This is a genomic window from Allobosea sp. BK604, from assembly GCF_004341515.1.
GTDB lineage: Bacteria > Pseudomonadota > Alphaproteobacteria > Rhizobiales > Beijerinckiaceae > Allobosea.
In genome coordinates this window covers 115,344-173,014 of sequence record NZ_SLZF01000009.1, presented here as the reverse complement: position 1 = coordinate 173,014, position 57,671 = coordinate 115,344, and the positions used below count along the sequence as shown (strand labels likewise).

Genomic DNA, 57,671 nt, shown 5'->3' with positions numbered 1-57,671 from the left:
GTGAGTGAGTAGGTCAGCGTCTCATCGGCGCCGTCAATCTCGCACTGGAACTGTCCGGAATCGATCTGAACGAAGACATCTTTGAAGTGGCTGGTTATATTTTCGGGTGGATCATCATCCAGCTGGATGGTGATCTTCGGAAGCCACCGATAGAGAAAATAGGGCAGAAAATGGCTGCCGATGGCCTCCATGATGTCGTTGGGCTGCAGTTCCCGGATCAGGTCCCACCAATTCGTCAGAGGTTGACCGTACTCCACACAGAGTCCGGTGCCTGCGAATTCAGGACCGCCGTCCTGGAAGGTAAATTCCTGCTCCTGTTGAATGTCGAAGCGGAAGGCTCGCAACTTCTCGTCAGTGAAGAATTCGTATCGGCTCGAATAAAGGATTCTTGAGAAAACCTTGAAGGCGATGAAACGCCCGAAGCCGCGTCCGCGCTGGTGAAGCTTGTAGCCGCTGAATGGCGTTTTGAACGAGAGATAGTTCTCATCCGTCAGCCCTATGCCGTTATCGGTCACGCTAACGATCAGTTTGGCTGGATCGTTGGGGTTTCTGATGTGAATGTGGATCTGGCCCTTTTCCTTGGCCTCCTCACCAAAACGGGCGCCGATCCCGTCCATCGCATTCGAAATGGCTTCCAGGACAGGAAGCAAAAAGCCGTGCAGGTCATGCGCCAAATGCGTCCTAGACAGGACAGCCTGCATGTCCGGCTTTACCAGAACATCGGTAGTTGTAGCCGTCATCGCGCGTAGCCCCCAGCATCCCGACTATGCGCAACAATAGGGCACCCAGCAATGCGGACGATGCCGAGCGCTCCTCGAAAGACTAGAAGGCAGCTGCGTAGCCGGGTTGAATGACCGGGGACCGGCGACTGGTCGCGCGCCGCAGGGCCATCTGGTGCGTTGGGTTAAATACTGGTGCTTTCACATCCTATGAAATGCACCTAGCTGACGGCACCGGTACCCTTGGTAAGACGGCGCGGCTCGCACATACTGTCCGTGTCGATCCCTACGCTTTTCTCTGGGACTGAGCGGATCAACGGCATTCAGCCATCGTACGATACCGATCTCAAGCGAGTAGCTGAAACGATGTTTCAGGGCCTGAGCGAAACGTTGACCGCTGAGGCCGCGGGCGCAAAGAGATCAAAGATTAGCTTGCTGGTGGTCGATTAAATGTTCTGGAACAAGAAAAAGGTCACCGACGAGGACGTCTTCCGTCTCGTCGCTCGGAGCTTCTACCCGTTCCACGACCCGACGATCGCCGGGCTATTGAAGATTGCCGCGCATTTCGACGGCGGTGATCGTGTCAAGCGGGCCGTCATCTCGATCCGCGGCTTCCACAGCGTCAGCTGCCTCTACTCCGCTTTGTGCGTCATGGAATGCGCCGAGGCCGGGCTCAGGACGCCGGACCTGGACGCGAGGATCGAGGCGATCGTCCGTGCCGGCCTAAAGGACTTCATGAAGCCGGCCCGCTCGATCTATGACGACGTCGCGACGCTGTTCGGAAAGCGGGTGAACGAGATCAACGGGCTCCTGGAGATATGCGGCGGGAAGAGCCGTGCCGAGGGCGAAGGGCTGCTGATCATGTTCACGTTCGACCGCGTCTTTGGCCGTGAGGAATTCATGGCCAATCCCGACGCGACGCTTCCGCTTGCCGAGGCCTTCACCAAGGCGATCCTTGAACTACGGATCGCGTTTCGGAATGGGCTCAAGCGGTAGGCTCGCTAGTCGTCATACAGGCTTCCGGAAGACGAGACGGAAAGTCCGTCCCCTAGATACATCGAGCCTGTGCCATCGCCGCCGAGGGTATCGTAGAGATCCCGCAGATCCGAGTTGCCCCCACGCTTTTCCTCTTTGTCGACCAGCTTCTCCCGCGGCGGCACCCACATGGTGCGATGCCTGAAATTCGGAGGTGTTCGCTCGCTGTACACGGGGTCGATTCGGAAGCCCGACTTGCTGCCGCACCCGACGCATTTCAAGTGCGACTTGATGTCGTCAACGGCCAAGCCTTGGTCGAAGAGTCGGCGCAAGCTAGCGGATCGAACGACGCCGATGTGGTCGCAAGAGCACTCGGCGCGGCCATCTAGCTCATAATCAACCCAGGCCTGTGGCGTCGCGAATTTGCTTCGCAACTGTCTATGGAAATCACCAAAGCGCGACAGGCTTTCGATCGGGCCTTTCGCTGTTACTTCCGTCAGGGCGAAACGTAGATGTTCGGGATTGCCAAGCACAAGACACTCGATGCCATGCGCGTAGTCGACGTCGCCGTAACCGCTGAGAACCTCATACTTTCCGCACAGGCTCCAGAGCACCGGGCCGAGCTCATAGCCTGACGCATCATTCTTGAAGTTCACGCCACGATGTCGCGCGGATGCATAGCACTTCAGGGTGAATTCGAGCTTCTTGTAGCCCACCGCCCGGCGCTCGACATTCAGCACGGACAAATCTTCCAGAACCCTGTAGCTCAATGAGAAGGGCGAGTTCTCATCGTGCTCTTCGGACGACATAACGATCTGGTCGACTTCTCCGAATGAGAGGTTCAATTCCGAGATGTCGTCCTGCCCGACGACATACGTCTTATCAGCCACCTTCTGGGGCGGTTGAACCGGGTCCAGTATCAGTGTCAAGCAATCTCCCCCGAGGCGGCGACGATAACTTCGCACGCTACATCAGATTGGCGAACCCGGCGACAATCGCAGCTGGAAGAGTCGCCCAGACCCACTCGCAGCCTGAGTCTCTACGATTAAACCTGTCCAAATTCTGTCCAAGTAGCGCCCTCGGCCATCGCAGAGGCATTGCCGCTTTGGCATAAACTCAATGATTTTAAGTGGATGTTTTGGCGTCCCGGAAGGGATTTGAACCCCTGACCCACGGTTTAGGAAACCTCGGGTCTCCGAGTAGGACGCTAGGCGGCAACATCTCTAAGCCTTCAATGTTCGCTTCCTGGCCATAGCCCAATGTCCGGAGATGGCGAGCGCTGACACGGCAAATCGACACCCGAGGCCGGCGTGGTGGCCAACATCGCCGACCCGCTTCCGTCCGCGGACAGATGATTTTCCGGGCGCGCCTGGGCTGCTAGGCTGGGTCATGCTCCGGTCCATCCAGCATCTCCGCGATTCCTCGTCGCCTGCCTCAAGGCTGGTCGACAATCACGAGCAGTTGGGTCTGATCGGCGGCGGCCCCGATTACCGGACGCCATGGCATTGGCATGATTGCCTGATGCTGTTCCTGCCGCATGCCGGCGCTGTCGAATTCCGCGACGAGTCCAGGAAAAGCGGGGCCTGGTTGAGCGAGGACCGTTTCGTGGTGGTTCCGCGCGGCTTCAATCACCAGAGCGCGGCTCTCCGGCCGGCTCATCGGCATCTGGCGATCTATGCGTCGGACAGGCAACTGCAGACGATCGACGATCGGATCGGCTCGTTGAGCCGCGTCCGGGCGAGGCTCACCCGGCCGGCCATTTTCGCGATGACCGCTGACATGCGTTCGCTCCAGGCCCTCTGTCAGGGCGGCGCAGCCGGCGATACGATGTTGGAGGCGGCGCGCGGCCATGTGGCGGCGGCATTGCTGATCAACTGCCTTGCCCAGATCGAGCGAGGCGAGGAACTCTCCGGCGCTCGCCAGGAGGGGCATGGCGAGATGCTGATCTCGGAGATCAAGGCGTTCATCAGCCAGAATGCCGACAGGGCTCTGCCGCTCGATCTGATCGCCGATCGGTTCGGCTTGTCCAGGCGCCAGGTGACGCGCCTGTTCCGCGATCATGCCGGCTCATCGATTGCCGCGTTCCAGGAGCGCGAGCGCATCCGGCAGGCTCGGGATTTGCTGGCTGAAACGACGCTCCCTGTGGGTGAAATCGCCTGGCGCGTCGGTTTCGAATCCGGCTCCGCTCTGGCGCGCGCAATGCGCCGGGCCACGGGGCGCGCGCCAACCGACATCAGGCGCGGATTGGCCTGATCCGGCGCGATTCATGGCCCGCCGGGTCGCGCAGCCCGGGATGCCGTTTCCTAATGGGAACGGGACAACCTCGCATGCCGGCGCGGCTTCGCCGGCCTGCCCATTTCGCTTGAAAATACCCTGGAATCCGGATCATGAACGGCATCACGCTCGTCAATGTCTTCACGCATCAGGGCCGTGGCGGGAACCCATGCCCCATCGCGATCGATGCATCGACATGGCAAGAAGCCGACATGCAGGCCGTGGCGCAGCGTTTCGGTCACGAATCCGGCTTCGTGCTCCCGGCTGCCACGCCCGATTCCGACTATGTTTTCCGGTTTTGGGTGCCACGTCACGAAATGGAGATGTGCGGGCATGCCACCATCGGCGGCCTTTGGTGCCTCGCCGTGGCCGGCAGGCTGGTGGCCGAACAGGTCCGCATCGAGACCAGGAGCGGCCCCGTGACCGGCTTTGTCGAGCTGAGCAGCGCCAGCGATCCCAAGGTCGAGATCAGCCAGCCCGCCGGCAAGGTCGTCGACCTCACGGCAGAACAGGAAAGCGCGGTGCTGGCGGCCCTGGGGCTGTCGCGTGGTGATCTTCTCGACCTGCCGATCCAGAACGCAGTGACGTCGCGCGTGAAAACGCTCATCCCGATGAAGAGCGTCGCGCTTCTGAACGCGCTTTCCTCGGATATGACGCGGACGGAGGCCTGTTGCGAGCAGATCGGCTCGACCGGCCTCTATCCCTATGCGATCGAGGATCAGGCCAGGCGGCGTTTCGAGGCCCGGCAGTTCCCGAAATCCTCCGGCTATCCCGAGGATGCCGCAACCGGTATCGCCGCAGCAGCCCTGGCATTCGGACTTCTCAAGAACGGCCTGGTCGGCCGTGACAGCCAGCGCATCAGGGTCCTTCAGGGGCGGGCGATGGGAGCGCTGTCCGAGATCGGCGTGCGTCTCGGGTTTGCGGGCGACAAGCCGGTGGGCTGCCTTCTCGGCGGCACCGTCAGCCTCGCCGATGCGGCCAATCCGGTGCGATGATCCGGGCGTTCTGCTAGAGCATTTCCGCGTTTCTTCGAATCGCGAAAATTCTCCATCTAGTTGTTTTGACGCATTTTCTTCACGCGAACCGGTATCCACTTCGCTCGAAAATGCTCTAGGCGCGATGCAGGTCCCGGATGTGACGCGCCAATTCCAGCGCCACCTCGCTCGCGCCGGCCCGCGGCAGATGGAGAGCGATGATGAAGTCGCTCAAGGCCGGGAGGCCGTCCGCCTCGTTCAGCACGTCCAGCGTTTCGGGCATTGTCGAGGGCAACATGGGCGAGATGGCGATATCGGCCTCCACGGGTGCGCAGATCGCCTCGAAACTCGCCACTTCGCAGACGAAGCGCCAATCACGCCCTGCCGCTGCGAGCGCCTTCAGCGCGACCGGGCGGTGCGGACAGCTCTCATCGCCGGTCGATAGCGGCAGGGGCTCTCGCCTGTGCGCGGTGCCGTTGCGCGCCCCGACCCAGGAAAGGGGCTCGATCCGCAACGTCTCGCCATGCGCCGCATCGGACTGCACGACGATCGCGAGGTCGATCCCTCGGCGCTCGAGCTGCTCCAGCAGGCGCCCGCTCGTGTCGCAGACGATGGTCACGCGGACCTGCGGCCATGCCCGGTCGAAGCGGCGCAGCACCGGCGTTCCAAACGGTCGCACGAGATCGGACGGCATGCCGAGCCGCACCTCGCCGGTGAATCTCGGCGTCTTCATCGCGGCCCAGACCTCGTCGTTCTGACGCAGCAGGAGCCGGGCCTGCCCGATCAGCCGCTCACCCTGCGGAGACAGGCGGATGCCGGCCCGGCCGCGCTCGACGAGGCGGCAACCAAGGCTCTCCTCGAGCCGCTTGAGCTGCAGGCTGACGGCTGCCTGCGTGAGGTTGAGCAGGCGCGCGGCCGCCGTGATGCCGCCGGCAGCGACAATCGCATCGAAGGCGCGAAGTAGCGCGATGTCGAGATTTCTCGCCAAGGGCAGCTCGATAATGATCGTTTATGCGGCGGATAATACAGTTTCGATTTCATTATGTCAGTCGGCGTCTCACCATCGTAGTCGGGGGCGATACAGGACAGGCAGGAGAACGGTCATGCCGGTTGAGGGACGGTTCACGCTCGCCGCGATCCAGGCGCGGCATATCCTGTTCGACCGCGATGCTGCGACGGAGAAGGCCTGCCGGCTGATCGGCGAGGCCGCTTCGGCCGGCGCGACCATCGCGGCCTTCGGCGAGGCCTGGCTTCACGGCTATCCCTTCTTCGCCGACGCTGAATGCCGCCCGCTCAGCTGGCAGGCGATGGCCGAGTACCAGGCCAATGCCATCGAAATCCCGGGCCCGGAGACGGAGCGGCTCTGCGCCGCCGCCAGGGAGGGCGGCATCGACGTGGTGATCGGCGTGGTCGAACGCGACACGGCGACCTTCGGCACCGTCTATTGCACGCTGCTCTTCATCGGGCGGGAGGGGCAGGTCCTCGGCCGCCACCGCAAGCTGAAAAGCACGCATGTCGAGCGGGCCGTCTGGGGCGATGGTGACGCCGAAGGTCTCAGGGTTCACCGGCGGCCCTATGGCCGGATCAGCGGGCTGAACTGCTGGGAGCACAATGTCTTCCTGCCCGGGCATGCGCTGGCGGCACAGGGCACCCAGATCCATGTCGCGGCCTGGCCGGGCCGGGAGCCTGCCGCCGCGCCGGCCTATCCCGACGTCATCTGGCCGCGCCAGCTGCTGCTCTCGCGTGCCTTCGCCTCGAAGGCGGCCTGTTATGTCATCTGCGCCGCCGGCATAAGGCTGATCGAGGACGTGCCGGAGCGCTATCGCGAGCTCGCCACCTACGAGCACACGGGGCAGAGCTGCATCATCGATCCGCGCGGCGAGGTCATCGCGGGCCCCGCGGAGGGCGAGACCATCCTGCTCGCCGAGGGCTCGATGGAGGCGGTCCTTGCGGCCAAGTCGGCCGTCGATGCCGCAGGACATTATGCGCGTCCCGATCTGCTGCGGCTGATCATTGGCCAGGAGCCACGCGAATGGCCGGGCGTCCCGGACATGAGGGCCGCGAATGGCCATGGATCCGACGCCACGCGGGCGATGGAATAGTCGCAACCGAATGGTCGACGGCGGATAGAGCATTTTCGAGCGAAGTGGATACCGGTTCGCGTGAAGAAAATGCGTCAAAACAAATGGATAGAGAATTTTCGCGATTCGAAGAAACGCGGAAATACTCTAGCCCGCGGCCCATCCAGGACTATCCGACAAGACACTGGATCATAGGGCCGGACACGATATCCGGTCCGATGATCTGGGCGTGTCGAAGTCCCGGAGGGCGCAGCCGCCCTCCCGGCCGACAGGCTGGCTCGCCTTTTCGTCCTGGAGCGAGCGTTCTACGGCGCAAACCGCGTAAAGACGTAATCCCGGCTTTTCACCCGCGCCTCGTGACAGGCAAAACAGGTCTCGTGCTGGGCTTCGTCGACCGGCTTGCCATCGACGAACCGGCCAAACCCCCAGCCGCCCGATGCCGGATATCGCTTCGAATCCTTGACCATGACCTGCACCGTGGTGGCTTGCCCCGGCACGAGCGCGGATTCGAATTCCGGGGACTGGATGTGCTTCCAGGCCAGCTTGACCAGCACGGTACCATCGGGGAAGGGCAGCGAACCAGCGCGATAAGCGTCGATTGCCGTCTTGTTGCCGAGGACCGAGCGAAGCTCGTTGAGCGGTTCGTGCTCCAAGGCCGGAGCAACGAGTTCCCACTGCCGATAGCCGTCGGGGATCACGACGCCGTAGATCGGCGACGCGGGTTTGGCTTGAACCATCCCCTGGGCAAAGGCCCCGACCGCGACGATGCCGGCCGCCACGGCCGCGCCAGCATAAGGAATCAGGACAGCAAGCTTCATCGCTCCCGCTCCTTGGTTGGAGCATTTCCGCGTTTCTCCGAACCGCGCAAATTCTCTATCTCTTTGTTTTGACGCATTTTCATCACGCGAACCGGCGTCCACTTCGCTCGAAAATGCTTTAGAATCGGGCGACATCGATGATCGCCTGAGCGAATGCCTGCGGCGCTTCCTGCGGCAGGTTATGTCCGATGCCGCCCTTGATCAGACGGTGCTCGTATCGACCCGTAAAGCGCTTGGCATAGGCGGCCGGCTCCGGGTGAGGTGCGCCATTCGCGTCACCTTCCATCGTGATCGTGGGCACTGCGATGGTGGGGAGCGTCGCGAGCTTCTGCTCGATTGCGTCGAACCTTGCCTCTCCCTGTGCAAGGCCAAGCCGCCAGCGGTAATTGTGGATCGAGACTGCGACGTGGTCGGGATTGTCGAAGGCCGCGGCCGAGCGCGCGAAGGTTGCCTCGTCGAACCTCCATTCGGGCGAAGCGAGCTGCCAGATCAGCCTGGCGAAATCATGGGTGTATTTCGCGTAGCCCGCCTCGCCGCGCGCCGTGGCGAAGTAGAACTGGTACCACCATTGCAGCTCGGCCTTGGGCGGCAACGGCGCCTTGTTCAGCTCCTGGCTGCCGATCAGATAGCCGCTGACCGAGACCATCGCCTTGCAGCGCTCGGGCCAGAGCGCGGCCACGATATTTGCGGTGCGCGCGCCCCAATCATAGCCACCAATGACGGCCTTCTCGATGCGGAGGGCATCCATCAGCGCGATGGCATCGACGCCCAGCGCCGCCTGCTGGCCGTTCCGGAGCGCCTGCGCCGACAGGAAGCGGGTGCTGCCATAGCCACGCAGATAGGGCACGATCACGCGAAACCCGGCCTGGGCCAGCATCGGCGCGACATCGACATAGCTATGAATGTCATAGGGCCAGCCGTGCAGCAGCAGCACCGGCGGGCCGTCCACCGGTCCGGCCTCCGCATAGCCGATGTCGAGCTCCCCCGCCTTGACCTGCTTGAGCGACGTGAAGGAGGTGCGCCCCGCGCGGCCGGCCCCGGAGGGACCGGCGCCTGGCGCGTCCAGGGTCTGCCCGCGTGCTTTCGCTATGCCCAGCTGGGTGAGTGCGGCGCCAAGCGCGATCGTGCCGAGGAAGCTGCGGCGGTTGTCGTCGACCTGCTCCGATGTCGCGGCCGCCGCATGAGCGACAGGGCGATCAAGCCGCGAAGCTGTCTCGGGGAACTCTCTGTCGGATGTCTGGCGGGTCATGGCAATCTCCTCTGAAGCTTCGCGAGAAGCGCGCGGGATGCTCCAGGTGCTCCCCACGGGGTTCTTCCCCATCGCCTGACCCTAGCGGGAGCCTGCCATCGTCTTAATCGCACCAGAGGATAGCGACCTCATACCTGCGTATGATCGGGCCGCGCAGAAGCCGGATCGAACGCGATCCGGCCCAGCGCTCGGTCCGGGCATCCCGGCGATATATGCGCAACGGAAGGCCGCGCGGCCATGCTAGGAGGGCGCCGTCGCAAACCGGTGATCTGACGGACGCCCTCAGCCCATGCAGATGATGAAACGGATCTTCGCCGGAGAAGCGTCCGGTTGGCGCGTGTTCCGATCCGGCGATTTCCGCCGCTTCGCGGTCAGCCGGGTCCTGTCGCAACTGGCCTTCCAGATGCAGGCGGTCGCGATCGGCTGGTTCATCTATGACATCACCCGGTCGGCCTTCGCCCTGGGGCTCATCGGCCTCGCCAGCTTCCTGCCCGTGGTGCTGTGCGCGCCGCTCACCGGCTATGTCGCCGACACCTTCGATCGCAGGCTCGTCGCGGCCTTGTCCTATGGCACGCAAACCGTGGCGAGCGGCCTGCTGCTGTTGATCGCCAGGACCGAACCGGGCGCGATCTGGCCGATCTATGCGCTGGTCGCGCTGATCGGCACGGCGCGGGCCTTTGCGAACCCGGCCATGCAGGCGCTGCTGCCGACCCTGGTGCCGCGCGAGCTGTTCGCATCGGCGATCGCCTGCAACGCCTCGCTGATGCAGAGCGCCTCGGTGCTCGGGCCGGCGCTTGGCGGCTTCCTCTATGCCCTCGGACCGTCCGCCGTCTTCGGCTTCGCGGCGGTGGGCTATGCGCTCGCCAGCGTCTCGATCCTCGCGACGCGGTCCCGCCACGCGGCCGGCTCGGCCCGGCCGCCGCTGACCTGGGCGGTCTTCACGGCGGGGCTCTCCTTCATCTGGTCGCAGCCGATCATGCTCGGCGCGATCAGCCTGGATCTGCTCGCCGTGCTGTTCGGCGGCGCGGTGGCGCTGCTGCCGATCTTCGCGGCCGAGATCCTGCATGTCGGCCCGCTCGGCCTCGGGGCGTTGCGCAGCATGCCCGCGATGGGCTCGGTGACGATGGCCATCCTCCTTGCGACCTGGCCGCTCCAGCGCAAGACCGGGCAGCGCATGCTGATCGCGGTGGGCATCTTCGGCGTCGCGACGATCGTCTTCGGCCTGTCGACCTCGCTGCCCCTTTCGATGGCGAGCCTGTTCGTCGCCGGCGCGGCCGATATGATCAGCGTCTATGTCCGGCAGAGCCTGGTGCAGGGCGAGACGCCGGACGCCTTGCGCGGGCGCGTCTCCGCCGTCAACAGCGTCTTCATCGGCGCCTCGAACGAGCTGGGCGAGTTCGAATCCGGCATGCTGGCGACCCTTATCGGCGCTGTTCCTGCCGTCGTCGTCGGCGGCATGGCGACGATCGGCATCGCCATCCTCTGGTCCCGGCTCTTCCCCGCCCTGTGGCGCAAGGACAGGCTATTCGGCTCCTGAGGCAGCGCATCCGAACTGGTGAACATCGCGGCCCGGGATCGACAGCCGCTGCCGAGACCTAGGTATCGACGATACCTAGGTGCGATGGAGATCGATCCGGCCTCCTGTCATCCAATTGATGCTGGGACGATCCCGGCCCGAGCAATGGAGGCGGGCATGGCCGACAAGGAACAGTTTCGCGTGGTCCGGCATACGCCGGCCTTCTGGTACGTCACCTTCGACAATCCGCCCCTGAACATCTTCGGGCCGAAGGCGCTGCCGCAGATGAATGCCATGGTCACGGCGCTCGAGACCGACCCCGACGTCAAGGTCGTGGTCTTCGACAGCGCCGTCGAAGGCTCCTTCATCACCCATTACGATTTTCTCGCGGCACCGGAGGAGACGCTGGGGCTGCCGCCGGGGCCGACCGGCCTGGAGCAGCTTCCCGACATGCTGGTCCGCATCAGCCGCGCTCCGGTGGTCTCGATCGCCAAGATCCGCGGCCGCGCGACCGGCGTCGGCAGCGAGCTGGCGCTCGCCTGCGACATGCGCTTCGCCAGCCGGGAGAAGGCGATCCTGTCGCAATGGGAGGTCGGGGCCGGGCTGGTGCCGGGCGGCGGGCCGATGGCGCGGCTGCCGCGGCTGATCGGCCGCGGCCGTGCGCTCGAGGTTCTGCTTGGGGCCGACGACGTCGATGGCGAGCTCGCCGAGCGCTACGGCTACGTCAACCGCTCCTTCCCCGACGCGGAGCTCGACCGTTTCGTCGATGCGCTGGCGAGCCGCATCGCGACCTTCGACAGGCAGGCGCTGGCGGAGACCAAGCACCTCGTCGATATCGCGAGCCTCCCCGCCGATGCCGACATCGCGCCGGAATGGGGCGCCTTCCTCGGCGCGCTGAAGCGTCCGGCGGCGCAGCAGCGCATCGAGAAGCTGATGCAGCGCGGCTTCCACAAGCCCGGCGACGTCGAGACGCGGCTGGGACATTACGTCGGCCAGATCGGCGCCTGACCCTCACGGGGTGCGTGGTCGCGGCCGGCATCCTCATGCATTCGCCAATTCCGGGAAACAGGAGGTCGCCATGGACAGCGACAGGAAGGTTGCGCTCATCACCGGCGCATCGCAGGGCATCGGCGCGGCGCTGGCCGGCGCCTATCGGGAACGTGGCTACAGGGTGGTGGCGACGGCGCGCTCGATGAGGCCGTCGGACGATCCGGATATCCTCGCCGTGGCCGGGGACATCGCCGAGCGCAGCACGGCCGAACGGGTCATCTCAGAGGCCGTGACGCGCTTCGGGCGGGTCGATACGCTGGTCAACAACGCCGGCATCTTCATCGCCAAGCCGTTCACCGATTATACCGAGGCCGACTACCTGATGGTGCTCGGGGTCAATACGACCGGCTTCTTCCACATCACGCAGCTTGCCATCGCGCAGATGGAAAAGCGTGGCGGCGGCCATGTCGTGCAGATCACGACCACGCTGGCGGAACAGGCGAATTCGAAGGTGCCGGCGGTGCTCGCCGCGCTGACCAAGGGCGGGCTCAATGCCGCGACGAGGTCGCTCGCCATCGAATATGCCGGGCGCGGCATCCGCGTGAACGCCGTCGCGCCCGGCATCATTCGCACGCCGATGCACCCGCCGGAGAGCCACGCGGCGCTCGACGGCATGCACCCGCTCGGACATATGGGCGACATCTCCGACATCGTGCAGGCGGTGCTCTATCTCGAGGCCGCGCCGTTCGTGACCGGCGAGATCCTCCATGTCGACGGCGGCCAGAGCGCCGGCCGCTGATCCGCTCCGGAGGGCCTGCGGATGAGCGCGTATGACATCGTCGAGCACGTCTACGACGTGGTCATCGTCGGCGCCGGCGGCGCGGGCCTGCGCGCCGCGCTCGGCATGGCGGCATCCGGGCTGAAGACGGCCTGCGTCACCAAGGTGTTCCCGACCCGCAGCCACACGGTCGCGGCCCAGGGCGGCATGGCCGCCTCGCTCGGCAACATGGGCGATGGCGACGACTGGCGCTACCACATGTACGACACCGTCAAGGGCTCCGACTGGCTCGGGGACCAGGACGCGATCGAATACATGTGCCGGGAGGCGGTTCCCGCCGTGCTCGAGCTCGAGCATTACGGTGTTCCGTTCTCCCGCACGGAAGACGGGCGGATCTATCAGAGGCCGTTCGGCGGGCAGACGATCGATTACGGGAAGAGCATGGCGCAGCGGACCTGCGCCGCGGCCGACCGCACCGGCCATGCCATCCTGCACACGCTCTACCAGCGTTGCCTGGAGCACGGGACCGAGTTCTTCGTCGAGTATCTGGCGCTCGACCTGCTGATGGACGAGGACGGCAGCTGCCGCGGGATGCTCGCCTGGAACATCGAGGCCGGCACGCTGCATCGCTTCCGCGCCCATCGCACGGTCCTGGCGACCGGGGGCTACGGACGTGTCTATTTCTCCTGCACGGCCGCCCATACCTGCACCGGCGACGGCAATGCCATGGCGTTGCGGGCCGGGTTGCCGCTGCAGGACATGGAGTTCACGCAGTTCCATCCGACCGGGATCTACGGCTCGGGCTGCCTCGTCACCGAGGGCGCGCGCGGCGAAGGGGGCTATCTCACGAATTCAGGGGGCGAGCGCTTCATGGAGCGTTACGCCCCAAGCGCGAAGGATCTCGCGGGCCGTGACGTGGTCTGCCGGGCGATGACCATCGAGATCAACGAAGGCCGGGGCTGCGGTCCGCAAAAGGACCATATCCATTTGCATCTGGAACATCTTGGCGCCGAATTGCTGCACCAGCGGCTGCCCGGGATCAGCGAGACCGCGCGGATCTTCGCCGGCGTCGACGTCACCCGCGAGCCGATCCCGGTCCTGCCGACCGTGCACTACAACATGGGCGGCGTGCCGACGAACCTGCACGGCGAGGTGTTGAGCGGGCAGCCGGCGAGCGCGGATGCGCCGGTGCGCGGGCTGATGGCGATCGGCGAGGCGGCCTGCGTCTCGGTCCACGGCGCCAATCGCCTCGGCTCGAACTCGCTGCTGGACATCATCGTCTTCGGCCGCGCCGCGGCGAACCGTGCGGTCGCGACGCTGCGAGCGGGCGAGGGGCACGCGCCGATCCCGCAGGAGGCGACCGACCGGGCGCTCGCGCGGCTCGACCGTATTCGGTCGGCAAGCGGCCGCACCGACACCGGCGCGATCCGCCTCGCCATGCAGCAGGTGATGCAAAACCATTGCGCGGTCTTCCGCGACGGTCCGCTGCTCGACGAGGGGGCGGCCCGGCTCGGCGAGATCTTCAGGACATTGCACCACGACCTTCGCCTGTCGGACCGCTCGATGATCTTCAATACCGAGCTCGTCGAGGCGCTCGAACTCGACAACATGATGGCGCAGGCACAGGTCAGCCTGCGCTCGGCCATCGCGCGGACCGAAAGCCGCGGCTCGCATTCCCGCGAGGATTTTCCCGGGCGCGACGACGTGGCCTGGCTGAAGCATACCCGCTGCTGGCTCGACGACGCCGGCGCGGCGCGGCTCGCCTACCGCCCTGTGCGCCTGCGGCCGCTGTCGAACGATGTCGCGTCGATCCCGCCCAAGGAACGCGTCTACTGACGGCAAGCCCGCCGATAGGCGCACGCCGACCGAGACCAAGGTGTCGTCGATACCAACGTGCAACTGACTTCTCGCGGCCGGAACGGCCAAATGCTGGCGATTTCCATCGCATGTCGAAAGGAGAGGGCGATGAACATCCTGATGGTGCTGACGTCTCACGACAGGCTCGGCGATACCGGCCGCAAGACGGGGTTCTGGCTGGAGGAATTCGCGGCCCCGTACTACGTCTTCCGTGACGCCGGCGTCTCGCTCACGCTGGCCTCGGTCAAGGGCGGACAGCCGCCGATCGATCCCAAGAGCGACCTTCCCGGGAACCAGACGCCGGCCATGATCCGCTACAAGCAGGATGCGGCAGCGCAGAAGGATCTCGCCTCCACGGTGAAGCTGGACGATATGCGCGCCGAGGATTTCGACACCGTTTTCTATCCCGGCGGCCATGGCCCGATGTGGGACCTTGCCGACAATGCCGCCTCGATCGGCCTGATCGAAGCCTTCTGGAACGCCGGCAAGCCGGTCGCCGCCGTCTGCCATGCGCCGGGAGTGCTGCGGCGGGTCATGGACCGCGGCGAGCCGCTGGTGAAGGGCCGGCGCGTCACCGGCTTCGCCAATAGCGAGGAAGAGGAGGTCGGGCTGACCAGGGTCGTGCCGTTCCTCGTCGAGGACGAGCTGAAGCGGCTCGGCGGCCTCTACGAGCAGGCGCCCAACTGGCAGAGCTTCGTCCTGACCGACGGCCGCCTGATCACCGGCCAGAACCCCGCCTCGTCGACCGCCGGCGCCAAGGCGCTGCTGGCGCTCATGTCGCAGATGCACGGCCTGGCTCGCGGCACGAACGCGGCGTGAATGTCCCGCGGCGGGCATTCGACGACCGGGAAAGCTGCGCGCGTCGCCGTGCCCCCGCCGCGGCGACGCGCTATATATGTCGAGGGCTATCCGCCCTTGATGCAGTAGCGGCGACCGGCGGGACGCCTCGCGCGCCGCTGGTTGCGCCTTCGACGCAGGGAAGCGCCGGCTCGCACAAGTCTTCGCGGTAATGGTCGCTGCGATGTTGCTATGATAGGCGACGTATTTGATTAAGAGTCCGGCTTTTATTTGAATATAGTTTGAATAATGGGCTGCGTTCGTTCGATTTGATGCTCGGTCTCGCGCGGAATGAGCAAGTTCTGATCTCCATCCAAGGCAGAGGAGGCGTAGATGCTGTTCTCGATCAACATAAATGGCGAAAGGCGCCGCGTCGATGTCGACGACGACACTCCGCTGCTCTGGGTGCTGCGGGATGTGCTGGGCATGACCGGAACGAAGTTCGGTTGCGGCGCCGCGCTGTGCGGCGCCTGCACCGTGCATATCGACGGCGTGGCCACACGCTCATGCGTCACCCCGATCGACAGCGTCGGCACGTCGCAGGTGACCACCATCGAGACGATCGGCGAGACCCCGGCGGGGGCCAGGATCCAGAAGGCCTGGCTCGAGCGCGAGGTCGTCCAATGCGGCTATTGCCAGTCCGGGCAGATCATGTCGGCGACAGCGCTGCTGAGCCAGAACCCGAATCCGAGCGACGCCGATATCGACGACGCGATGAGCGGAAACATCTGCCGCTGCGGAACCTATCCGCGCATCCGTGCGGCGATCAAGCTGGCGGCGCAAAGCGGCCGCCAGGGAGGCTGACGATGAGCGACGTTCTCAGCAGGTCCGGCGAAAGCGGGCCATCATTGTCGCGGCGCAGTTTCCTCGCCGTGAGTTCGGCCGCGGGCAGCGGCCTGCTTCTCGGTCTCACCCTGCCGGCCGGTCGCGCCGAGGCGGCGTCGGCCGGCAGCTTCGCTCCCAATGCCTTCGTTCGCATCGGCAGCGACGGCACGGTGGTCCTGACGATGCCCTATGTCGAGATGGGGCAGGGCACCTATACGGCGATACCGATGCTGATCGCGGAAGAGCTCGAGATCGGCCTCAACGACATCCGGCTCGAACATGCGCCGCCCAACGAGAAGCTCTACGTCAACCCATTGCTGGGGGTGCAGGCCACGGGCAATTCCAACGCGGTCCGCGGTGCCTGGAAGCCGCTTCGCGAGGCGGGCGCGGCCGCTCGCATCATGCTTGTCGGAGCGGCGGCCAAGCGCTGGGGTGTCGATCCGGCGACTTGCCGCGCCGAAAACGGCCGCGTGCTTCATGACGCAAGCCAGCGCCGTCTGACCTATGCCGAACTGGCGCTCGAGGCCGCCAGCCTCCCCGTTCCCGCGTCGATTCCACTCAAACCAGCGAGCGCATTCAAGCTGATCGGTACCCCCGCCAAGCGCCTCGATACCGCTGGAAAGGTCAACGGAACGGCCGTTTACGGCATCGATGCGCGGCCGCCCGGGCTCAAGTTCGCGACACTCGCCCAGTGCCCGGTCTTCGGTGGACGACTCAAGCACGTCGACGACACGGCGGCCAAAGCCGTGAGCGGCGTTCGTCAGATCGTGCGCCTCGACGACGCCGTCGCAGTGGTCGCCGATCATATGGGCGCCGCGAAGAAGGGGCTCGCCGCCCTCGTCATCGAATGGGACGATGGTCCAAACGCGGCACTCAGCACACAGGCGATCGCGGACGACCTCGGCAATGCGACGCTGAAGCCCGGCACCGTGGCGCAACTGATCGGCGAGCCCGACAAGGCGATGGCCCAGGCGGCGACCAGGATCGACGCGATCTACGAGGTCCCGTTCCTTGCACATGCGACGATGGAGCCGATGAACTGCACGGTGCATCTGCGCCAGGATGCCTGCGACATCTGGATCGGCAGCCAGGCCGTGGCCCGCGTCCAGGCGATGGCGGCCAAGGCCGCGGGACTGCCGGTCGAGAAGGTCGCCGTCCATAATCACCTGATCGGAGGAGGCTTCGGCCGGCGGCTCGAAGCCGATGGCGCGGTGCGCGCGGTCGAGATCGCGAAGCAGGTCGACGGCCCGGTGAAGGTCGTCTGGACCCGCGAGGAAGATATCCAGCACGATATGTACCGGCCGTATTGGCTCGACCGGATCTCCGCCGGTTTCGACGACAAGGGCCGGCCGGTTGCCTGGATCAACCGGTTCGCCGGCCCGTCCGTGATCGCGCGCTGGCTGCCGCCGGCCTTCCAGAACGGGCTCGATCCGGATTCGACCGAGGCGGCGATCGATCTGCCCTATGACCTGCCGAACTTCCGCGTCGAGTTCGTCAGGCGCGAGCCGCCGGGCATTCCGACCGCCTTCTGGCGCAGCGTCGGGCCGTCGCACAATGTCTTCGTCACCGAGAGCTTCACCGACGAGATGGCGGCGGCGGTGAAACAGGATGCGGTCGCGTTCCGCCGGAGCCTGCTGGGCAAGTCGCCGCGCGCGCGGGCCGTGCTCGACCTCGCCGCGGAAAAGGCGGGCTGGGGCGCAGCCCTGCCGGAGCGGCATGGCCGCGGCGTCGCCTTGCAACATGCCTTCGCCAGCGACCTGGCGGTGGTGGCCGAAGTCGAGGTTGCGGTCGATGGCACGGTGCGCGTCCGTCGCGTCGTCTGTGCGATCGATTGCGGCACCGTCGTCAATCCCGACACGGTGGAGGCGCAGCTCCAGGGCGGCGTGATCTTCGGCGCCACCGCGGCCCTCTATGGCGAGGTGACGATCCGGCAAGGGCGGGTCGAGCAGACCAACTTCGACAGCTACCAGATCATGAGGATGAACGAGGCGCCGGCCGTCGAGGTCCACATCGTCAAGAACACCGAGCCGCCGGGCGGCATCGGCGAGACCGGGACATCGGCGATCGTGCCGGCGATTGCCAACGCGATCTTTGCGGCGACAGGCACGCGGCTGCGCAAAATGCCGGTGCAGGCCAACCTGCTGAAGGCGGCGCGCTAGTCAACTGAGGACTATCGGATCGAGCGCTGGAACCCCCCGACATAGAGTCGGGGGGATTTCCGTATGCTCCTTGCGATAGAAAAAAGGCCGCCACATCATTGATGCGGCGGCCAGTGCATACTGCAAAGGGGCATTGCAGAATGCATTCGGAGGGCAGCATCAAATGGCTTTGCCAGGTGATCGCTGCAGGAGAGACTGTATCTATTCTGGGGTTTATCGGAAATACATACGAACGTATCGCGGCCGCATACTCAGGGATAGCATGTTGTATTGTGTCGCCAGGGTATTGTCGTGAACCTGCCGCACGCTGCGGTAGGCAGGATCCGGCGGCAAATGCCTGTGCCGATCCTGAAAGGGGCAGGCCGGCATCGGCCTACCCCGGAGCAACTCACTGCGGCGTGGACGCGAGCGCCTCGACCACCTCGCGCGTCGTCAGGATAGCGTGCGCGTAGGTCGGCCCGTTGAGCTCGTGGGCCGCATGCATCATCTCGCGGGTGAAGGCTGCGGTCGCATCGCGAACCAGCGTCACATGGTAGCCGAGCTCCATCGCATAGCGGCCGGTTGACTCGATGCAGGTATTGGCGAGCAGCCCGATGACGATGACATGGCTGATGCCGTGCTGGCGGAGCTGCTGATCGAGATCGGTATTGGCGAAGCCGCTTTGCGCCCAATGCTCATGGACGACGATGTCGCCCGGCTTGGGGGGGCGAAGTCAGGGTGCCAGTCTCCGCCCCATTCCCCCCGCGCGAACGAATGGCGTTTCATGATCGCGCGCTGGGTCGGATTGGGATGGCACCAGCATTCATAGTCGCCCGGCTGCCAGCGCCGGTGCGGAACGACGAACACGCGTATTCCGGCGCCGCGAACGGCGCTGTCGACGCGCTTCAGGTTCGCGATGAGATCGACCTCCTCGGCGACTTCCTTGACCCTGGGCCAGATCTTTCCGCCCTCGGACAGGAAGTCGTTATAGGGATCGACGAAGAGCAGCGCGGTGGCCTTCTTCTCGTAGACAGGTGGGGTCATCTTCACTCTCCCTGTGCTGCCGTTAGTGCGATCTGTTCTTGAGGGCGGCTCGCTCGATGCTCTGCGCGAAGAGCGGCGTCTCGCCCTGGTTATGGGCGATCGACATGGGGGCCCGCTGGGCGCGGAACACGTCGAACGGGATGCCCTGTCGATCGAGGAATTCCCTGAACGCCGGCGTGGCGGTCGCCCGGACGTGGTTGGTGAATTCGCATCTTGCGCCGTCGAGCGGCCTGACGCTCAATTCCCAGAGCACGTTGATCGTCGTCCGCCCGGTCGGGGTGAGGATGTCGGAGACCGATTCCAGCACGAGATGGTCGGGTTTGCCGAGTGTCTCGACATAGTGCTGGATGCTCAGGCTGCCGCCGATCATCTCGACATTGATCGACATGCGGCGCCCGTCGGGCGCGGTCGTCGCGCCGGCCGCGATATGCGCGGGCGAGCAGCCCTGATACTCCTTCTCGCTCAAGGCGAAGCACCAGGTCGGAATGTCGACCGTCTCGATCGGCGCGTTGATGATGGCCGAGAAGCTCGAATCGACGATTTCATTGTCAGTCATTGCCGCGTCTCCATCTGCGTTTGAGTGCTGCCGGCTTGGGTGGTCAGGCTGAATTCGACGCTCGCCAGAGATGTCACGCGTTGGCAAAGACGCCTCGGGGTGGGCGGCCGTGCGGTGTGGAGCGGCCTCAGGAAACTGCGCGTCAGCGTCGCGACCTCGTCGGCCGCGGTATCGAGCGCGAAATGCCCCGCATCGAGAAAATGGACCTCTGCCGACGGCACATCGTGCCGGTAGGCGTGGGGCTCGGAGCTGTCGAACGAGAGGTCGTACTTGCCCCAGACCACGAGCAAAGGCGGTTGCCGCTCGCGCAGCCATCGCTGCCAGCGACGGTAGGAGGCAACGTTGGTCCGGTAGTCGAAGAACAGATCCAGCTGGATCTGCGCCTGCCCGGGGCGAGACAGGAACGCGCTTTCGTCCTGCCAGAGGTCGGGATTGTAGCCTTCCGGATTGGGGTCCGAGCCGATATGCCGCCGCCTGTTGGCGTCGCCTGAGAACAGGCTTTCCCAGACCTCGCGCTCATGTCCGACCCGGTCGTTCCAGTAGGCCTTCCGCCGGTCCCACAGGCTGGTGAGGCCCGTATGATGCGCGACGGCGTTCTGGATGATCAGCGCGTCGAGGCGTTCCGGCGCGGCCATGGCCAGGCGAAATCCGACCGGGCCGCCGTAATCCTGGACGAACAGCGCGTACCGGCTCAGGCCGAGCACCTCGGTGAAGCTCGCGATCACAGCGCTCAGGCGATCGAATGTGTACGGGAAGCTGAGCGGGTCCGGCGCCGCGCTGTGCCCGAACCCGGGATAGTCGGGCGCGATCAGGCGGAAATCGCGGGACAGGCGCGAGAGCAGCGGCTCGTACATCCGCGACGACGATGGCAGGCCGTGCAGCAGCAGGATCACCGGGGCATCCCGATCGCCTGCCTCTCGGTAGAAGATCGGCAGCCCGCCAACGTCTACGGAATGATAGGAGATCGAGGTTCCCATTGGTCTAAATCCGGCTGACGTCGATGATCGCCTGGCTGAAGGCCTGCGGCGCCTCCTGGGGCAGGTTGTGACCGATCCCGCCGCGAATCGTCCGGTGCTGGTACTTGCCGGTGAACTTCTTGGCGTAGGAGCCGGGATCGGGGTGCGGAGCACCGTTTGCGTCGCCCTCCAGCGTGATCGTCGGCAGGTTGATTGCCGGCGCGGCCGCCAGCGTCTTCTCGATCTTGTCGAATTGGCGCTCGCCATCCGCGAGGCCTAGCCGCCAGCGATAGTTATGGATGACGATCTCGACATGGTCGGGATTCTCGAATGAAGCGGCGCTCTTCATGAAGGTCGTGTCGTCGAACTGCCATTGCGGCGACGCCGTGCGCCAGATCAGCTTGGCGAAGTCGCTCGTATTGGCGCCGTAGCCTGCCCGGCCGCGCTCCGTCGCGAAATAATACTGGTACCACCAGGCGAGTTCCGCACTCGGCGGCAGCGGCTTCAGGTTGGCCTTCTGGCTGCCGATCAGGTAGCCGCTGACCGAGACCATTGCCTTGCAGCGCTCCGGCCAGATCGCCGCGACGATATTGGCTGTTCGGGCGCCCCAGTCATATCCGGCGACGATCGCGCTGCGGATATCGAGCGCGTCCATCAGCGCGACGACATCGGCGGCGAGAGCGGCCTGCTGGCCGTTCCGCGGCGTCTCGCTCGCGAGGAACCGGGTCGTGCCATAGCCCCGCAAGTAAGGCGTGATGACGCGGAAACCTGCGGCGCCGAGCATGGGCGCGACCTCGGCATAGCTCTGGATATCGTAGGGCCAGCCATGGAGCAGGATGACCGGTTGGCCGTCATTGGGGCCGACCTCGCTGTATCCGATGCTGAGCACGCCCGCTTCGATCTGATCGACACGGAACAGGCTGGGCGTGCTCGCCCGGGCCGGAGCCGCCTCGGCGCGGCTCGGAAAGACCAGGCCCAGTTCGCTGACGGCGGCCATCGCGGCAACCGATCCGATGAACTCCCGGCGGTCGACGCCGCCGGGCAAGGTCGCTGCGATGCTCGTCATGATCATCTCCTGTCAGGGGCAGGCATTGCGTCAGACGGCGACGATCGTCGCGACGTCGATGTTGCCGTGGGTGGCGCGCGAGTACGGGCACAGCGTGTGCGCTTCGTCGGCGAGCGCCTGGGCGGTGTCGCGCGGCAACCCGGGCAGATTCACGTTCAATCGCGCACCGAGCGTATAGGCGCCGTCGACGAGGTTGAGATCGACCTCCGCATCGATCGAATAGTTCGGCGGCAGCGTGACCTTCTGCCTCCTCGCCGCGATGCCGATGGCGCTGTCGAAGCAGGTCGACCATCCCGCGGCGAAGAGCTGCTCGGGATTGGTCCCGGTGCCGTGGCCGCCGGGAGGCGAGATCTTGATGTCGAGGTGACCGTCGGAGCTTTTCGAGGTGCCGCCCTCGCGGCCACCGACGGTGTGGACCTTGGCGGTGTAAAGCAGCTTGGTCTGATGGTTCATGGCATGACCCTTCGTGATTGGGCGTTGGAATGTCGGGCGCCGGGCGGTGCGCTCAGTTGCGGACCGGGCGGAAGGCCGCGCGCAGCTCGGCGCTGAACGCCGCCGGCTGCTCCCAGGCCGCGAAATGCCCGCCCTTCGGAAGGCGGTTGAAGTGGATGAGCTTGGGAAAGGCGCGGGCCGCCCAGCTCTTGGGCGCCGCGTAGATCTCGTCCGGGAAGACGCTGACGGCCACCGGGATCTGGATGTTCTTGGGAGCGAAGAACGCGAGCTTGTTCTCCCAGTACAGCCGCGCCGAGGAGACAGCCGTCTCGGTGAGCCAGTACAGCGTGATGTTGTCGAGGATATCGTCCTTGCTCAGCCCCTCGCTTGCGCCATCGAAGACACGGGCGATCAGCGCATAGCTGCGCGCGTCGTGATCGAGCATCCAGGCGGCGAGGCCGATCGGCGAGTCCTCGAGCGCATAGAGCGACTGCGGCCGGCCGGACATCTCCTGCGCATAGCCGAGGCCGTGCTTGTAGAAGAAGTCGAGCTGCTCATAGGCGTTCCGCTCCTCGGCGTTCAGGGCAGCGGGCGCCGCGCCTCCCGCCGCCAGGGCCTTGGCGATGTCGTCCGGCACGGTCGCCGGCATGTTGGTATGAATGGCGAGCAGCTCAGGAGGCGCCTGGACGGCCATCTGCTCGGAGACCGCGTCGCCCCAGTCGCCGCCTTGCGCCACGAAGCGCTGGTAGCCGAGGCGCTTCATCAGCTGCGTCCAGGCGCCGGCGATGCGCTGCGGGGTCCAGCCGACCGCTGTCGGCTTGGCCGAGAACCCGTGCCCGGGAAGCGAGGGGATGACGACGTCGAACGCCTCGTCGGCTTGGCCGCCATGAGCGGTCGGGTCCGTGAGGGGACCGATCACCTTCAGCTGTTCGATGATCGACCCCGGCCAGCCATGCGTGATGATGACGGGCAGGGCGTTGGCATGGCGCGAGCGCACGTGAATGAAATGGATGTCCAGCCCGTCGATCTCGGTCATGAACATCGGCAGCGCGTTCAGCCGGGCCTCGACTTTTCGCCAGTCGTGCTTGTCGTGCCAGTGCTGGGCGAGCTTGCGCATCGTGGCAAGCTGGACGCCCTGGGTCGCGTCGGAGACGAGCTCCCGCGTCGGCCACCGCGTCGACGCCACGCGCCGGCGAAGATCGGTGATGGCCTCATCCGGAAAATGGACGCGGAACGGGCGGATCTCGCTGGCCGAAGCAGCGAGAGCGTGCGGAATGATCGTGGCCGCGCCGGCGGCCGCTGCGGCGATGATGACGTTGCGCCGATTGGTGGAAGAAAGCGCTTCCTGCATGACGGTGCTCCTGTCCAGCCATGTGATTGGCTTGGGATTGCGTTGGCTCGTCATGTGTCGGGCAGCAGCGCCCTCTGGTCGATTATCCAGAGGTATCGCCAATACTTTGATGTTATTCGAATGCCGGCAGCGCTGATTTCAAATATCGCGATTCTGCCAGCCGCGTGTGTATTGGGTAATCTGCAATCGTCGCGTGCCGAGGAAGCTGTCTTGATCTGTTCCGAGCCTGCCCGATGGCAATCTGAAATTTTATGAATTATCCTGAAGCGGCTCCCCGCAGATCGAGAGTCTCATCCCATTGGACAGCACTCGGCCAATTTACGTCTCGGGTGGCTGCGAGATCGATCTGAGCCGACGCGAATTGCGGGTGAGCGGCATGGCCGCGCCGCTTGGCGGCCGCGCTTTCGAAATCCTCGAGGTTCTGAGCCAGGCGCAGGGCGAGCTCGTCACCAAGGATGAATTGCTGGATCGGGTTTGGGGCACGGCAGCGGTCAGCGAAAACCTGCTTCAGGTTCACATCTCAGCGGTCAGGAAGGCGCTGGGGTCCTATCGGTCCTTGCTCAAGACGCAATCGGGTCGGGGATACAGGCTGCTTGGCGATTGGGGAATCGAACTGGAACCCGCTCCCCAGCCATCCGCCGCCCGGACCAGGCATGCGCAGGAGCCTCCCGCCGAGACGAGGTCCAATCTTCCGGTTCTCATCACGGACCTGATCGGCCGTGACGCGGCGTTGCCGCATGTGTGCGGTCTCCTCTCCGCCTACCGGATCGTCACGCTAAGCGGCGCCGGCGGGATCGGAAAGACGACACTCGCGCTGCATGCCGCGCGCGGCTTGCTCTCGGACTACGCCGGCGGCGCCTGGTTCGTCGAACTCGCGCCGCTATCGGATCCCAGCCTTGTTCCATCCACGGTCGCCTCGGCGCTCGGGCTGAAGCTCGGCGATGCGAATTCCACCGAGGCCGTCGCGAGGTCGATAGCGACCACGAGGCTGCTTCTGGTCCTGGACAATTGCGAGCACGTGATCGACGCGGTGGCGTCGCTTGCCGAGACGCTCGTGCGCCTATGCCCGCGCCTCACGATCCTGGCCACAAGCCGAGAAGTCTTGCGGATCGGCGGTGAGTACATCTATCGCGTGCCGCCGCTCGAAGTCCCCGAAGTCGAGCAGTTCGGCGTGGATGACCTCCGGTCGCACAGTGCGGTGGCGCTGTTCATTGCGAGGACCGAGGTCCTGGATCCGATCGTGCCGCCGCGGAGCGACAATCTGCCGACGATCGCTTCGATCTGCAGGCATCTTGACGGCATGCCCCTCGCCATTGAATTCGCCGCGGCCCGGGCCGCCACGCTCGGGATCGAGGCGGTTCATGCCGAGCTGAGGAACCGCTTCGCGCTGTTGACGACGGGGCGGCGCACTGCCGTGCCGCGTCACAAGACGCTCCGGGCCACGCTCGACTGGAGCTATGAGCTGCTCCCCGCGGAGGAGCGCGCATTGCTGCGTCGGCTCTCGGTCTTATCCGGCAGCTTCGGACTTCAGGCCGCAGAGGCTTTGATTGGAGGCGGGCGGGACGGCGGCGAGCCGGCCGTTGCCGAGCGCATCGCGAACCTCGTCGACAAATCCCTCATCGTACCGGATCGGATTGATGCCGGCCGCTGGAGGTTGCTCGAGACGACCCGCGCCTACGCCGCGGAAAAGCTTGCGGAAAGTGGCGAGGCCGGAGAGGTTGCGCGGCGTCATGCGGAGTTCTTCCTCGAGGTCTTCGCGCCGTTCGGAACCGAGAGCCGGCTGCAGGCCGCCATCGACGAATTGCCGCTCTACCGCAGGGAGATCGACAATCTCCGGGGCGCCTTGACCTGGGCATTTTCCGACACGGGAGACGGCGCAATCGGCGTCAGGCTCGCTGCCACATCCTGTGATTTCTGGATCGCGGAATCGCTGATCGCGGAATGTCGCGACTGGAGCGGCAGGGCCCTGGACCAGCTCGGTGGAGCGGCGGGCTCGCGCGACGAGATGGTCCTGCAATGCGCGCGTGGACGAACGCTGCTTTACACCAGAGGGATGATCGGCGAATCCCTCGCCGCGCTCGAAGCGGGTCTTCGGCTCGCCGAGGCGCTCGACGACGCCGATTTCCAGCAGCGCGCCAGCATGGATGTCTGGCTGTTCAGGTCGCGCTCCGCCCTGCTCGGCGAGGCGCTGGATACCGCCCGTCGCCTGGAGGAACTGACGCGCGACCGCGAGATCCAGTTCAAGGCGGCCGCCGACTGGATCGTCGGCATATCGCTGACCTATCTGGCCGCCCATGACGAGGCGGCAACGAGGTTGCGGCACGCGATCGAAATCTATCCCGTCGAACGGCGCGAGAAGGATCTGATCCGCCTCGGTTCCGATCTGCGCGCGTCCGCGGCGGGCCATCTCACCGTCAACCTGGTCTCGCTGGGCGAGCTCGACGATGCCGGGCAATCCGCCATGCGCGCGATCGCGGAGGCGCGCGTCACGAAACATGCCACTGCGCTGTGCATCGCGCTCGTCTGGGCCGGATTCACCTTCATCAGCCTCGGGGATCTCAACAGGTCCGAGCAGATCGCCGAGGAACTCGTCGAGCATGCCTACAAGCATGGCATGATCCCGTTTCATGCGGCGGGGCTGTGCATTCGGGGAAGCGTCCTGGCAAGGCGCGGTGAGCCCGCAGCCGCGATCGCGCCGTTGCGCACGGGGCTCGCCGGAATGCAGCAGGCCTCATATCTGCTGTTTTACCCGTTCTTCCTCGTGGAGCTTGCCCAGGCGTTGCTTGCGAATGACCGCCTGGACGATGCGCTGGCCGAGATCGACAAGGCCTTGGAAACAGCGACGAGGATCGATTACCGCTGGCTCATTCCGGAAATAAAGCGAAACAAGGCGGAGATTCTTCTGCAGCGCGACCCGGAGAGCACGGGCGAAGCCGAACAATTGCTGTCCGAGGCGTTGTCTCAGGCGCGGGCGCAGGGAGCCACATATTGGGAGTTCTGCGCGTCTCTCTCCAGCGCCGAGCTGCTCTCGGGCCGAGGCGATGTCGCTGAAGCGCATGCGCTCCTGACACCGCTATGCGATCGCCTCTCGACGAGCTCGACGATCTCGGCGCTGCCGGCGATCCGGCGGGCCGCTCAGTTGCTGGCCGGGTAGCTGATCACTGTGGCCTCGGCCATGCAGTCCCCCCTCGACTGTCAGCGACCGAGCTGTCCTGCAGGCGCAAGGAAGGCGGCAAGGCTTCGTTCGCCGAAATGGAGCCAGCCTTGAGCGATCGCGTCGGCCATGCGCGTAAGATCGGGCAGCGACCTTGCCTTCATCTTCCGCATGAGCTTGCCGCGATGCGCCTTGACGGTGATCTCGCTGATCCCCAGCGCGAAGGCGACCTGCTTGTTCATCTTGCCCTTGACGACGTGCTCCATGACCTGCCGCTCGCGCTCGCTGAGCGTCTCGTAATGCCGGGTGAGGTCGTTGAGGGACCGGCGCTTCTCGCACCACGCCTGGTCGCGGGCGAAGCCGATCTCGACTGCGGCGAGCAGATCGTCGTCATGGTAGGGGCGGCACAGGAAATCGACGGCGCCGCTCTTCATGGCCTCGACCGATACGGCGACATCAGCCGATTCCGCGACGAAGATGACCGGGGCATAGCTTCCTGCCGCGTTGAGATCTCTCAGGAACTGCAATCCAGCGCCACCCGGCGTGATCTGAACGATCAGGCAGATCGGCGTCTCTGGCCGCCCGTATGCGAAATGGTCGGGAAGCCGAGGCGATAGCTCCAGACTGGCGCCGAGTAATTCGAGTGCCTGGCCGAGATTCGTCCAGCGACGTTCATCATGGTCGACGACGATGACGCGCGGTTGCGAGCCGGGTTTGAGGTCGCGCCTCGTGGGATTTGCGATGAGGTGATGTGGATGAGCGACAAGTTCCATGATGCCCTCCTGATGAACCATGCACGCGAGTAGTGACGTCCTTCGTATTCAACACGTTTGTTGCGGCGATCTCGCCGTTACGAGGACCGTATGATGGGGCGGCTGAATAATCTTTGGAGAAGGTCTGAAATTTACTGAACCTCGCCTGAAGCCGGTTCTCCGCAGCGGCGAACCGCCAGGCGGCGCCGCCCGTCGTGGCGGGCTGTCGAACGCCACCGCTGCCGTGAGACCAGGGTATCGGCGATACCTTGGGGCAATGGATCGGCATCCTCGGCTCTGCTTCGATCCAGGCTGTCGGCGCTGCCGTGGGCGAGGGCGCCCCGGTCTCGTTCGGCCGAGACGCAGACATCGCTGAAGGCCCATGCCCGCGCCGTTCCAGCCGCGCACGGCGCCGCTTTGCCCGCCGCGCGACATTCGCATCCGAGCGTAACGAGGTGAGGTTTCGCCATGTCCACCGCGCCAGTAACCACTGCAGTTCCGCCGCGTCCGCACCAGCCGGGCCAGGAGCGCTTCCTGACGATCCGCCCGGAAGATGTGGTGTGGAAGTCGTTCCCGGCCTATCCGGCCGCAGCCCGCATCGCGGTGCTGGTCGGGGATCCGTCCCGGCCGGGACCCTACGCGATCAGGGTCCGGTTGCCGGCCGGCACCCGCATGCCGCCGCATCGCCACCCGGAGGATCGCCTCTACACGGTGATCTCCGGCGTCTTCTACATTGGCCGCGGCGAAGTCTTCGACGAGAACAAGCTCGAGGCCTTTGCGCCGGGCAGCCTGATCGTCCTTCCCGGCGGCCAGCCTCATTTCCACTGGGCCAAGTCGGGTGACTATGTGACCCAGGTGATCGCCATCGGGCCGTTGGGGCTGGACTATGTCGATCCCGCGGACAGTCCGCAGGGCATGGGGGCGGCCGTCGCGAAATGAGCGAGGCGGGGCGCCACGGCTGTCGTCTGATGCCGTGCTGGACAATCCCCGAACGGCCGAGATCTCCGTCGCGTCCGAGCGCCGTCCTTCCGCCGTGAACAAAATTCCGGGGCCGGCGTTCTAAGCTCTGGCGCCGCGGTCCGTGGTCGCAATCGCAATGTGGCAGGGCATTCGCGGAGCACGAGTTGGATAGCCAGGGGTCGAGAACCACCGCCATCTTCCCGGGCTCGAGCGAGATGAGCCGCCTGATGGCCGGGCACGACTGGGCTTCCAGCGGGCTCGGGGCGCCCGAGAGCTGGCCGGATGGCCTGAAGATCCCGCTGCGGATGCTGCTGACCTCGCGCTTCGAGATGTGGCTGGGCTGGGGAGAGGATCTCAGGTTCTTCTACAACGACGCCTACATCCCGACGCTGGGCGTCAAGCATCCCTCAATGCTTGGCAAGCCGTTCCGGGAAGTCTGGGCGGAGGTCTATGACGAGGTGGCCGAGCAGGTCGCGCGGGTCAGGCAGGGGGAATCGACCTGGAACGAGGCGCTCCTGCTCCTGCTGGAGCGACGCGGTTACCCCGAGGAGACCTATCACAGCTTCTCCTACAGCCCGCTGCACGGGCCGGCCGGAAGCGTCGACGGCATGCTCTGCATCGTCAGCGAAGTTACCGAGCGTGTCATCAGCGAGCGCCGGCTCGACACGTTGCGGATGCTGGCCGCGGAACTGGTGGGCGCCTCGACGCCCGACGCGGTCTGCGAGGCGGTGGCCCGGATCCTCGGCATCAACCGCCGGGATTTCCCATTCTCGCTCCTCTATATTGGCACCAGCCACGAGCGCACCGCGGTGGCTTGCACCGAAGATGCTGAGGAGCTGCTTCATCAGCCCTGGCGGTTGGAAGCCTCTTCCGGCGGGCCGGTCACTGTCGAGCTCCCTGCCGGGACGGCCTATCCGACCGGCGCCTGGGCGATCGCACCGCGTCAGGCCTTGATCGTCGCCATCCCCGGCGCCGACGGCGAGACGCCGGTCGGGCATCTCGTGCTTGGGCTCAACCCCCATCGCCGCAGGGATGAGGACGTCGCCGATCTCGCGCGGCTACTCGCCGGCCAGATCAGCGGAGCGCTCGCCAATGTCGCCGCCCTCGCCACAGAGCGGCAGCGCGCCGACCGGGTCTGGGCCCATTCGCGCGACCTCCTCGTCACCGTCGGGGCCGATGGCATCTACCGCTCGGTCAGCCCCGCCTGGACCCGCATTCTCGGGCACGCGACCGATCAGGTCGTCGGGCATCATCTCGACGAGTTCGTGCTGCCCGAGGACAGGCAGGACACGGCCGGGGCCCTCAGTCGCGCCGCCGCCGGCGCCGATCTGACCTCCTTCGAGAACCGCTACCGGACGGCGACCGGCGAGGTCCGCTGGATCTCCTGGCACACGGCCAGGGAGGGCGATCTGGTCTACGGCTACGGCCGCGACATCACCGAGCAGAAGCTGAACGCGCAGGCATTGGCCTCGGCGGAGCAGGCCCTGCGCCAGTTCCAGAAGATGGAGATGATCGGCCAGCTCACCGGAGGCGTCGCGCATGATTTCAACAATCTCCTGATGGCGATCATCGCCAATCTCGATCTGCTCAAGCGCCAGGTGGAGGATGACCCCAAGACGGCCCGGCTCATCGACGGTGCGATCAAGGGGGCCAATCGCGGCGCCTCGCTGACGCAACGGCTACTGGCCTTCGCCCGCCGGCAGGACCTGGATCTCAACCCTGCCAATGTCACCACCCTGGTGCGGGGCGTCGCGGACCTGATCACCAAGTCGATCGGCCCCGAGATCGAACTGCGCTACCAGCTCGACGGGGCGATCCCCCACGCGCTCGTCGACGCGAACCAGGCCGAGCTCGCCCTGCTGAACCTGGTGGTCAACGCGCGCGACGCCCTGCCCAATGGCGGCTGCGTGACGATCGCGACCGATCGCATCGACATCGCCGGGGACGCGCATCTGCCCGATGGCAGCTATGTGCGCCTTTCTGTCATCGATGACGGGATCGGCATGGACGAGGAGACGCTCGCCAGGGCGACCGAACCGTTCTTCTCGACCAAGGAACTGGGCAAGGGGACGGGCCTCGGCCTCTCGATGATCCACGGGCTCGCGATCCAGCTCGGCGGCGCCTTGCGGCTGTCGAGCCGGGCCGGGGAGGGGACGCGCGCCGAGCTTCTCCTGCCGGCAACGGAGGAGAGGCGCCCGGTACCGCCAACGCTTCAGATCGAGCCGCGCGTGGACGCAGAGGCGGCCACCCGGCGGAGCATTCTCGTCGTCGACGACGATCCGCTGATCGCGATGAGCACCGTCGCCCTCCTCGAGGATCTCGGCCATGTCGTCACGGAAGCGAATTCGGCCGCCGAAGCGCTCGGCCTGGTCGAAGGCGGAGATCGCTTCGATCTCGTCGTGACCGACTACTCGATGCCGAAGATGAATGGCGGCCAGCTCGCACTCGCGCTCAGGCAGATGCGGCCGGACCTGCCGATCCTGCTCGCGAGCGGCTATGCAGACCTGCCGCCGGGCGCGGACATCGACCTGCCGCGGCTGGCCAAGCCCTATGACCAGAAGCAGCTCCAGCGCGAGATCGCCAAGCTTCTGGGCTCGTGAGCCGCCGGTGCCGCGGGCCTGTGCCATGCGCGAGGAACGGGCCCTGCCGCGCGGCCAGCCCTTGTCAGTTCGCCGCCATGCTCTAACCTCAGGGCAAGACGGGGATGGGGTTCCCCCGAAACCGCCCGCTTTGGGCTGATGACTCCTATCAACGATGCGGCACGCATCCGGTCATGCCGGATGGCCGACGGCCGCCTGATAGGAGCAGTCATGTCGCTTACATCCTGTCTCGTCGTGATGGCCGGTGGCGCCATCGGTACGCTGCTGCGCTACCTCGTTTCGGTCCTGGCGCTGCCGATCAGCGGGGAACTGCCCTGGGGCACGATCCTCACCAACCTCACCGGCTCCTTCGTCATTGGCCTGTTCGGGACGCTGACCTTGGCGACGGGTCGTTATCCGGTCAGCGAGGAATGGCGGCTCTTCGTCATGGTCGGGCTCTGCGGGGGCTACACCACATTCTCGGCCTTCAGCCTGCAGACGCTCGATCTCCTGCGCAGCGGCGGCATGGGCCGCGCCGCGCTCAACGTCGCCATGTCCATCGCCTTCTGCCTCGCCGCCGTCGCGCTCGGACACATCGTGGCGGCCCGGTTCAACGATGGCGCGCGGGCTGTCGCGCAGATCGCCATCGAAGAAGAGGCATCCTGACGCGCGGCACCGGATGGCTGGTGTCGGGTTGACGTCCCCGCGCCGCTTCCGGCCGGTGCGCGCCAGGGCTTCACCTTCGTTAAACGTCGGGCCTTACGGACAAAAACATCGCAGGGCCCAGCGCGGTCGCATTGAAACCCTGGTTGCGCCGGCATAGGCTGCGGCCTGTCGCGGACGCACTCGCCGCAGAAGGTGCGATCTGGATCGGAATGCCAAGAATGCACATCATCGACTCGCATTTTCACTACTGGCCACGCGCGTTCTTCGAGATGCTCGCGAAGCGAAGCGTCTATCCCCGCGTGACGCGCAATGCCGATGGCGGCTATGACTATCGGCGCAAGGAGGGCGCCACCGGCCTCCTCAATCTCGAGCCTGAATGGTTCGATCTCGAGCGGCAGTTCGCCTATATGGACGGCCTGGGGCATCGCGTGGACGTCGTCTGCTCGGTCGGGCCACTCTCGATCCATTTCTCCGATCTTCCGCTCGAGGAAGGGCGCGAGCACGCGCTGCTCTGGAACGAGGAGATGAGTGCAGCGCAGCGGCGGTATCCGGGCCGGCTTTGGGCCAGCGCGGCCGTGCCGCTGACGGATACGGCGGTCGCGATCGAGGTGCTGGACGACGCGGTCGGCCGGCTCGGCCTGATGGGCGTCAACCTTCCCGGAAGCGTCGGCAACGATCCGCGCATCGATGCGGACCGTCTCGAGCCCTTCTATGCGCGCGTCGCCGAGCTCGGCATTCCCATGTTCATCCACCCGACGGATGCCGTGTTCCAGGATGTCCTGGAAGGTTACGGCGGCGCGCTGCACCTGACCCTTGGCCGCGTCATGGAGGTCAGCGTCGCTGCCGCGCGCCTGATTTTCTCAGGGATCATGGAGCGCCACCCGACGCTGAAGGTCGTGATGTCGCACACGGGCGGCGCGCTGCCCTACCAGTCGGGACGGATCGACAAGAACGGCGCACGCGTCGGGCTGCCGCATCCGCCGAGCACCTATATCAAACGGATGTTCACCGACACGGTGTCGCCCCACAGCCCCGGCATGAAGTTCGCCATCGAATATTACGGCATCGACAACGTGATGTACGGCACCGACTACCCATGCTGGATGCCGTCCGAGACCTTGCGCCTGCTTGGCGAACTGGACTTGTCGCCGAGCGAAAAGCAGAAGCTGTTCTACGATAATGCGCGGCGCATTCTCAATCTGCGCGACGCGCCCGCGAGCACCATCGCCAGCGCCGCAGCCTGAGAACGCCAGAGCATCGGCTTTCTCCAAAGACCGCAAGCGGGCCGATGCGCTAGCCGTCGTTGGACTTAAGCGACGAAACAATCCAGCAGACGTAGAGCGCTGCCGCTCCTGGATTGCTTCGCGGAGCCTGTACTCGGGCTTGCCAAAGGCAAGACCCGGGTGCTCGCCAAGACCCGGGTGCTCGCCAAGACCCGGGTGCTCGCAATGACGAGCGAAGTGGATCCCGCTTCGCGTGAAGACAATGCTCTATCTCTTTGTTTCGACGCATTTTCTTTACGGGAACCGGTACCCGCTTCGCTCGAAAATGCTTTAGGGGGCGTCGGCGAGCCGCGCGCGCATCGCGCGCCAGAGCGTCATCAGGCGCGCGCGCCGCGCCTCATCGTTTGCCGGCTCCAGAAATGCCGCGCAGAGCGGTCGATCGGTGATCGGCACGAGGTGCGCGAGCTTTGCGCGCAGCATCGCCGTTGCGTCTCCGTGGCCGGGATCGCCGTCGACGGCGAGGCAGAGCTCCTCGAGGGCGCGGTCGCCGGATTGGACGCGGACGCGCCCGCCCCAGACCTCCGGCATGGACCGGTCAAGTTCCGCATCGGCGTGAATCTGGATCCGTTCGGCATAGGCGAGCAGATCGGCGGCGGGCTCGCCGTCGCGTTCGACCGAGTAGAGCAGGGCCGGCCGCAGCGCGGCCGCGGCGATCTGGACATGCATATCGGCGATCGTGCTCAGGCGCTCGCCTGGCGTGGCGCGGCGAGCGACCATCGCGGCGTTCGCGGTGGGCACGCCGATGTCGATGCGTGAAATGCTCTCCGGCGCGACGCCTTTTGCGAGGATGCGCTGGAATGCGACCACTGCGTTGATGGTCTGGCGCGCCGCGATGAACGGCTTGAAGCCGGTGGCGGAGAGTTCGTGTGTTTCCGACGCCTTCAGGGCGTCCGGCTGGATATGGGCGGGATCGCCGATGGCGGCCAGCCAGTCGCGGCCGATGAGCGCTGGATCGCCCTGGAATCCGTGCGCCGCGGCCTCAGTCGCCCGGCAGCCTGAGGCGACGGCCTCTCCAAACGCCCACCAGCGTCCCGATGGCGCACCGGCGGGTCGCCCGACGCGCCCCCCGGCCCGTGCGGCGGCGAGCGCGATGGCGGACGCAATGCCGTCGCGATCAAGCCCGCGCGCGACCGCGGCCGTCGCGGCCGCCATCATCGGTGCCGCGAAACATGTCGGCCAGATGCCGCCGCTCAGGGCCGCGACGCCGCCGAGCGCGCGCGCCAGGCGCAGGCCGACGGCGTAGCCCGCAGCGACAGCCCGATCGAAGCGCTCAAGCGAGAGATCGTTGTCACATGCCGCGTTTTCACAGGCCGCGGCCAACGCCGTCGGCACCACCACCGAGCCCGGCGTGATGCACGCGCCGACATTGATATCGTCGCACTCGGTGCGACGAACCATTGCGGCGCAGGCTGCGGCCTCGTCGTCGCGGAAAGCCTTGGCGAGAGACCTGGCCTCGCTGGCGCCACAACCCGCAAAGAAGGCCATCGCGATGTCGGCGACGCGCATGTCGACCTGCGCTGCCGGCGGTGGCGCCCGCTCGACGAACTCGTCCGCCCAGTCCCGGACAATCACGCGCGGGCCGCCGTCGTCATCGGCGGCAGGGACGCGGGAACTGCAGCCACCGGCCGCGCGCCGTCAGCCTCGATCTCGATCATTGCTCCGGCCAGCGACGGACGCTCGCCGCCCTCGGCGAAGACATGCAGCAACAAGGTCATGCCGCGTGCGAGACCGTCGCGGCTGTCGGGGCGGATCAAGGGCGGCCCGTCCATGGCGAGGCCAACGCCGCCGCCAAAGCCGTAAGCCAGGGCGGACCGGCGGGAGGCTTCGCTCAAGCCGGCGAGGCCCGCTGCGGCGATCTCGCCGGCGGTCGCGCCGGGGCGCGCCGCAGCCACCATGGCCGCGACGGCGCGCGCCGCCTCGCTCTCGGGATCGGCCGGCGCGTTGACGGCGCGCGCGGCCCAGTAACCCTGGTAGCGCGTCGCGATCCACATCAGGAACGGGTCGTGCCTCTCGTCCGACAGCCGTTCGAACGGGCGCAATTCGCCGCCGTCGAGATTCGACAGGATGCGCACGTCCCAGGCGCCGACGCGGCGCGCGACGCGCTCGGCCTCGATGACCGCGCTCGCATTCGATGCGCCAGCCGCGTAGAGCGTCTCGGCCGCGATCGCTGCAGCGTCCGCCATGCCGAGCGCGACGCGCAGCGCGGCGCGTTCGCGGGGGCGCAACGTCCCGCGCAACGCACGATAGGCCGGCGTGAAATCCTCGATCTCGTAGGCGGCGAGATTGCGGACGAGATCATTGTAAGGCTGCGCGGCGAGGACCTGCAGGCCGGCGACGCCGATCCGGCCGCTCGTCACCCCGCGGCTCCTCAGCGTCTCCGCGACGGCCGCGCCGGTCTGCGCGCCGCGATGGGACAGATCGGAGATCCAGGTCAGTTCGCGCAGGAAGAAGCTTTCGCGACTGCCGCTATTGGTGAAGATCGCCGGCTCGCCTTGCGCCGGCAGAACGAAGACGCCGTCGACATTGTAGCCGACCAGGAACACGAGATCCTCGTCCTCATACATGTTGCCGGCGATGACGAGGGCGGCAAGACCGCGCCGTCGCATCTCCTCCCGCACGAGCCGCACGCGCTCGTCGAATTCGTCGGCCGAGAGCAGCGCGCGGTCCCAGAAGGTCAGGCCGCGTTTGATCGAAGGTTCGAGCGAAAGCATGACCGCCTCCTTCAGGCCGGGATGACGTCCAGCGTGCCCATGCGGGCGGTCAACGGCACGGCGCCGTCGCGCGTGATGAGCACGGGCTCGCCGCACATGACATAGCCGGTTTCCGGAATGTACTGGTTCGGATGCAGCACGAAGACCATGCCTTCGAGCAGGATCTGGTCGCTGTCCACGGCGATCTCGGGATCGAGCGAACCGAGCGCCATGCTGTGGCCACGCGTGCGCATGTAGGGCGGCTTCGTGTAGGTCTCATAGCCCGCGGCGATGATCGGTTCGTTCATCACGTGCACGATGTCACGGGCGGGCGTGCCGGGCTTCGCAGCCGCCATGGCGCGCCGCAGCGCGCCGTCGAGAAGCGCGAACGTATCCTGCTGCAGCCTGGTCGGCTCGCCGAAGACGGCGGTTCGGCAGATCTGCACATATTCGCCTTCGACCGATGGCGTCACTTCGCCGAGCAGCACATCGCCGGCGGCGAGGATGCGATTGCTGGCGCGATGCGCGGCGCGATTATGCTGGGAGGCGGAGAGGAGCTGGAAATTATCCTCGGCGCCCATGGCGCGCATATCGGCTTCCATCTCCGCAGCGAGCTCATACTCCGCCATTCCCGGGTGCGCCGTCGTGAGCGCGTTGGCCCAGCCTCGCTCCGCGATATCGGCGCCACGGCGAACGCAGGCCATCGCCCAATCGTCGCGGATCCTGGCAATGTCGCTCACCAGCGCATCGCCGGCTTGCGGCGGCGTCGCGAACATGGCCGGCCACGCCTCGCTGATGCGCCTGGGTTGAACGCCTCCCGCGATCGCGAAGCGCTTGCCGAGCAGGCCGCGCCGATCGAGCTCCCGGCGCACGGTTTCGATGAACTCCGCCTCGTCGACGACCGTCAGCGCGACATCGCCGATGCGCTCGGCGATGCGCCGGGCGTCATAGGCGGGCGTGGCGATCACGAACGGATCGCCGTCCAGCGGGATCGCGATTGCAAGATGCGGTCCGATCTGTCGGAGCCCCGTCAGCCACCAGGCAGGGTTGGAGGCGAGGAAGGAGTGTCGGCCGCTGCCATAGGCGATCAGCCCGTCCAGGCCCTTCGCGCGAAGACTGTCGCTGACGGCTTCGCGCCGGCGCGCAAGACAGCGCGTCCGCAGCGCCTCGTCGATCCATGTCGCGCTCATCATGCCACCTCCGCGCCGTCCCGCAGCGCCTGCGTGGCGGCGACGTCGACGCGGCCGCTGCCGTCGATGACGACGCCGTAGGCGTCGCGCGCCTGCTCGGGCGTCACGTAGCCTTCGCGCACGTCGCGCGACACGCGCTCGACGTCACGCTCCAGCGGATTGCCCCAGCCGCCGCCGCCCGAGGTGCGGTAGATGACTTCGGTTCCGGCCGGTCCGAACACGCGCGGCGCCAGCGAGCGCTCATAGTCGCCGCCAGGCTCGCGGATCATGGTGAAGCCGATCGCGCCGGGCTTGCCGCCGCGCAATCCCCACGGCGCGTAACCGGAACGATGGCCCGGCGGCCCGGCATTCCAGCGGCCGTCGACCAGCGAGCGGATCGTGGTCTTCACGCCGAGGCCGCCGCGAAACTTTCCAGGCCCGCCCGAGTCGGCCCACAGGGCCCGCTCGCCGACCATCAGCGGCGCCTTGAGCTCCATGGTCTCGATCGGCGTGTTGCGCACGTCGCCCTGGCAAACCGACATGGACACGTCCTCGCCATCGGCATCGGGACGGCCGCCCCAGCCGCCGGCCTCGATGCTCTGCGCGACGAAACCGGCGCCACGCGCGGGATCCTGCCCGGACAGCGCAAACGGCGCGCCGAGCGAGCCGGAATGAGCCGCCGGAATGCGGTCGGGCAGGGCGCCCGCGAAAGCGCGCCAGATCGCGTCGACGACCGTCGGCAAGGGCGAGCCCCAGCTCGCCATGAAGGCGGGGAATTTCGCCATCATCATATTGCCTTCGGGGAGAACGACGTTGAGACCGCCGAACGCGCCTTCGTTCAGCGGCTCCATCGGCGCGGTCAGCGCCTTGTAGGCGATATAGGCGCCGGCATAGGTGCGGCTGTTCAGGCCTGAATTCTCCCGCTGCGGCGAGCAGCCGGACAGGTCGATCGTCATGTCGGAGCCGGCGACGATGACCTTCACCTTGATCTCGAAGGGCGGCGTGCCGCGCGGGCCGTCCATTTTCGCCTCGGCCTCATAGGTCCCATCCGGGATCTCGGCGACCGCCGCGCGCGCCTTGGCTTCGGTCTCGGCGTAGATCGCCGCGATCATCGCGAGCACATCGTCATGGCCGTAGCGGTCGAGCAGCTCGCAGAAGCGACGCTCGCCGAGCCTGCACGCCGCGAGCTGCGAGCGCAGGTCCCCGAAGGCCGCGTCGGGATAGCGGATGTTGTCGCGGATGATCTTGAGGACCTTCTCGTCAGGCCGTCCTGCCTCGTAGATCTTGAGCTGATCGACCTGAAGTCCTTCGCTCCACGGATCATAGGCGCCGGTGCCGCCAAATCCCGTCGATTGACCGCCGACATCGGCCCAGTGCGCGCGCACCACGGCGAAGGCGACCAGGCGATCCTGGTGGAACACGGGCGTGTAGATGACGACGTTGTTGAGATGCTGCCCCGCGGTCGCCTGATGATTGTGCATGACGACGTCGCCGGGAGAAAAGCCGTCCTTCCCGAAGCGGGCGACGCCATCCTTGATGACGGCGCCGAGATCGGCGACGAAATGCGAGACTCCGCCGATATTCTGCGAGATCAACGCGCCGTCGACGTCGAGCAGCGCGGTGCAATAGTCCTGCACCTCGTAGATCATCATGTTGTAGGAGGTGCGCTGGAGATCGTAGCTCATCTCGTCCGAGATGGCGGGGAGCGCGTTGCGCATCACCTCGAGTGTGACTGGATCGAGCACTGAAGACCCTCCGCTCATGGCCGCGCCACCTCCACGATGATCTCGCCCGTCTCGGCGACGCTGGCCACGTCGCCGGCGAACAGAAGCGTCGTCGATCCGAACTCCTCGATGGCGCAGGGGCCTTCGATCCGCGAGCCCGCGGCAAGTCGCTCGCGACGATAGACCGGGCAGTCGACCGGCTTGGCGGGATCGTCGAGTACGATCGGACGAGTGCCGATCCGGGCGTCGCCGTCGGCGGCGGCAAGGCGCGGGAACATGATCTTCGGCCGCGCTCCGCGCGCCGTCAGACGCAGATTGACCAGTTCCACCTGTTCGTCCGGCGCAGAGTGATCGAACCGGTTTTGATGCGTGTCGTCGAAGCGGCGGCGCACGGCAGCCATGTCGCCATGCGCGATCTCATCGGCATTCACGGGAATCTGCAGCGTGAATTCCTGCCCGGCGTAGCGAAGGTCCATGGAATATTCGACGGAGCGGACGCCAGGTTCGACGCCCGCCTGATCGAGAGCTGCAGCGCCGGCGCCCGCCAGCTCTTCGTAGAGCGTGCGGATTTCCGCCGTGTCCGCGTCGGTCAGGATGCGATAATGCGTGCGCACGAAATCGTGCCGCACATCGCTCATCAGCATGCCGAGCGCGGAAAAATGCGCCGGAAGATTGGGAATCACGACCTTTGGGATTGCGAGGTCGCGCGCGATCTCGAGGGCGTGCGGCGGTCCGCCGCCGCCCATCGCGACAAGAGCGAAGTCGCGCGGGTCGTAGCCGCGTTGCACGGAGACGCCGCGCACGGCGAGTGCCATCTTGGCGATCGCGACGCGGATGACGCCATGCGCTGCCGCGGCCGCTTCAAGCCCGAGCGGCTCGCCGATCTTCCCCGCGAGTGCGGCGCGCGCCGCCGCCTCGTCGAGCGGCATCTCGCCACCGAGAAAGCTCGAGGCGCCGATGCGGCCGAGTACGACATTGGCGTCGGTGACCGTCGGATCGGCGCCGCCCCGCCCATAGCAGACAGGGCCGGGGTCGGAGCCGGCGCTCTGCGGGCCGAGCTTGAGGCCGCCGACATGGTCGATCCAGGCGATCGAGCCGCCGCCGGCGCCAACCTCGACGATGTCCACCACCGGGAACATCACGGGATGGCCACTGGCATGGCCGCCGACATGGTAGCCCTGGGCGATCGAGACGACGCCGTTCTGGATCAGGCTGGTCTTGGCCGTCGTGCCGCCCATGTCGAAGGTGATGACGTTCGGCAGCCCGAGCCTGCGCCCGATCTCGGCCGCAGCGATGACGCCGCCGACCGGCCCCGATTCCATCATGGCGACCGGAAGCATCTTGGCGTGCTCGGGCGACATGACGCCGCCTGACGATTGCATGATCAGGAAGCGGCCGTCGAAGCCGTCCTCCCCGAGCCGGTCCTGCATGCGGCCGACATATTCAGCCGTGCGCGGGCCGATATAGGCGTTCATCACCGTGGTCGAGGTGCGCTCATATTCGCGGTATTCACGGACGATCTCGTGCGACAGCGAGACGTAGACGCCGGGAAGCGCGGCCCGCAGGAGTCGGCCCGCCTCGATCTCATGGGCGGGATTGGCGTAGGCGTGCAGGAAACAGACGGCGACCGCGGCCACGCCACTGTCGCGGATCTGCGCGGCGACCTGCTCCACTTCCCGCAGATCGAGCGGCGACAGGACCTCTCCGCTCGCCTTCAGGCGCTCGCTCACCTCGAAGGTCAGCGAGCGCGGCGTCAGCGGCGACGGCCTCTTGAAGTTGAAGTCGTAGGCATCAGGCCGGTTCTGCCGGCCGATCTTGTAGACGTCGCGCGTGCCCCTGGTGACGACGAGAGCCGTCTTCGCGCCCTTTTGCTCGATCGCGATGTTGATGGCGACCGTCGAGCCGTGAACGAGATTCTGCGCCGCGCGGGGCTCGATGCCTGCCTTCGCGAGGCAGTCCCACACCCCTTGCGACAGTTCCCGCGGCGTCGTCAGCGATTTCGCCTGCAGCACCCGGCCGGTCGCCTCGTCGAAGCCGACAAGGTCCGTGAACGTGCCGCCGATATCCACCGCGACGCTGAGCGATGAGGTGGGAGCAGCATCCTGAAGCGCCATCCAAGATCTCCCCATTCGCTTCCGTTCAGACGCCATTTCAGGCCGCGATCAGCCGCTTGGGCCTCTGCGCCGACGTCAAGTGGCGGGAAGGTTTCAGGAAGGGGGAGGCAGATCAACGGGGCGAAACACCTATGACAGCGATAGCCAATTGACTATTGTGACGGACAAGAATGCGCATGGGGGAAGGCCATGAAGCGGGCGCCGGGCCTGACGTTGAGGCGGCTCGAAGTGTTTATCGCGATCGCCGAAGGCGGTGGCTTCCGCGCCGCAGCCGAAAGGCTGGGCGTGGCGCAACCCTCCATCAGCTCGCACGTGCAGGCGTTGGAAGCGCAATCCGGCGGAGCCTTGTTCGAGCGGCGCCGGGGCCGCGGCGTCGAGCTCACGGATCTCGGCAGGACCTTCCTCAGCCATGCCAGGCAGCTGCTCGCCGAAGCGGACGACATGGTCAGCGATCTCTCCCGCTTCCGCACGGTGGCGGAGCGCCGCGTCGTCTTCGCCTGCCAGCGTTCGCTGTCGCAGGTGCTGCCGCCCCTGCTGGCCAATTTCGCCGGCGAGCACAAGGAGGTCGAGCTGATCACGCGCGTCGGCCGCCAGGAGGAGATCGTCGATATGGTTCGCGACGGAACCGCCAATATCGGCTTGTTCCTCGGCGACCAGGACATTCCGGGCCTCCGCGCGACGACGGTCGGCCATATGCAGCTGGCCATAGCGGCTGCGCCCGAGCATCCGCTCGCCCGTCGCCGGAACATCCCTCCGGCGGAGCTGGCGGCCTATCCCTTCGTCGGCGCGCCGGACGGCTCGCTGTTTGGACAGGGCATCGCGGCGCTGCTGGCCGGCATCGGCGTCTCCAATGTCAATCTCGTCTCGAAGGCCACCGAATTCGAGTTCCTGCGCGCTTTGGTGATCGGCGGCGTCGGCCTCTATTGCTGCGTGCTGGACAGGGTTGCGGCGGATTTCGACAGCGGCGCCCTCGTCATGCTCTCGCTCGACGCACCGCCTCTGACGATGGAAATCCGGCAGGTCTTCTCGGTGACGAAGCCGGTATCGCCGGCGGTCGCGCTCTTCGCCGAGCATCTCCGGCGACAGCTCGCGGCCCATAAGGGCAATAAGCGATTGCCTATCACCTGAGAGCCTATCGCCCCATTGCTATTTGCCTGACGGTTGGGCCTTCTCGACGCGCGTCGGTGTCGTGGCCAACTGCCGCACGTCACGCCAAAAGAACCATTTCCTCAGGGGGAAGCCGTGACGTCGAGGACTGCAACATCCATGGCCCTGACGGTCGCTGCCGCGGCCCTTCTCGCGTCGCTCGGCGCGGCTCATGCCGGCACGCTCGATGACGTGAAGCAACGCGGGGTCGTCCGCTGCGGCACCTCGCCGAACAATCCCGGCTTCGCCTTCACCGATTCAGCGGGCAAGCAGCGCGGCTTCGACGTCGATTTCTGCCGGGCGCTCGGCGCTGCGATCTTCGGCGATATCGCGAAAGCCGAAACCAAGGTGGTCGAGCCCCGCGACGCCTTCACCGTGCTCGCGACCGCGGGCGTCGACGTGCTGACGCACCGCTTCACCTGGAGCTTCAATCGCGACAACGGCGCCGGTCTCGAATTCACCCAGGCGCTATTCTACGACGGCCAGGGTTTCATGGTGCGCAAGTCGGCGAACGTGAAGAGCGTGAACGATTTGAATGGCGCAACGATCTGCGCAGCCCAGGGCACGACGACCGAACTCAACGTCGCCGACTATTTCCGCCAGCGCAAGCTGACCTACAAGATCGTCACCTTCAACGGCACCGATCCGGCGCGCCTCGCCTATGACGAGGGCCGCTGCGACGCCTGGACCAATGATCGCGGCTCGCTCGCGTCGCGCGGCCAGGGCCTCAAGAATCCGGCTGATCACGTCATCCTGCCGGAGACCATCTCCAAGGAGCCCGTCGGCCCCGTCGTGCGCGACAGCGACCCGAAATGGGCCCATCTGGTGCGCTGGGTCATGTTCGCGACGATCGCGGCCGAGGAGCTCGGCATCACCTCGGAGAATGTCGACGAGCTGAAGGCGTCCTCGACCAATCCCGAGGTCAAGCGCTTCCTCGGCGTCAGCGACGACCTTGGCCAGAAGCTCGGTCTGTCGCGGGATTGGGCCTATAATATCGTCAAGCTCGTTGGAAATTACGGTGAGATTTTCGACCGCAATCTGGGAGCGAAGTCGCCGATCGGACTGAGCCGCGGGCTCAACGGATTGTGGAAGGATGGCGGGCTGATCATCGCGCCGCCGTTCCGTTGATCCCACCAAATTGCGGAATGCCCGCCGATCGCGCCAAAGTCAGGGCGGAAGACGGCCGCATGAGGCCGCCTCCCGTGCCTTGGTCGACCCGCCTGAAGCTCGATGACCCCCGCAGCTTCGCGATCCAGGTGGGGCTCGTGCTCCTGCTCTGCGCCGCGGTGGCCTTCATCGCCCATAATGTCGGCGCCAATGTCGCGCGGCTGAACCTGCGCGTCGGCTTTGATTTCCTCGGCAGGCCAGCGGGCTTCGACATCGCGCAGGCGCTGATCCCCTATCCGGAAACGTCCACATATCTGCGCGCCTTCTGGGTCGCGCTGCTGAACACGGTCCTCCTCGGCGCGCTGTCCATCGCCGGGGCGACCGTGCTCGGCCTTGCCGTCGCGCTGCTGCGGCTCGCCCGCAACCCGCTCCTTGCCCTCCTTGCGCTCGGTTACGTCGAGGCCGTGCGCAACATCCCGCTCCTGCTGCAGCTGTTCTTCTGGTATTTCGCCGTGCTCGGGCCGCTGCCGCCGCCGCGTCAGAGCCTTTCGCTGTTCGACCTCGTCTTCCTCAACAAGCGCGGCCTTGCTTTTCCCTGGCCTGTTCCCGAGCCCGGCTTTGTCGCCTTCATGGTCCTGCTCGCGGTCGGCCTCGTCGCCTTCGTCCTGCTCGCCCGCGCCGCACGACGCAGGCGCATTGCGAGCGGCCGCCCGGCGCGCGGCCTCTGGGGCGCGGCGCTCCTTGCCCTCGTGCTGCCATTTGCTGGCACTCTCGTCACCGGGACGCCGGTCGCCTGGGACGTGCCGACGCCCGGCGGTTTCAATATCGCCGGCGGCGCCACCGTCATTCCCGAGTTCGTCGCCATGGTCGTCGGCATGACGATCTACGGCTCGGCCTTCATCGCGGAACTCATTCGCGGCGGCATCGTCAGCGTCAGCCGGGGACAGAGCGAGGCGGGCATGGCGCTCGGCCTGTCGCAACCGCGCATCTACGCGACGATCGTCATTCCACAGGTCTTCCGGGCGGTCCTGCCGCCGCTGACCGGCCAGTACATCACCCTGTTCAAGAATTCTTCGCTGGCGGCCGCCATCGGCTATCCCGACCTCATGCTGATCTTCGCGGGAACCGCGCTCAACCAGACAGGACAGCCGCTCGAGATCATCGGCATGACGATGGCGAGCTACCTGCTCATCAATCTCGCGATCGCGGCGGTCGCCAACATCGCCAACGAGCGCATGCTGAGACGGGAGCGCTAGGGTGAGCGCGACGACGTTTCTGCGCCGCTGCGTATCGACGCCACTCAATGCGGTGGTCACCGCCGCGATTCTCATCTGGCTGGCCATGACCCTTCCTGGCCTTGTCCGCTGGACGCTGGTCGACGCGGTGTGGAGCGGCCCGGGCCCGCAGGCCTGCGCCGGCGTGGACGCCGCTTGCTGGCTGTTCATCAAGGATCGGTTCGGGCAGATCCTGTTCGGGTCCTACCCGCCCTCCGAGCGCTGGCGTCCGATCCTGTGCCTGGCGATCGCGATTGCCGGCGTCGCCATGTTTGCGCTGGGGTGGAGAAGCCGGAAGCTGCTCGCAGCCTTCGTCCTTACAGCCCTTTATGCGATCGTCGCGACCATCCTCTTGCGCGGCGGATGGTTCGGCCTGTCGCCGGTGCCGACGTCGCAATGGGGCGGCATCATGCTCACCATCATCGTCGCCGCATCGACGATCGCGACGTCATTGCCTGCTGGCCTCGCGCTGGCGCTGGCGAGGCGCTCGAACCTGCCGATCGTCGCCGGCCTCGCCGCATTCTATATCGACGTGATGCGCGGACTTCCGCTCGTCGGCGTCCTCTTCCTGGCGATCGTCCTGTTCCCCCTGTTCGCGCCGCCGGGTGTCGAGATCAACGTGCTGTTGCGCGCGCTGATCGCCTTCACCCTGTTCAACGCCGCCATCATGGCCGAAGTCATCCGGGGCGGCCTTCAGTCGGTGCCCAAGGGGCAGATGGAGGCTGCGCTTTCGTTGGGGCTCAGGCCGTGGAACGCGCTCATGCTGTGCGTGCTGCCGCAGGCGCTCCGGGCCGCCATTCCCGGCATCGTCAACGTGTCGATCTCGATCATCAAGGAAACGACCATCGTCCTGATCGCCGGCCTGTTCGACTTCCTCGGCGTCCTGCAGGGGGCGCTGATCGATCCGGCCTGGAATATCGGCGACCAGATCCGGCAAACCGCCTATTTCTTCGCAGGCGCAGTGTTCTTCATCATCTGCTTCGGCTTGTCCTGCTACAGCGCAGGCATCGAGCGTCGCCTGTCAAAAGGCGAGCTCCAGCGCACCTGACCCCTGCGCCGCCCGGAAACCGCATCATGTGCCTCCCGACCTGATCATCGCCTTCAGGTCGCCGCTCGCACGGTCGATAAGGGACTGTTGATAGCGGTAGAACATCTCATCGCCCATCGGGGTGGCGAATGAGTTGGCATGGCTCTGACAGCGTGAGCGCAGTTTCCTGAGCTGTTCCAGAATATCCAATGCGATGTCCTGTGAGTTTGCGCCTGGTTTGGTGGCCTGCATGGCATCGCCAGGTTTTTGGCCGAGGCCTGTCAGCCCCATTTGCCTGATCTTGTCTTCGAGCTTCTCTCGCGCTGCATCGATCCGCCACAGACGGAAATGGCTGATGCCCTTCAGCAGATTGAACAGGGCAGTCACAGCCATGAACAGGTAGATCCAGTAGGCCGGAGACATGACGTTCACCAGCCATGGAAAATAGCGGTCGACGAATTCCGGTTCGCCCGCGATGAAGAACTGCCTCGCTTCGCTGGCAAGCGGGAGCGCGGTGGCGGGACTTGTCGAACTCGGTGGATTGCTGCGGACGAAGGTCGGGAGCGTCGCCGCCAGGAGGACAAGCAGTTCGACGCGGTCTGCCCTCTTCGCGCAGGAATTTGCCAAGACGAGCGTATTGACCTGCGGCACCGACTTGTCCGTTGCGGGGATCCCGCGCATCAGGTCGAAGCGACCCGCCGGGACCCGCCCGATGCTCAACCAGGGAAAGCGGTCCGTCAGGCCCTTCAGATCCCGCAGCTCGACGATATCGAGATCGTACCGACCGATGATGTCACGCAGGAAACCGGCATCGTTACGCATGACGTAGACGGCGATATCGAGTTGGCCATCCGCGACGAGCCGGGCCTGTTCTTCGAGCTCGTGGTTGGATGTTCGAATGTCGAGCTTCTTCAGATCCGCATCGCCGAGCAGTTGTTTCGTGAGAAACTCGGTCCCGGAATCCGGGGGGCCGATGCCGATTCTTGCGTTGCGCAGGTCGGAAAAGCCGGCGAACGAGCGATCGCGCCGCGCCAGGATGAGCAGCGACTCGGGCTCGGGCAGGCGTCCCAACAGCTCGAGGCCAGCGTCGGGCGGGACGGGCGTGCCATCCTGGATAAAGGCGAATTTCTCGACGCAGGGACCCTGCGTCGGAACAATGCGCTTGGCGTTCTCGATCGAGCCGGCGGTCGAGACGACCTCCAGGCGCCCGCCATCGCGCCGCGCCAGCCTGGCGAGGCTCGAAGCAAGCGAATAATACGCTCCCTCCGCTGAACCGGTCAGTATCGCGGCACGGAACGAGCCGTAGTCGCGGACAGCGCTGTACGCGAAGGGAAGGGCAGCGAGAACCGCAGAGGCCGCCAGGAGCGATGCGACCCGCACCACGCCTTTGCGCCGGTTCAGGAAGCTGGGCTTGTCTGGACTCTCCGAGGGAACCGGCACGACAAAGGCCTGCTGTGGACGCGACGTTCTGGGGTTTCCCTAGACTGGCACGACGAAAGCTCGGCAGCCAGCCGTATCGGCTTCTGCAGCCCATTCGGGCTGAATCGACCGGGAGCGGACGTTACCCGCATCGTCCAACGGCCAACCCCACCCGTCAGACGCCTCGTCGCGAATGCTCCGGCGCATCGGCACGAATGATGGAGCCTCAGAGCCCGAACAGCCTCTCGAAGAAGTTCTTCTGGCGTTTGGCGCGCTGCCGCGGCTGGCCGCGGCCGCTTTCGCCTGCATTGGCGTAGCGCGGATCCTGTCCTGCGCCGGGCACACCCGCCAGGGCGACCGGCTTCTGGTCCTTGAGGGCAACCTTCATGAAGTTGTGCCAGATGTCGGTCGGCAGGTTGCCGCCGGATACGCCCTTGGTGGGCGTGCTGTCGTCGTTGCCAAGCCAGACGCCGGCAACCAGATTGCCGGTGTAGCCCACGAACCAGGCATCCTTGAAGTCGTTGGTGGTGCCGGTCTTGCCTGCCATCGGCCAGCCGGGCATCCGCGCCCTTTGGGCCGTGCCGATGACGAAGATGTTGTGCATCATTTCGTTCAGCATGGCATCAGCGCCTGGATCGATGACTTGCTCCCGGTCACCCGAAGCCGAGCGGCTGAAGACGAGCTTGCCATCCGCGGTCTTCACCTCGGTGATCACATAGGGCACAGCTGCGAAGCCGCCGTTGGCGAAGGTCGCATAGGCGCCCACGAGCTCGAGCGGCGTGACTTCGGAGGTGCCGAGCGCGAGCGAGGGGGCGGCCTGGAGCGGCGAGGTGATGCCGAGGCGCTGCGCCGTTTGCACGACGGCCGTGGGACCGACCTCCATATTGAGCTTCACCGCCACCGTGTTGAGAGACAGCGCGAGAGCCCTGCGCAGCGTGATCGGCCCACGATAGCCCCGGTCATAGTTCTCCGGTCTCCAGCCGTCGATATTGACTGGTGAATCCGTGCGCACGGTGTCGGGGCGAAGCCCTCGTTCGAGGGCCGTCAGATAGACGAATGGCTTGAACGACGAGCCCGGCTGGCGGTGGGCGGAGGTCGCCCGGTTGAACTGACTCGCCTCGTAGTCGCGGCCACCCACGAGCGCTGTGACGGCCCCGTCCGGCCGCATCGCCACGAAGGCGCCCTGGCTCACATTGAACTTCTGGCCCTTCGCATCGAGCTCGTCCAATAGCACCCGCTCGGCTGCCGCCTGCAGGGATGGCTCGAGGGTGGTCGAGACCACGACATCGGAGTCGATGGTGTCGACGACATCGTCGAGCGTCTCCATCACGTAGTCAGCGGCATAATTGGCGGAACCGGCTCCTTTTGGAGACTTCAGCTCGGCCGGCGCATCGAGAGCCGTCTGGGCCATGTCGGGCGTAATGAAGCCGAGCTCCTTCATCGCGGCGAGCACGCGTTCGGCGCGCTCTTGAGCGGCCTCGCGGTTGCGGTTGGGGGCCAGGCGCGACGGCGACTGGACGAGGCCAGCGAGCATCGCGGCTTCCGGCAGCGAGACGTCACGGGCCGGCTTGCCGTAATAGCGCTGCGCCGCGGCCTCGACGCCATAGGCACCGGCGCCGAAATAGACCCGGTTGAGATAGAGTTCGAGAATCTGGTCCTTGCTGTAGCTCCGCTCCAGCCAAAGCGACAGAATCGCTTCCTGGATCTTGCGCGAGACCGTGCGCTCCTGTGTCAGGAACAGGTTCTTCGCGAGCTGCTGGGTCAGCGTCGAGCCGCCCTGAAGGCCGCCGTCATGGGTCAGGTTGCGGTGGGCCGCGCGGATGAGGCCCATCAGGTCGATGCCCCAATGGTCGTAGAAGCGCCGGTCCTCGATGGCGACGAAAGCCCGGGGCAGGAAGGGTGGCAGCTCCCCGAGGGAGACCTGGCGGCCGCCCGTCGCGCCGCGATTCGCCAGAAACGAGCCGTCATGCGCCAGGATGGCGATGTTCGGGGGCCTCTTCGGCACCGTGAGCTGACTGAGCGGAGGCAGCTGCGAGGCGTAGTAGGCGACGACGCCGCAAAGCCCGATGAGGCCAGCCAGGCAGACCGCGAGCCCGGAGTAAGCCAGCATTCTCAGGAACGAGCTGCCACCCGCAGGCCGGCGCGTCCCGTGCTGGCGAGACGCGTCATCGCTGGTTTCAGGGGCCGGCCCGTGTGCTGCGGCCTCGGGCTCGCGATCCTCGGAGGCGGGGCGAGAAACCAGTTCCGGCTCTGCGGTCGCCAGCGCGTTGACAGCCGGCTGCTGCCGGTCACCTTCGTTCGCCACCTATGGTCAGCCTCAATTCCGTGCACCAGTGCAATCGGGCCTTCTGGCATCGGCTCTTGGCACAACTAAGACCAGGGACATGCATGTCACGCTGGCGATCCGGAGGGCGACGGCGCTTCATCGTCGAAAGGAGGCGGCCGGCTCATCCGAACCCGAAGCAAACTCAGCGCATGGTCCACGGCACGGATCACTCAAGGACCGTCAGCGCGCTTGCGCACAATCTCGTTCGCAGCAGACCGCCGTTTCACCGCTTGTCAATGTCCGCCTCTCGGCGTCGAGCCGATGTCGGTTCTTGGCGCAGGATCGACTCAACCCAAGCGCCCGATCCCGGCTTGCGGCCAACGCGCAGAGCCGCAAATCCGGACAGCCGAAGCCCTGCGTCGGGTCAGCGCGCTTGCGGGATAAGCCCGTCCATCAGCTGCGCCGCGATGCGTCTCAGAAGCTGACCCTGAGCTGCGCCGTGCCGCCGATCCGCTTCGTGTTTCCTGAGAGTTCGGAATCGACGCGCATGCCCAGGCTGACGGTCTGGCTGAGCTTGATGTCGGCGCCGGCGGCGATGAGGGCGCTGTTGCGGTCCGGTTTGGCGCCGGTCACCCCAAAAATCGCCCCGGGCAAGCCGTTGATCGAGGCGGATAGCTCCGCGTCGCGCTGGTAGTAATGCGCCCAGGCGGCGCGGACAAAACCCGTGACAGGCATCGCGCCGGCCATCAGATCGCCCTCGATCCGGACGCCGAGTTCGCTGCGGCTCGTCATGTCGGAACGACGCGCCAGGGCCAATGTCCCCGCCGGGGCGCCGGTCCAGTCGCGCTCGACCGCCGCCGGGCTCCTCGCCTGCACGAACTGGAATGCGGCGAGCGGCAGGACCGCAATGCGGCTTCCGGCCCCCAGGGCCCATGTGGCCACGGGAAAGCTGGCCTCGGCCCGGCCGCTCCAGGCCTGCGTGTCGTAGGACGCGGTCACGCCGCTGCGGCCGAGCGACGGAATCGCCCGTGTCGTGTCGGTGTCGAGCCTCGCATAGCTGAGCGCGGCGGCGAGGTTGAGCGATCCGAGCATGGTGCGGCCGTAGAGACCGGCCTGGAAGACGTCGGCATCCGCCTTGCCGAGCCCGCCGGAGAGCGAGGCTCGCGACTGGCCGCCGGAGGCCGCGAAGCCCGCAACCGTATTGGAGCCGAGCCGGATATCGGCGCCGACAGCGACATAGCCGTCGGAGAGATTGCGGTTCGCGGTCCCCGTCGTCGCATCGCCGTCGGTCCGTCCCGTCGAGCCGAAGGTCGCGCCCCAGACGGAAAAGCGCGCGGGATCGAATGTCGGGCGTCCGGCCCCATCCGCTCTGGACGGAAGATCGGCGGTGAAGCCGGCGGCGCCGGCAGGGCCGTTCGGCCCACCCATGAGCCGGCCCGGCCCGGAACCATCGAGCATCGTGCGCAGGAACTGGTCCGCGCCGCTGGCGGCCATCGCGGGAGCGGCCGTGTGCACCTCTCCCGAGAGCTGGTTCACGGCGGCGGGAATGGCCGCGGCCGGCAGGTTGTAGATCGCGAAGAGCGCCGACGGATCGGCTCCGTTCGCGACCGCCCGGTCGATCGCCAGCGCGACCGACAGCGCGTTCGTCGGCCGCCCGAGGCTGGTGGCGGGCGTCAGAGTGGGCGCTACGGGCGGCGGTATCACCGGATCGATGACGATCGGCGCCAGAGGCTTCGGCTCCAGGGTCAGCTGCACATCCGTCGCGGTGTAGCTGACGGTGCTGGTGACGCCATCGCCGAAGGAGGTGCTGGCATTGTCCGTGCCGAAGCGCGTGCCGCCGAGGCCGCCGGCGGCCGATAGCAGGGTATAGGGCGAGGAGAAGAGAAAGGCGTTGCCGAGCGGCACCAGCTGCAATGTCCCGGCGAGGCTCGCCGTGCCGGTGACGTTGATCCGGTCGGCGACGGCACCCTGCAGCTCGGCCAGGTAGAGCGAGCTGGCGCCGAGCGTCAGATTGCCGTTGATGCTGATGGTTCCAGGCGAATTGCCTGGAGACAGCGTGCCGTTCACGACCGCCGTCGGCAGCGTGCCCGAGCCGCCCACCGTCCCGCCCGCTGCGACGCTCAGGCCGGAGGACGAAGCGATCGAGCCGTTCACGATCAGCGTGCCTGCCGTGACGGTCGTCGCACCGGTATAGGCGTTCGTGCCCAGAACGGTCGTCGTGCCGGCAACGCTGGTCAGCGAAGCCGGCCCGCCCAGCCCGTTGACCGTGCCGCCATTGGAGGTCACCGCCCCCGTCAAGGCGCCGTTGCGCAGCGTGCCACCGTTCAGCGTCACATTGGCGATGGACTGGGCGAAGCCGCCGAGGTCAAGCGTTCCGCCGGGATTGACCCAGGTCGTGCTGGCATTGCTGAACCTGTTGGCCGCGCCACCCGCCAGGACGCCGGTCTCGATCGTCGTCATGCCCGAATAGGTATTGGCCGCGGTCAGGGTGAGGGCGCCCGCTCCGGTCTTGGTGACCGTTCCGGTGCCGGTGATCAGGTTGGCGAAGGTGCCCGCGGTCGCCTGATCGAGGATCAGGGCCGCATTGTCGTCGATCGCGCCCGATCCGAAGGAGGTCGACGAGCCGATCAGCGTGCCGGCACTGATCGTCGTTCCGCCCAAGTAGGTGTTGGGACCGGTCAGGGTGAGGGCGCCCGCTCCGGTCTTGGTCAGGGTGCCGCTGCCCGAGATGGCGCCAGCAAGCGTGCCTGCGGCCGCCTGATCGATCTGGAGCGCGGCGCCGTTCGCGATCGGACCGGTACCAAAACTGGTGGAGGACCCGATCAGCATGCCGGCACTGATCGTCGTGCCGCCCGCATAGGTGTTGGAGCCGGTCAGGGTGAGGGCGCCCGCTCCGGTCTTGGTCAAGGTGCCGCTGCCCGAGATGGCGCCAGCGAGCGTGCCTGCGGCCGCCTGATCGATCTGGAGCGCGGCATCGTTCACGACCGGCCCGGTACCGAAGCTGGTGGAGGACCCGATCAGCGTGCCGGCCACGATGGTCGTGCCGCCCGCATAGCTGTTGGGGCCGGTCAGGGTGAGCGCCCCGGCCCCGGTCTTGGTGAGCGTTCCGGTGCCGGTGATCAGGTTGGCGAAGGTGGCCGCGGTCGCCTGATCGAGGATCAGGGCCGCATTGTCGTCGATCACGCCCGATCCGAAGGAGGTCGACGAGCCGATCAGCGTGCCGGCGCTGATCGTCGTGCCGCCCAGGTAGGTGTTGGGGCCGGCCAGGGTGAGCGCGCCCGCTCCGGTCTTGGTGACCGTTCCGGTGCCGGTGATCAGGTTGGCGAGCGTGCCTGCGGTCGCCTGATCGATCTCGAGCGTGGCGTCGTTGGCGATCGACCCGGTACCGAAGCTGGTGGAGGACCCGATCAGCGTGCCGGCACTGATCGTCGTGCCGCCCGCATAGCTGTTGGTGCCGGTCAGGGCGAGGGCGCCCGCACCGGTCTTGGTGACCGTTCCGGTGCCGGTGATCAGGTTGGCGAGGGTGCCCGCGGTCGCCTGATCGAGGATCAGGGCGGCATTGTTGTCGATCGCGCCCGATCCGAAGGAGGTCGACGAGCCGATCAGTGTGCCGGCGCTGATCGTCGTGCCGCCTGCATAGGTGTTGGGGCCGGCCAGGGTGAGGGCGCCCGCTCCTGTCTTCGTCAGGGTGCCACTGCCCGAGATGGCGCCAGCGAGGGTGCCTGCGGCCGCCTGATCGATCTCGAGCGCGGCGTCGTTCACGATCGGCCCGGTACCGAAGCTGGTGGAGGACCCGATCAGCGTGCCGGCACTGATCGTCGTGCCGCCCAAGTAGGTGTTGGAGCCCGTCAGGGTGAGGGCGCCCGCTCCGGTCTTGGTGAGTGTTCCCGTGCCGGTGATCAGGTTGGCGAAGGTGGCCGCGGTCGCCTGATCGAGGATCAGGGCCGCATTGTTGTCGATCGCTCCCGATCCGAAGGAGGTCGACGAGCCGATCAGCGTGCCGGCACTGATCGTCGTTCCGCCCAAGTAGGTGTTGGGGCCGGTCAGCGTGAGCGCGCCCGCTCCGGTCTTGGTGAGCGTTCCCGTGCCGGTGATCAGGTTGGCGAAGGTGGCCGCGGTCGCCTGATCGAGGATCAGGGCCGCATTGTCATCGATCGCGCCCGATCCGAAGGAGGTCGACGAGCCGATCAGCGTGCCGGCACTGATCGTCGTGCCGCCCAGGTAGGAGTTGGGGCCGGTCAGGGTGAGGGCCCCGGCCCCGGTCTTGGTGACCGTTCCGGTGCCGGTGATGAGGTTGGCCAAGGTGCCCGCGGCCGCCTGATCGAGGATCAGGGCCGCATTGTCGTTGATCGCGCCCGATCCGAAGGAGGTCGACGAACCGACCAGCGTGCCGGCATTGATCGTCGTGCCGCCGGAATAGGTGTTGGGGCCCGACAGGGTCAGCGTGCCAGCCCCGTTCTTGGTCAAGCTCCAGCTCCCGGCGCCGGCATAACCGGCGCAGGGCGTCGCGGCCCCAGGCGTGCAGGTCGGCCCGCCCGATGCGAAGGTGCCCGTGCCGCCCGACCCCGTCTGGTCGGCGATGGCGTTGCCGATGCTCTGGGAGGCTCCGAGCGCCGGGTTGAAGACGATGTTGCCGTTCCCCTGCAGGAAGAGCCCCGCCCCGAAGGCCGAGCCGGCCGCCGCGGGCGGCGTCGCCGTGCCGGCCGTCACGCTGTTACCGGTGACGTTCAGCGAATTGTTGAATGTGAGAGAGCCGCCCTCCGTGACGAAGATGGCGCCCCCCAGGCCGGCGCCTCCGCCGCCGCCGGCTCCGGCGCCAGAGGTGCCGGAGCCTCCCGCAAAGCCGCCGGCGCTTCCAACGCCGCCACCGCCGCCGAATCCTCCGACCGCCCCAGCGCCGCCACCGCCACCGAACCCGCCGGCGCCGCCGCTACCGAAGCCGTCGCCACCGCCGCCGCCGCCGAACCCACCGGCGTGCGTGCCGCCGACGCCGCCGCCGCCGCTTTCAGCGAACCCGATCCCGCCTCCGCCTCCGCCGCCACTGGCCCCCCCGGCGCCATTGCTCGAGCCCGCGCTGGCGCCCCCCGTGAACGCTCCAGGAGCTCCCGAGCCGCCTCCGGCAGCGCCACCGGTCGCCCCGCTTCCGAAGCCGCCGGCGCCGCCGTTGCAGCAGTCGGGGACATCGCCGCCCATGCCTGCGCCGGGACCGTGGATATTGGCGGGGTGGTTCGGCCCGAGGGCATTCCCGCCCGTGGCGCTGTTCGAGGCAAGGGTGAGGTTCCCAGCCGTCAACGCACCCGTCGAGCTGACGAAGATCGCGCCGCCCAATCCCGCGCCGCCGCCGCCGCCGCTGCCGGCGCCACCGATGCTGCCGCCGCGGGCGTTGGCGGCCGTTATGGTCAGGTTCTGGATTGTCGCATTCGTCCTTGCGGCGCCGGTTTGGCCGGCATCGCCGATGAAGAACACGCGGTAGCCGGTGGTTGCGCTGGTCGAGCCGCCGCTCACGGTGATGTTGTTCGCACCGCCGTCGATGACGGTGTTGTTCCCGATCACGAGCGGCAGTTCGTTCAGCCCGGAGCTGCCTACGGTGATCGTCTGCCCTGCGATCGCGTTTGAGAACGTGATCGTGGTTCCGGCATTGGCGTTCGCGTAGGTGATCGCGTCCCGGAGCGTCGTCTGAGCGCCACCCAAGGTGTCGGCGCTGCTGGTGACCACGCAGGCGTTTGCCGCGCATTGTGCGAAGGCTTCGTCGGCGGTGGCCAGCAACAAGCCGAGGGCGACCAGACCAGCGGTCGGGACTCCGCGCCGGGGGCGGAGGAAGTTCAGAGCTGGCATAGGTATAATCCGAAAGATGTCGGGCCCCAGAGTCGCGGCTGGGAGGCGGGGAACTCACGGTTGCATATCGCCCGAAACAGGCGATGATGTTTCTGATGACATTCAGGATTTCGTCGCCGAATCTGTCGATCCGCTGCCGATTTTGTCAAAGTTGGCGGGAGATTCGGGCGATGAAGGCCGGGGCAGGGGGATGTCGATGGCCGAACCTTTGGGCGCTTCCGCCCGATTGGCGATGTTCGATGTCGTCCGGACGAATGATCCGGACGATCTGAACGGCCAGATTCACGTGCCCGAACGGGCCGAACGTTCGCGCCGCGTCTACACCTATCAACTGCAGGATCGCGCGCTGTGGCGCATGCGGTTCGAACAGCCGATCTTCACGCTTGCCACGCGTGGAACGGGGGCGATCCTGGCGAGCTATGCCGATAGCAGTTTCGCAACCGTCGTCTCCGTCGATGGCGACGATGGCGACCTGTACTGCTTCACGACCATGCTGGCGGGCCAGATCACCTTGGCGAAGGGGGGGGCGGTCACGACGGCGACGACCCGGTCGGGCCTCGTCTGGAGGCCCGGTCCGGGCGGCCGGCTCTCGATCAGCGACGACAATGCGCGCAACAACATCTTCTTCAAGGTCGCGGATCTGGAGACCGCGCTGGAGCACATGCTGGACGAGCCGCTGCGCCAGTCCCTGGATTTCGAGCCCGGCCTCGATTGGAGCAGGGGGCTCACGGCCAGCCTGATGCACCAGCTCGATTTCGTCATGCACGAGTTCCAGAGGGAGGACGGCGTGCCGAGCAGCCCGGTCGCCCTGGCATCCCTGACCGATTCGATCATCTCGCTGGTTCTGCATGGCGCCCGCCATAACCATACCGCGCGGCTCGCCAGCACGGGCGACACGGCGATCCCCGCCTATGTCCGGCGTGCGGAGGATTTCATGCGCGCCCATGGCGCGCAGCCGATCCGAATGACGCATGTCGCCGCGGCCGCCGGCTGCAGTTTGCGGACCCTGACGAGCGTCTTCAGACATTTCCGCGGCAGCACCCCGCTGGCGGCGCTCCATGCCATCCGGCTCGATCTGGCGCATGACGAGCTCGCACGCGGCATCGGCGAGGCGTCGGTCGCGGCGATCGCCCGCCGTTACGGTTTCACCAACGCAACACGGTTCGCCACCGCGTTCGGCCGCCGGTTCGGCAAGACACCCGCCGAAGCCGCGCGGCATGCATCCATTCGGATGGTCGCCCGGCCGGCTGACGCAGCGAAGCCTCGCTAGCCACCGCCCGTCCGCGGCCTGGGATCCGGCTCGGTATGTCCAGATAATTTGCCGGCTACCGATAAGCGATTCGGGAGCTGGTGGGGAAACGGCCGACCGTTCAACCTGCGGGGCGCGACGGATGGCACGGCGATCCGCGGGGACGAAGCTCCGGCCCGACGGCTCCCTCGACGGAACGATCGTCTTCAGCCCGCCAGGTTTGACAGGTTTGGGAGCCCTCAATATGTATATACAATAATAATTATGACTAGCGTCAGGCGATCTGGGATATGCGACATCCAGTGCCTGCCGCTAGGGCACTATGCCGAAAGGGAGAAGACCATTGGCCGATGTCGTTCGCCAGGTTGGCGCGCGCTTGACGAAGCAAGTCGATCCGCTGCTTCAGAAGCGCTTTTATCCCGGCTCGATCACGAATCTTCGGCACAGCTATCTGGCCTTCCACAGCTTCGACAAGGCCCACACCATCGCCCTTCTCGAAGGCGGCCTCATCAGCCGTGACATCGCCCGCAGCCTGCTCGGCGGCCTCCGCAATATGGAGGCGGAAGGCATTGAGACCGTCCGTGACCGGATGGGCGGCGGCCGCCACTCCGGCGAGGCGTTCCTCACCGAGACGCTCGGCTCGACGGGCGCAGGCTGGATCAACATGGGCCGGAGCTCGGGCGATCTAGACGCCGTGGCCTGGCGCTTCAATCTGCGCAGGAGCATTCCCCGGCTCGTCGCGAAGCTGAACGACCTCAGGGAAAGCCTGGTGAATGTCGCGGCGCTGCATGTGAATACCGTGATGCCGGCCTTCAGCATCGGCCAGCACGCGCAATGCACCTCGCTCGGTCATGTCCTCCTGTCCTGGGAAGCGCCGTTCGCGCGCGATGTCCGGCGTGCCCTGGCGCTGTTCGAGGAGGTGGCGGAAAGCCCGGCCGGCTCCGGCATCATGACCGGCTCGCCCTTCCGGATCTCGCGCGCCCGGACCGCCGCCCTGCTGGGTTTCGACGCGGTCCAGATCAACACGCGCGACGCGGTGATCAATCTCGACAGCCTGCTCCACGCCCATTCGCTGCTGTCCATCGCAATCTCGAATGCGGCGAGCGTCGCCAGCGATCTCTATTTGTGGACGATGAGCACGATCAAGTTCGCCGAACTTGACGACCGCTACTGCAGCACCAGCAGCATCATGCCGCAGAAGAAGAATTCTTGGGCCCTCGCCTGGATCAGGGGGCAGTCGGCGGTCGAGCTGAACAAGATGGGCGGTATCTTCTCGCTGCTGAAGACCGAGTCCGACGGCCTCGAAGACACGTTGATGGCGCCGTGGAGCTATTACGAGGCGCGCGAGACCGCCGAGGACATGTTCGAGATGCTGTCGGGCATCGTCGGCTCGGTCCGGTTCGATGCGGCGCGCCTCAGGGACAGCGCCTCGCAAGGCTGGACCCAGGCGGCCGATCTGGCCGCCGCGCTGACGCAGCATGGCGGACTCTCCTGGCGCGATGCGCATCAGGTGCTCGCCCATCTCGTGCGCGAAACCATCGAGCAGAATATCAGCCCGGCCGAGATCGATCCGGCCTATATTTCCGCAATCGCGGAGAAAGTGCTCGGACAGCCGCTCACGATCTCGCAGCAGCACATCACCGAGGCGCTGGATCCCGAGCTTTCCCTCAAGGCTCGCCATTTCGTCGAGGGCTCGCCGGCCCCGAACCAGGTAGCGCATCAGCTCGAGAAGGCTCGCGAGACAATCGCGGCGGATCGCGGCGCCGGCGCCGCGCTCAGCGCCAGGCTGGACAAGGCCGGCGCCGATCTCGAAGCCGCCAT

41 protein-coding genes, 1 pseudogene and 1 riboswitch (2 of these 43 cut by a window edge) are annotated in these 57,671 nt (G+C 66.3%); of the genes and pseudogenes, 22 read left to right on the top strand and 20 right to left on the bottom strand.

Annotation, left to right across the window (positions count from 1 at the left end; genetic code table 11):
- Window positions 1–740, bottom strand: the 5' end (the start) of a protein-coding gene (locus EV560_RS25895; protein WP_131858722.1) for an ATP-binding protein. Its footprint begins 1,240 nt before the window's first position; 740 of the gene's 1,980 nt are visible here — the first part of the coding sequence; it begins with the start codon at window positions 738–740; the stop codon falls past the left edge of the window.
- Between the two features lie 429 nt (window positions 741–1,169).
- On the opposite strand from EV560_RS25895, the gene EV560_RS25890 reads away from it, so the two are divergent.
- Window positions 1,170–1,715 (top strand): hypothetical protein, encoded by a 546-nt coding sequence (locus EV560_RS25890; RefSeq protein WP_131858721.1) that lies wholly within the window; start codon window positions 1,170–1,172, stop codon window positions 1,713–1,715.
- A gap of 5 nt (window positions 1,716–1,720) precedes the next feature.
- On the opposite strand, the gene EV560_RS25885 is transcribed toward EV560_RS25890, so the two are convergent.
- On the bottom strand, window positions 1,721–2,623 hold the full coding sequence (locus EV560_RS25885) for a hypothetical protein (RefSeq protein WP_131858720.1): 903 nt from the start codon (window positions 2,621–2,623) through the stop codon (window positions 1,721–1,723).
- 340 nt (window positions 2,624–2,963) lie between these two features.
- Between EV560_RS25885 and EV560_RS25880 the strand changes: the two genes are divergently transcribed.
- Window positions 2,964–3,947 carry an AraC family transcriptional regulator gene (locus EV560_RS25880; protein ID WP_131858719.1) on the top strand — a complete coding sequence of 328 codons (984 nt, stop codon included), beginning with the start codon at window positions 2,964–2,966 and terminating at the stop codon, window positions 3,945–3,947.
- Window positions 3,948–4,081: 134 nt separating this feature from the next.
- Window positions 4,082–4,963: a PhzF family phenazine biosynthesis protein gene (locus EV560_RS25875; RefSeq protein ID WP_131858718.1), complete on the top strand. Its 882-nt coding sequence runs from the start codon at window positions 4,082–4,084 to the stop codon at window positions 4,961–4,963.
- A 115-nt stretch (window positions 4,964–5,078) separates the two neighbouring features.
- Here the strand turns inward: EV560_RS25875 and EV560_RS25870 are convergent, their stop codons facing one another.
- Complete coding sequence (locus tag EV560_RS25870) at window positions 5,079–5,930, bottom strand: LysR family transcriptional regulator (RefSeq protein WP_131858717.1); 852 nt, start codon at window positions 5,928–5,930, stop codon at window positions 5,079–5,081.
- A gap of 115 nt (window positions 5,931–6,045) precedes the next feature.
- On the opposite strand from EV560_RS25870, the gene EV560_RS25865 reads away from it, so the two are divergent.
- Complete coding sequence (locus tag EV560_RS25865; protein ID WP_131858716.1) at window positions 6,046–7,044, top strand: carbon-nitrogen hydrolase family protein; 999 nt, start codon at window positions 6,046–6,048, stop codon at window positions 7,042–7,044.
- A gap of 284 nt (window positions 7,045–7,328) precedes the next feature.
- Here EV560_RS25865 and EV560_RS25860 read toward each other — a convergent pair whose 3' ends face one another.
- Window positions 7,329–7,760: a cytochrome P460 family protein gene (locus EV560_RS25860; RefSeq protein ID WP_465247042.1), complete on the bottom strand. Its 432-nt coding sequence runs from the start codon at window positions 7,758–7,760 to the stop codon at window positions 7,329–7,331.
- 199 nt (window positions 7,761–7,959) lie between these two features.
- Entirely contained in the window at window positions 7,960–9,090 is a 1,131-nt protein-coding gene (locus tag EV560_RS25855; protein WP_131858714.1) for an alpha/beta fold hydrolase, read from the bottom strand.
- 295 nt (window positions 9,091–9,385) lie between these two features.
- Here EV560_RS25855 and EV560_RS25850 point away from each other — a divergent pair, with 295 nt between their 5' ends.
- The 7 genes from EV560_RS25850 (at window position 9,386) to EV560_RS25820 (ending at window position 18,052) form a co-directional block, all read left to right on the top strand.
- Window positions 9,386–10,627 (top strand): MFS transporter, encoded by a 1,242-nt coding sequence (locus tag EV560_RS25850; RefSeq protein WP_465247041.1) that lies wholly within the window; start codon window positions 9,386–9,388, stop codon window positions 10,625–10,627.
- A 156-nt stretch (window positions 10,628–10,783) separates the two neighbouring features.
- Window positions 10,784–11,614, top strand: a complete 831-nt coding sequence (locus tag EV560_RS25845; protein WP_348982263.1) for an enoyl-CoA hydratase/isomerase family protein — start codon at window positions 10,784–10,786, stop codon at window positions 11,612–11,614.
- Between the two features lie 70 nt (window positions 11,615–11,684).
- Window positions 11,685–12,395 carry an SDR family NAD(P)-dependent oxidoreductase gene (locus EV560_RS25840; protein ID WP_131858712.1) on the top strand — a complete coding sequence of 237 codons (711 nt, stop codon included), beginning with the start codon at window positions 11,685–11,687 and terminating at the stop codon, window positions 12,393–12,395.
- A 21-nt stretch (window positions 12,396–12,416) separates the two neighbouring features.
- On the top strand, window positions 12,417–14,210 hold the full coding sequence (sdhA, locus tag EV560_RS25835; RefSeq protein WP_131858711.1) for a succinate dehydrogenase flavoprotein subunit: 1,794 nt from the start codon (window positions 12,417–12,419) through the stop codon (window positions 14,208–14,210).
- A gap of 129 nt (window positions 14,211–14,339) precedes the next feature.
- Window positions 14,340–15,050 (top strand): type 1 glutamine amidotransferase domain-containing protein, encoded by a 711-nt coding sequence (locus tag EV560_RS25830; protein ID WP_131858710.1) that lies wholly within the window; start codon window positions 14,340–14,342, stop codon window positions 15,048–15,050.
- Between the two features lie 351 nt (window positions 15,051–15,401).
- The gene (locus EV560_RS25825; protein ID WP_131858709.1) at window positions 15,402–15,872 is read left to right on the top strand and encodes a (2Fe-2S)-binding protein; all 471 of its coding nucleotides are present in this window, start codon (window positions 15,402–15,404) and stop codon (window positions 15,870–15,872) included.
- Between the two features lie 2 nt (window positions 15,873–15,874).
- Window positions 15,875–18,052 (top strand): xanthine dehydrogenase family protein molybdopterin-binding subunit, encoded by a 2,178-nt coding sequence (locus EV560_RS25820; RefSeq protein ID WP_131858708.1) that lies wholly within the window; start codon window positions 15,875–15,877, stop codon window positions 18,050–18,052.
- 388 nt (window positions 18,053–18,440) lie between these two features.
- Here the strand turns inward: EV560_RS25820 and EV560_RS25815 are convergent.
- The 6 genes and pseudogenes from EV560_RS25815 to EV560_RS25790 form a co-directional block, all read right to left on the bottom strand.
- Window positions 18,441–19,075 (bottom strand): annotated as a pseudogene (locus EV560_RS25815) (cysteine hydrolase family protein).
- A 22-nt stretch (window positions 19,076–19,097) separates the two neighbouring features.
- Entirely contained in the window at window positions 19,098–19,631 is a 534-nt protein-coding gene (locus EV560_RS25810; protein ID WP_131858707.1) for a hypothetical protein, read from the bottom strand.
- On the bottom strand, window positions 19,628–20,608 hold the full coding sequence (locus tag EV560_RS25805; RefSeq protein WP_131858706.1) for an alpha/beta fold hydrolase: 981 nt from the start codon (window positions 20,606–20,608) through the stop codon (window positions 19,628–19,630). Before EV560_RS25805 ends, EV560_RS25810 begins: the two co-directional genes overlap by 4 nt.
- Before the next feature lie 4 nt (window positions 20,609–20,612).
- Window positions 20,613–21,653: an alpha/beta fold hydrolase gene (locus tag EV560_RS25800; protein WP_465247039.1), complete on the bottom strand. Its 1,041-nt coding sequence runs from the start codon at window positions 21,651–21,653 to the stop codon at window positions 20,613–20,615.
- A 30-nt stretch (window positions 21,654–21,683) separates the two neighbouring features.
- Entirely contained in the window at window positions 21,684–22,106 is a 423-nt protein-coding gene (locus tag EV560_RS25795; protein ID WP_131858704.1) for an organic hydroperoxide resistance protein, read from the bottom strand.
- Window positions 22,107–22,158: 52 nt separating this feature from the next.
- Window positions 22,159–23,436, bottom strand: a complete 1,278-nt coding sequence (locus EV560_RS25790) for an epoxide hydrolase family protein (RefSeq protein WP_131858703.1) — start codon at window positions 23,434–23,436, stop codon at window positions 22,159–22,161.
- A gap of 376 nt (window positions 23,437–23,812) precedes the next feature.
- Here EV560_RS25790 and EV560_RS25785 point away from each other — a divergent pair, with 376 nt between their 5' ends.
- The gene (locus tag EV560_RS25785; RefSeq protein ID WP_131858702.1) at window positions 23,813–26,590 is read left to right on the top strand and encodes an ATP-binding protein; all 2,778 of its coding nucleotides are present in this window, start codon (window positions 23,813–23,815) and stop codon (window positions 26,588–26,590) included.
- Window positions 26,591–26,631: 41 nt separating this feature from the next.
- On the opposite strand, the gene EV560_RS25780 is transcribed toward EV560_RS25785, so the two are convergent.
- A complete protein-coding gene (locus EV560_RS25780) occupies window positions 26,632–27,363 on the bottom strand; it encodes a response regulator transcription factor (protein WP_165923623.1) in 732 nt (243 codons plus the stop codon).
- Between the two features lie 447 nt (window positions 27,364–27,810).
- Between EV560_RS25780 and EV560_RS25775 the strand changes: the two genes are divergently transcribed.
- From EV560_RS25775 to EV560_RS25760, 4 genes are all read left to right on the top strand, one after another.
- The gene (locus tag EV560_RS25775; RefSeq protein WP_131858700.1) at window positions 27,811–28,281 is read left to right on the top strand and encodes a cupin domain-containing protein; all 471 of its coding nucleotides are present in this window, start codon (window positions 27,811–27,813) and stop codon (window positions 28,279–28,281) included.
- A 248-nt stretch (window positions 28,282–28,529) separates the two neighbouring features.
- Window positions 28,530–30,902 (top strand): PAS domain-containing protein, encoded by a 2,373-nt coding sequence (locus EV560_RS25770; RefSeq protein WP_165923622.1) that lies wholly within the window; start codon window positions 28,530–28,532, stop codon window positions 30,900–30,902.
- 91 nt (window positions 30,903–30,993) lie between these two features.
- Window positions 30,994–31,057, top strand: a riboswitch (Fluoride riboswitch).
- Window positions 31,058–31,112: 55 nt separating this feature from the next.
- The gene (gene crcB / locus EV560_RS25765; protein WP_131858698.1) at window positions 31,113–31,547 is read left to right on the top strand and encodes a fluoride efflux transporter CrcB; all 435 of its coding nucleotides are present in this window, start codon (window positions 31,113–31,115) and stop codon (window positions 31,545–31,547) included.
- A 218-nt stretch (window positions 31,548–31,765) separates the two neighbouring features.
- Complete coding sequence (locus EV560_RS25760; RefSeq protein WP_165923621.1) at window positions 31,766–32,791, top strand: amidohydrolase family protein; 1,026 nt, start codon at window positions 31,766–31,768, stop codon at window positions 32,789–32,791.
- Between the two features lie 309 nt (window positions 32,792–33,100).
- On the opposite strand, the gene EV560_RS25755 is transcribed toward EV560_RS25760, so the two are convergent.
- The 5 genes from EV560_RS25755 to EV560_RS25735 all read right to left on the bottom strand — a co-directional run bounded on the left by EV560_RS25755 (window position 33,101) and on the right by EV560_RS25735 (window position 40,527).
- The gene (locus tag EV560_RS25755; RefSeq protein WP_131858696.1) at window positions 33,101–34,336 is read right to left on the bottom strand and encodes an MmgE/PrpD family protein; all 1,236 of its coding nucleotides are present in this window, start codon (window positions 34,334–34,336) and stop codon (window positions 33,101–33,103) included.
- Window positions 34,337–34,398: 62 nt separating this feature from the next.
- The gene (locus EV560_RS25750; RefSeq protein ID WP_131858695.1) at window positions 34,399–35,541 is read right to left on the bottom strand and encodes a M24 family metallopeptidase; all 1,143 of its coding nucleotides are present in this window, start codon (window positions 35,539–35,541) and stop codon (window positions 34,399–34,401) included.
- An 11-nt stretch (window positions 35,542–35,552) separates the two neighbouring features.
- Window positions 35,553–36,710 (bottom strand): M24 family metallopeptidase, encoded by a 1,158-nt coding sequence (locus tag EV560_RS25745; protein ID WP_165923620.1) that lies wholly within the window; start codon window positions 36,708–36,710, stop codon window positions 35,553–35,555.
- Window positions 36,710–38,434, bottom strand: a complete 1,725-nt coding sequence (locus tag EV560_RS25740) for a hydantoinase B/oxoprolinase family protein (RefSeq protein WP_165923619.1) — start codon at window positions 38,432–38,434, stop codon at window positions 36,710–36,712. Before EV560_RS25740 ends, EV560_RS25745 begins: the two co-directional genes overlap by 1 nt.
- A gap of 14 nt (window positions 38,435–38,448) precedes the next feature.
- A complete protein-coding gene (locus tag EV560_RS25735; protein ID WP_165923618.1) occupies window positions 38,449–40,527 on the bottom strand; it encodes a hydantoinase/oxoprolinase family protein in 2,079 nt (692 codons plus the stop codon).
- Window positions 40,528–40,716: 189 nt separating this feature from the next.
- On the opposite strand from EV560_RS25735, the gene EV560_RS25730 reads away from it, so the two are divergent.
- From EV560_RS25730 to EV560_RS25715, 4 genes are all read left to right on the top strand, one after another.
- Window positions 40,717–41,655: a LysR family transcriptional regulator gene (locus EV560_RS25730; protein ID WP_131858691.1), complete on the top strand. Its 939-nt coding sequence runs from the start codon at window positions 40,717–40,719 to the stop codon at window positions 41,653–41,655.
- A 138-nt stretch (window positions 41,656–41,793) separates the two neighbouring features.
- A complete protein-coding gene (locus tag EV560_RS25725; protein WP_131858690.1) occupies window positions 41,794–42,801 on the top strand; it encodes an amino acid ABC transporter substrate-binding protein in 1,008 nt (335 codons plus the stop codon).
- A 59-nt stretch (window positions 42,802–42,860) separates the two neighbouring features.
- Window positions 42,861–44,036 carry an amino acid ABC transporter permease gene (locus EV560_RS25720; RefSeq protein ID WP_131858689.1) on the top strand — a complete coding sequence of 392 codons (1,176 nt, stop codon included), beginning with the start codon at window positions 42,861–42,863 and terminating at the stop codon, window positions 44,034–44,036.
- A 1-nt stretch (window position 44,037) separates the two neighbouring features.
- Window positions 44,038–45,102, top strand: a complete 1,065-nt coding sequence (locus EV560_RS25715) for an amino acid ABC transporter permease (protein WP_131858688.1) — start codon at window positions 44,038–44,040, stop codon at window positions 45,100–45,102.
- 24 nt (window positions 45,103–45,126) lie between these two features.
- On the opposite strand, the gene EV560_RS25710 is transcribed toward EV560_RS25715, so the two are convergent.
- The 3 genes from EV560_RS25710 to EV560_RS25700 form a co-directional block, all read right to left on the bottom strand.
- A complete protein-coding gene (locus EV560_RS25710; RefSeq protein WP_131858687.1) occupies window positions 45,127–46,521 on the bottom strand; it encodes a TAXI family TRAP transporter solute-binding subunit in 1,395 nt (464 codons plus the stop codon).
- Between the two features lie 205 nt (window positions 46,522–46,726).
- A complete protein-coding gene (locus EV560_RS25705; RefSeq protein ID WP_131858686.1) occupies window positions 46,727–48,610 on the bottom strand; it encodes a transglycosylase domain-containing protein in 1,884 nt (627 codons plus the stop codon).
- Between the two features lie 630 nt (window positions 48,611–49,240).
- Window positions 49,241–54,481, bottom strand: coding sequence for an autotransporter-associated beta strand repeat-containing protein (locus EV560_RS25700; protein WP_131858685.1), 5,241 nt, complete (start codon window positions 54,479–54,481; stop codon window positions 49,241–49,243).
- Here EV560_RS25700 and EV560_RS25695 point away from each other — a divergent pair.
- Entirely contained in the window at window positions 54,459–55,871 is a 1,413-nt protein-coding gene (locus EV560_RS25695; RefSeq protein WP_131858684.1) for an AraC family transcriptional regulator, read from the top strand. The genes EV560_RS25700 and EV560_RS25695 overlap by 23 nt on opposite strands.
- A 355-nt stretch (window positions 55,872–56,226) precedes the next feature.
- On the top strand, window positions 56,227–57,671 hold the 5' portion of the coding sequence (locus EV560_RS25690; protein ID WP_165923617.1) for a lyase family protein. 25 nt of this gene lie beyond the right edge of the window; 1,445 of the gene's 1,470 nt are visible here — the first part of the coding sequence; its start codon is at window positions 56,227–56,229; its stop codon lies beyond the right edge, outside the window.

Excerpts from the sequence above, each read along its gene's own strand:
- EV560_RS25890 (WP_131858721.1), top strand. The coding sequence starts at position 1,170 with ATGTTCTGGAACAAGAAAAAGGTCACCGACGAGGACGTCTTCCGTCTC.
- EV560_RS25735 (WP_165923618.1), bottom strand. The coding sequence starts at position 40,527 with ATGGCGCTTCAGGATGCTGCTCCCACCTCATCGCTCAGCGTCGCGGTG.
- sdhA (WP_131858711.1), top strand. The coding sequence starts at position 12,417 with ATGAGCGCGTATGACATCGTCGAGCACGTCTACGACGTGGTCATCGTC.
- EV560_RS25785 (WP_131858702.1), top strand. The coding sequence starts at position 23,813 with ATGGCCGCGCCGCTTGGCGGCCGCGCTTTCGAAATCCTCGAGGTTCTG.
- EV560_RS25825 (WP_131858709.1), top strand. The coding sequence starts at position 15,402 with ATGCTGTTCTCGATCAACATAAATGGCGAAAGGCGCCGCGTCGATGTC.
- EV560_RS25770 (WP_165923622.1), top strand. The coding sequence starts at position 28,530 with ATGGCCGGGCACGACTGGGCTTCCAGCGGGCTCGGGGCGCCCGAGAGC.
- EV560_RS25860 (WP_465247042.1), bottom strand. The coding sequence starts at position 7,760 with ATGGTTCAAGCCAAACCCGCGTCGCCGATCTACGGCGTCGTGATCCCC.
- EV560_RS25760 (WP_165923621.1), top strand. The coding sequence starts at position 31,766 with ATGCACATCATCGACTCGCATTTTCACTACTGGCCACGCGCGTTCTTC.
- EV560_RS25865 (WP_131858716.1), top strand. The coding sequence starts at position 6,046 with ATGCCGGTTGAGGGACGGTTCACGCTCGCCGCGATCCAGGCGCGGCAT.
- EV560_RS25830 (WP_131858710.1), top strand. The coding sequence starts at position 14,340 with ATGAACATCCTGATGGTGCTGACGTCTCACGACAGGCTCGGCGATACC.
- EV560_RS25795 (WP_131858704.1), bottom strand. The coding sequence starts at position 22,106 with ATGAACCATCAGACCAAGCTGCTTTACACCGCCAAGGTCCACACCGTC.
- EV560_RS25840 (WP_131858712.1), top strand. The coding sequence starts at position 11,685 with ATGGACAGCGACAGGAAGGTTGCGCTCATCACCGGCGCATCGCAGGGC.
- EV560_RS25750 (WP_131858695.1), bottom strand. The coding sequence starts at position 35,541 with ATGCTTTCGCTCGAACCTTCGATCAAACGCGGCCTGACCTTCTGGGAC.
- EV560_RS25855 (WP_131858714.1), bottom strand. The coding sequence starts at position 9,090 with ATGACCCGCCAGACATCCGACAGAGAGTTCCCCGAGACAGCTTCGCGG.
- EV560_RS25755 (WP_131858696.1), bottom strand. The coding sequence starts at position 34,336 with ATGCGCGTCGCCGACATCGCGATGGCCTTCTTTGCGGGTTGTGGCGCC.
- EV560_RS25745 (WP_165923620.1), bottom strand. The coding sequence starts at position 36,710 with ATGAGCGCGACATGGATCGACGAGGCGCTGCGGACGCGCTGTCTTGCG.
- EV560_RS25720 (WP_131858689.1), top strand. The coding sequence starts at position 42,861 with ATGAGGCCGCCTCCCGTGCCTTGGTCGACCCGCCTGAAGCTCGATGAC.
- EV560_RS25780 (WP_165923623.1), bottom strand. The coding sequence starts at position 27,363 with ATGGAACTTGTCGCTCATCCACATCACCTCATCGCAAATCCCACGAGG.
- EV560_RS25805 (WP_131858706.1), bottom strand. The coding sequence starts at position 20,608 with ATGGGAACCTCGATCTCCTATCATTCCGTAGACGTTGGCGGGCTGCCG.
- EV560_RS25790 (WP_131858703.1), bottom strand. The coding sequence starts at position 23,436 with ATGCAGGAAGCGCTTTCTTCCACCAATCGGCGCAACGTCATCATCGCC.
- EV560_RS25705 (WP_131858686.1), bottom strand. The coding sequence starts at position 48,610 with ATGCTGGCTTACTCCGGGCTCGCGGTCTGCCTGGCTGGCCTCATCGGG.
- EV560_RS25725 (WP_131858690.1), top strand. The coding sequence starts at position 41,794 with ATGGCCCTGACGGTCGCTGCCGCGGCCCTTCTCGCGTCGCTCGGCGCG.
- EV560_RS25875 (WP_131858718.1), top strand. The coding sequence starts at position 4,082 with ATGAACGGCATCACGCTCGTCAATGTCTTCACGCATCAGGGCCGTGGC.
- EV560_RS25880 (WP_131858719.1), top strand. The coding sequence starts at position 2,964 with ATGGCGAGCGCTGACACGGCAAATCGACACCCGAGGCCGGCGTGGTGG.
- EV560_RS25820 (WP_131858708.1), top strand. The coding sequence starts at position 15,875 with ATGAGCGACGTTCTCAGCAGGTCCGGCGAAAGCGGGCCATCATTGTCG.
- EV560_RS25845 (WP_348982263.1), top strand. The coding sequence starts at position 10,784 with ATGGCCGACAAGGAACAGTTTCGCGTGGTCCGGCATACGCCGGCCTTC.
- EV560_RS25850 (WP_465247041.1), top strand. The coding sequence starts at position 9,386 with ATGATGAAACGGATCTTCGCCGGAGAAGCGTCCGGTTGGCGCGTGTTC.
- crcB (WP_131858698.1), top strand. The coding sequence starts at position 31,113 with ATGTCGCTTACATCCTGTCTCGTCGTGATGGCCGGTGGCGCCATCGGT.
- EV560_RS25800 (WP_465247039.1), bottom strand. The coding sequence starts at position 21,653 with ATGACGAGCATCGCAGCGACCTTGCCCGGCGGCGTCGACCGCCGGGAG.
- EV560_RS25810 (WP_131858707.1), bottom strand. The coding sequence starts at position 19,631 with ATGACTGACAATGAAATCGTCGATTCGAGCTTCTCGGCCATCATCAAC.
- EV560_RS25730 (WP_131858691.1), top strand. The coding sequence starts at position 40,717 with ATGAAGCGGGCGCCGGGCCTGACGTTGAGGCGGCTCGAAGTGTTTATC.
- EV560_RS25775 (WP_131858700.1), top strand. The coding sequence starts at position 27,811 with ATGTCCACCGCGCCAGTAACCACTGCAGTTCCGCCGCGTCCGCACCAG.